The organism is Serratia sp. CY71090, assembly GCF_052166845.1.
In the GTDB taxonomy this organism is placed as follows: Bacteria; Pseudomonadota; Gammaproteobacteria; order Enterobacterales; family Enterobacteriaceae; genus Serratia; species Serratia nematodiphila.
On record NZ_JBJNOA010000010.1, the window covers coordinates 171,789 to 219,611 of the forward strand.

At 61.1% G+C, this 47,823-nt stretch carries 47 protein-coding genes and 1 tRNA gene (1 of these 48 cut by a window edge); 29 read left to right on the forward strand and 19 right to left on the reverse strand.

Translation table 11 applies throughout. The features are described from left to right. From hldE to ACJ8OK_RS18695, 3 genes are all read right to left on the reverse strand, one after another. A protein-coding gene (gene hldE / locus ACJ8OK_RS18685) for a bifunctional D-glycero-beta-D-manno-heptose-7-phosphate kinase/D-glycero-beta-D-manno-heptose 1-phosphate adenylyltransferase HldE (protein ID WP_004937214.1) crosses the window boundary here: on the reverse strand, positions 1–157 show its 5' end (the start). The gene continues 1,274 nt to the left of window position 1, outside the view; 157 of the gene's 1,431 nt are visible here — the first part of the coding sequence; it begins with the start codon at positions 155–157; the stop codon falls past the left edge of the window. 77 nt (positions 158–234) lie between these two features. After that, on the reverse strand, positions 235–3,072 hold the full coding sequence (glnE, locus tag ACJ8OK_RS18690) for a bifunctional [glutamate--ammonia ligase]-adenylyl-L-tyrosine phosphorylase/[glutamate--ammonia-ligase] adenylyltransferase (protein WP_261441011.1): 2,838 nt from the start codon (positions 3,070–3,072) through the stop codon (positions 235–237). 45 nt (positions 3,073–3,117) lie between these two features. Further along, positions 3,118–4,425, reverse strand: coding sequence for a CYTH domain-containing protein (locus tag ACJ8OK_RS18695; RefSeq protein WP_021505075.1), 1,308 nt, complete (start codon positions 4,423–4,425; stop codon positions 3,118–3,120). A 278-nt stretch (positions 4,426–4,703) separates the two neighbouring features. On the opposite strand from ACJ8OK_RS18695, the gene ACJ8OK_RS18700 reads away from it, so the two are divergent. Beyond that, a complete protein-coding gene (locus ACJ8OK_RS18700; protein WP_033632054.1) occupies positions 4,704–5,324 on the forward strand; it encodes a TIGR04211 family SH3 domain-containing protein in 621 nt (206 codons plus the stop codon). Positions 5,325–5,446: 122 nt separating this feature from the next. Then, the gene (locus tag ACJ8OK_RS18705) at positions 5,447–6,691 is read left to right on the forward strand and encodes a multifunctional CCA addition/repair protein (RefSeq protein ID WP_033632053.1); all 1,245 of its coding nucleotides are present in this window, start codon (positions 5,447–5,449) and stop codon (positions 6,689–6,691) included. A 39-nt stretch (positions 6,692–6,730) separates the two neighbouring features. On the opposite strand, the gene bacA is transcribed toward ACJ8OK_RS18705, so the two are convergent. Both bacA and folB read right to left on the reverse strand, forming a co-directional pair. Continuing rightward, the gene (gene bacA, locus ACJ8OK_RS18710; RefSeq protein ID WP_015379094.1) at positions 6,731–7,555 is read right to left on the reverse strand and encodes an undecaprenyl-diphosphate phosphatase; all 825 of its coding nucleotides are present in this window, start codon (positions 7,553–7,555) and stop codon (positions 6,731–6,733) included. 133 nt (positions 7,556–7,688) lie between these two features. Continuing rightward, positions 7,689–8,048 (reverse strand): bifunctional dihydroneopterin aldolase/7,8-dihydroneopterin epimerase, encoded by a 360-nt coding sequence (gene folB / locus ACJ8OK_RS18715; protein WP_004937203.1) that lies wholly within the window; start codon positions 8,046–8,048, stop codon positions 7,689–7,691. A gap of 107 nt (positions 8,049–8,155) precedes the next feature. On the opposite strand from folB, the gene plsY reads away from it, so the two are divergent. After that, positions 8,156–8,794 (forward strand): glycerol-3-phosphate 1-O-acyltransferase PlsY, encoded by a 639-nt coding sequence (gene plsY, locus ACJ8OK_RS18720; RefSeq protein ID WP_004937201.1) that lies wholly within the window; start codon positions 8,156–8,158, stop codon positions 8,792–8,794. Between the two features lie 30 nt (positions 8,795–8,824). On the opposite strand, the gene tsaD is transcribed toward plsY, so the two are convergent. Further along, positions 8,825–9,838: a tRNA (adenosine(37)-N6)-threonylcarbamoyltransferase complex transferase subunit TsaD gene (gene tsaD, locus ACJ8OK_RS18725; protein WP_015379097.1), complete on the reverse strand. Its 1,014-nt coding sequence runs from the start codon at positions 9,836–9,838 to the stop codon at positions 8,825–8,827. Between the two features lie 325 nt (positions 9,839–10,163). Here tsaD and rpsU point away from each other — a divergent pair, with 325 nt between their 5' ends. The 3 genes from rpsU (at position 10,164) to rpoD (ending at position 14,263) form a co-directional block, all read left to right on the forward strand. Further along, entirely contained in the window at positions 10,164–10,379 is a 216-nt protein-coding gene (gene rpsU / locus ACJ8OK_RS18730) for a 30S ribosomal protein S21 (protein ID WP_001144069.1), read from the forward strand. A 136-nt stretch (positions 10,380–10,515) separates the two neighbouring features. Then, a complete protein-coding gene (gene dnaG, locus ACJ8OK_RS18735; protein ID WP_135638658.1) occupies positions 10,516–12,264 on the forward strand; it encodes a DNA primase in 1,749 nt (582 codons plus the stop codon). Positions 12,265–12,421: 157 nt separating this feature from the next. After that, on the forward strand, positions 12,422–14,263 hold the full coding sequence (gene rpoD, locus ACJ8OK_RS18740; protein ID WP_004937194.1) for an RNA polymerase sigma factor RpoD: 1,842 nt from the start codon (positions 12,422–12,424) through the stop codon (positions 14,261–14,263). Between the two features lie 55 nt (positions 14,264–14,318). On the opposite strand, the gene ACJ8OK_RS18745 is transcribed toward rpoD, so the two are convergent. Further along, a complete protein-coding gene (locus ACJ8OK_RS18745) occupies positions 14,319–14,771 on the reverse strand; it encodes a nuclear transport factor 2 family protein (protein WP_015379099.1) in 453 nt (150 codons plus the stop codon). Between the two features lie 17 nt (positions 14,772–14,788). After that, on the reverse strand, positions 14,789–15,277 hold the full coding sequence (mug, locus tag ACJ8OK_RS18750) for a G/U mismatch-specific DNA glycosylase (RefSeq protein ID WP_048325522.1): 489 nt from the start codon (positions 15,275–15,277) through the stop codon (positions 14,789–14,791). A 146-nt stretch (positions 15,278–15,423) separates the two neighbouring features. Here mug and ACJ8OK_RS18755 point away from each other — a divergent pair. Continuing rightward, a tRNA-Ile gene (locus tag ACJ8OK_RS18755) sits at positions 15,424–15,499 on the forward strand. Between the two features lie 197 nt (positions 15,500–15,696). Here the strand turns inward: ACJ8OK_RS18755 and ACJ8OK_RS18760 are convergent. Continuing rightward, on the reverse strand, positions 15,697–16,383 hold the full coding sequence (locus ACJ8OK_RS18760) for a helix-turn-helix transcriptional regulator (protein WP_033632035.1): 687 nt from the start codon (positions 16,381–16,383) through the stop codon (positions 15,697–15,699). Positions 16,384–16,464: 81 nt separating this feature from the next. Between ACJ8OK_RS18760 and ACJ8OK_RS18765 the strand changes: the two genes are divergently transcribed. Continuing rightward, the gene (locus ACJ8OK_RS18765; RefSeq protein ID WP_050501229.1) at positions 16,465–16,815 is read left to right on the forward strand and encodes a hypothetical protein; all 351 of its coding nucleotides are present in this window, start codon (positions 16,465–16,467) and stop codon (positions 16,813–16,815) included. A gap of 128 nt (positions 16,816–16,943) precedes the next feature. Beyond that, positions 16,944–17,384 carry an aminoglycoside 6'-N-acetyltransferase gene (gene aac(6'), locus ACJ8OK_RS18770; protein WP_442530817.1) on the forward strand — a complete coding sequence of 147 codons (441 nt, stop codon included), beginning with the start codon at positions 16,944–16,946 and terminating at the stop codon, positions 17,382–17,384. Here aac(6') and ACJ8OK_RS18775 read toward each other — a convergent pair whose 3' ends face one another. After that, positions 17,385–18,101: an HPP family protein gene (locus ACJ8OK_RS18775; protein ID WP_060560341.1), complete on the reverse strand. Its 717-nt coding sequence runs from the start codon at positions 18,099–18,101 to the stop codon at positions 17,385–17,387. 172 nt (positions 18,102–18,273) lie between these two features. Between ACJ8OK_RS18775 and yfcF the strand changes: the two genes are divergently transcribed. Next, on the forward strand, positions 18,274–18,909 hold the full coding sequence (gene yfcF / locus ACJ8OK_RS18780) for a glutathione transferase (protein ID WP_060560342.1): 636 nt from the start codon (positions 18,274–18,276) through the stop codon (positions 18,907–18,909). 74 nt (positions 18,910–18,983) lie between these two features. Here the strand turns inward: yfcF and ACJ8OK_RS18785 are convergent, their stop codons facing one another. The 3 genes from ACJ8OK_RS18785 to ACJ8OK_RS18795 are packed head-to-tail and all read right to left on the reverse strand — an operon-like array spanning position 18,984 to position 23,016. Next, the gene (locus ACJ8OK_RS18785) at positions 18,984–20,225 is read right to left on the reverse strand and encodes an aromatic amino acid transport family protein (protein ID WP_025160112.1); all 1,242 of its coding nucleotides are present in this window, start codon (positions 20,223–20,225) and stop codon (positions 18,984–18,986) included. Between the two features lie 58 nt (positions 20,226–20,283). Next, positions 20,284–21,738 carry an NAD-dependent succinate-semialdehyde dehydrogenase gene (locus ACJ8OK_RS18790; protein WP_021505087.1) on the reverse strand — a complete coding sequence of 485 codons (1,455 nt, stop codon included), beginning with the start codon at positions 21,736–21,738 and terminating at the stop codon, positions 20,284–20,286. Between the two features lie 12 nt (positions 21,739–21,750). Then, a complete protein-coding gene (locus ACJ8OK_RS18795; protein ID WP_442530820.1) occupies positions 21,751–23,016 on the reverse strand; it encodes a 4-aminobutyrate--2-oxoglutarate transaminase in 1,266 nt (421 codons plus the stop codon). Between the two features lie 121 nt (positions 23,017–23,137). On the opposite strand from ACJ8OK_RS18795, the gene pdxR reads away from it, so the two are divergent. Beyond that, entirely contained in the window at positions 23,138–24,610 is a 1,473-nt protein-coding gene (gene pdxR, locus ACJ8OK_RS18800) for a MocR-like pyridoxine biosynthesis transcription factor PdxR (protein ID WP_060560344.1), read from the forward strand. Between the two features lie 22 nt (positions 24,611–24,632). On the opposite strand, the gene ACJ8OK_RS18805 is transcribed toward pdxR, so the two are convergent. Further along, positions 24,633–26,252: an ABC-F family ATP-binding cassette domain-containing protein gene (locus tag ACJ8OK_RS18805; protein ID WP_442530822.1), complete on the reverse strand. Its 1,620-nt coding sequence runs from the start codon at positions 26,250–26,252 to the stop codon at positions 24,633–24,635. 307 nt (positions 26,253–26,559) lie between these two features. Here ACJ8OK_RS18805 and ACJ8OK_RS18810 point away from each other — a divergent pair, with 307 nt between their 5' ends. After that, on the forward strand, positions 26,560–28,581 hold the full coding sequence (locus ACJ8OK_RS18810; protein WP_442530823.1) for an oxidoreductase: 2,022 nt from the start codon (positions 26,560–26,562) through the stop codon (positions 28,579–28,581). A gap of 194 nt (positions 28,582–28,775) precedes the next feature. Here ACJ8OK_RS18810 and rlmG read toward each other — a convergent pair whose 3' ends face one another. Next, positions 28,776–29,915, reverse strand: a complete 1,140-nt coding sequence (rlmG, locus tag ACJ8OK_RS18815) for a 23S rRNA (guanine(1835)-N(2))-methyltransferase RlmG (RefSeq protein ID WP_048325544.1) — start codon at positions 29,913–29,915, stop codon at positions 28,776–28,778. Positions 29,916–30,064: 149 nt separating this feature from the next. Between rlmG and ACJ8OK_RS18820 the strand changes: the two genes are divergently transcribed. The 5 genes from ACJ8OK_RS18820 (at position 30,065) to sstT (ending at position 35,052) form a co-directional block, all read left to right on the forward strand. Next, the gene (locus tag ACJ8OK_RS18820) at positions 30,065–30,571 is read left to right on the forward strand and encodes a M48 metallopeptidase family protein (protein WP_166730367.1); all 507 of its coding nucleotides are present in this window, start codon (positions 30,065–30,067) and stop codon (positions 30,569–30,571) included. 49 nt (positions 30,572–30,620) lie between these two features. After that, positions 30,621–31,601, forward strand: coding sequence for a Gfo/Idh/MocA family protein (locus tag ACJ8OK_RS18825; RefSeq protein ID WP_004937152.1), 981 nt, complete (start codon positions 30,621–30,623; stop codon positions 31,599–31,601). 1 nt (position 31,602) lies between these two features. After that, positions 31,603–32,334 (forward strand): glutamine amidotransferase, encoded by a 732-nt coding sequence (locus tag ACJ8OK_RS18830; RefSeq protein WP_082997306.1) that lies wholly within the window; start codon positions 31,603–31,605, stop codon positions 32,332–32,334. A 251-nt stretch (positions 32,335–32,585) separates the two neighbouring features. After that, positions 32,586–33,554, forward strand: coding sequence for a TerC family protein (locus ACJ8OK_RS18835; RefSeq protein ID WP_085337177.1), 969 nt, complete (start codon positions 32,586–32,588; stop codon positions 33,552–33,554). Between the two features lie 262 nt (positions 33,555–33,816). After that, the gene (sstT, locus tag ACJ8OK_RS18840) at positions 33,817–35,052 is read left to right on the forward strand and encodes a serine/threonine transporter SstT (RefSeq protein ID WP_004937146.1); all 1,236 of its coding nucleotides are present in this window, start codon (positions 33,817–33,819) and stop codon (positions 35,050–35,052) included. A gap of 53 nt (positions 35,053–35,105) precedes the next feature. Here sstT and ACJ8OK_RS18845 read toward each other — a convergent pair whose 3' ends face one another. Continuing rightward, complete coding sequence (locus ACJ8OK_RS18845; RefSeq protein ID WP_442530825.1) at positions 35,106–36,593, reverse strand: UxaA family hydrolase; 1,488 nt, start codon at positions 36,591–36,593, stop codon at positions 35,106–35,108. Positions 36,594–36,613: 20 nt separating this feature from the next. Continuing rightward, positions 36,614–38,026, reverse strand: coding sequence for a glucuronate isomerase (gene uxaC / locus ACJ8OK_RS18850; RefSeq protein ID WP_021505095.1), 1,413 nt, complete (start codon positions 38,024–38,026; stop codon positions 36,614–36,616). A 294-nt stretch (positions 38,027–38,320) separates the two neighbouring features. On the opposite strand from uxaC, the gene ACJ8OK_RS18855 reads away from it, so the two are divergent. The 11 genes from ACJ8OK_RS18855 (at position 38,321) to ACJ8OK_RS18905 (ending at position 45,856) form a co-directional block, all read left to right on the forward strand. Further along, positions 38,321–39,619, forward strand: coding sequence for an MFS transporter (locus tag ACJ8OK_RS18855; protein WP_015379157.1), 1,299 nt, complete (start codon positions 38,321–38,323; stop codon positions 39,617–39,619). A 119-nt stretch (positions 39,620–39,738) separates the two neighbouring features. Beyond that, complete coding sequence (gene exuR / locus ACJ8OK_RS18860; protein WP_004937137.1) at positions 39,739–40,515, forward strand: transcriptional regulator ExuR; 777 nt, start codon at positions 39,739–39,741, stop codon at positions 40,513–40,515. A gap of 186 nt (positions 40,516–40,701) precedes the next feature. Continuing rightward, a complete protein-coding gene (locus tag ACJ8OK_RS18865) occupies positions 40,702–41,148 on the forward strand; it encodes a hypothetical protein (RefSeq protein ID WP_033632023.1) in 447 nt (148 codons plus the stop codon). Between the two features lie 136 nt (positions 41,149–41,284). Beyond that, entirely contained in the window at positions 41,285–41,965 is a 681-nt protein-coding gene (locus ACJ8OK_RS18870; RefSeq protein ID WP_004937132.1) for a DedA family protein, read from the forward strand. Beyond that, a complete protein-coding gene (mzrA, locus tag ACJ8OK_RS18875) occupies positions 41,962–42,336 on the forward strand; it encodes an EnvZ/OmpR regulon moderator MzrA (protein ID WP_004937130.1) in 375 nt (124 codons plus the stop codon). The genes ACJ8OK_RS18870 and mzrA overlap by 4 nt, the downstream gene beginning before the upstream one ends. Before the next feature lie 243 nt (positions 42,337–42,579). Then, on the forward strand, positions 42,580–42,951 hold the full coding sequence (locus ACJ8OK_RS18880; protein WP_346595691.1) for a DUF1090 domain-containing protein: 372 nt from the start codon (positions 42,580–42,582) through the stop codon (positions 42,949–42,951). Between the two features lie 164 nt (positions 42,952–43,115). After that, positions 43,116–43,421, forward strand: coding sequence for a DUF883 family protein (locus ACJ8OK_RS18885; RefSeq protein ID WP_004937125.1), 306 nt, complete (start codon positions 43,116–43,118; stop codon positions 43,419–43,421). Positions 43,422–43,423: 2 nt separating this feature from the next. Then, positions 43,424–43,825 carry a phage holin family protein gene (locus tag ACJ8OK_RS18890; protein WP_015379160.1) on the forward strand — a complete coding sequence of 134 codons (402 nt, stop codon included), beginning with the start codon at positions 43,424–43,426 and terminating at the stop codon, positions 43,823–43,825. After that, positions 43,822–44,109, forward strand: a complete 288-nt coding sequence (locus tag ACJ8OK_RS18895) for a YqjK-like family protein (RefSeq protein WP_004937121.1) — start codon at positions 43,822–43,824, stop codon at positions 44,107–44,109. The genes ACJ8OK_RS18890 and ACJ8OK_RS18895 overlap by 4 nt, the downstream gene beginning before the upstream one ends. 294 nt (positions 44,110–44,403) lie before the next feature. Continuing rightward, positions 44,404–44,799, forward strand: coding sequence for a DoxX family protein (locus ACJ8OK_RS18900; RefSeq protein ID WP_004937119.1), 396 nt, complete (start codon positions 44,404–44,406; stop codon positions 44,797–44,799). Positions 44,800–44,869: 70 nt separating this feature from the next. Beyond that, a complete protein-coding gene (locus tag ACJ8OK_RS18905; RefSeq protein WP_004937116.1) occupies positions 44,870–45,856 on the forward strand; it encodes a glutathione S-transferase family protein in 987 nt (328 codons plus the stop codon). Between the two features lie 50 nt (positions 45,857–45,906). On the opposite strand, the gene ACJ8OK_RS18910 is transcribed toward ACJ8OK_RS18905, so the two are convergent. Further along, on the reverse strand, positions 45,907–46,803 hold the full coding sequence (locus tag ACJ8OK_RS18910) for a LysR family transcriptional regulator (RefSeq protein ID WP_004937113.1): 897 nt from the start codon (positions 46,801–46,803) through the stop codon (positions 45,907–45,909). Between the two features lie 107 nt (positions 46,804–46,910). Between ACJ8OK_RS18910 and ACJ8OK_RS18915 the strand changes: the two genes are divergently transcribed. Further along, on the forward strand, positions 46,911–47,612 hold the full coding sequence (locus ACJ8OK_RS18915) for a pirin family protein (protein ID WP_004937111.1): 702 nt from the start codon (positions 46,911–46,913) through the stop codon (positions 47,610–47,612). Between the two features lie 77 nt (positions 47,613–47,689). On the opposite strand, the gene ACJ8OK_RS18920 is transcribed toward ACJ8OK_RS18915, so the two are convergent. After that, on the reverse strand, positions 47,690–47,823 hold a 134-nt coding region (locus ACJ8OK_RS18920; RefSeq protein ID WP_442530830.1), incomplete at its 5' end, for a transposase.

The following is a 47,823-nucleotide window of genomic DNA, read 5'->3' on the forward strand; positions in this document are numbered from 1 at the left end:
CGCCGCCGGGACGCTCTTCGATGGTATCGACCTTGACCACCGGCACCGGGGCTTCCGGTGAAATGCGGCTGGTCGGCCCATACCAATAGCGATCCAACATGACGTCACCGACCACCAGCACACCGGCGCGGCGAAAATCAGGCAGCGTAACTTTCATCCGATAACTCCAAAAAAGAACAAAATTTTAGTGGCGCAGATATTACCACAGACCGCCGGAATACCCGCAAAAAGGTATTAATCCAGCCATTTGGCCCAGCTGGCGCGCACCTGCTCGCGCTCGGCGGCAAACAGCTCGCTGCCGACCTTGCCGGAATGCTCCTGCAGCGCCAGGTGGTGGATTTCGTCGCGCATGGTGACATAGGCCTGGGTCAGCGCGCGTGCCTCTTCATCCGGCATGATGTCGTAATTGGCCATCAGCTCGAAGATGCGCACGTTGTCCGACCAACGCGTCAAGCGCGGTTCGCCCGGCGCATAGCGTAAGACCAGATATTGGGCGATAAATTCGATGTCGGTAATGCCGCCCTCATCGGTTTTGATATCAAACAGATCGCGCTGTTTGTTGCCGAGATGGTTGCGCATCTTTTCGCGCATCTCGCGCACTTCACGCTTCAGGGTCTGCGCATCGCGCGTTTTGCACAGGATCTCGCGCCGGATCGCGTCGAACTGCTGATGCAGAGCCGGGTCGCCATGCACGATGCGCGCACGCACCAGGGCCTGATGTTCCCAGGTCCAGGCTTCGTTTTGCTGGTAGTCGGCGAACGCCTCGACGGTGCTGACCAGCATCCCCGCAGCGCCGGAAGGCCGCAGGCGCGCGTCCACCTCATACAGAATGCCGGAAGAAGTGCGGGTGCTGAACAGATGCATCACCCGCTGCGCCAGCCGCAGGTAGAACTGGCGGCCGTCGATGCAGCGATCGCCGTCGGTCATCACCTCCGGTGGGCAATCCAACAGGAACACCAGATCGAGATCGGAACTGTAACCCAGCTCCCAGCCGCCCAGCTTGCCGTAGCCGATCACCGCAAAGCCGCGCCCTTCGCGCTCCTGCAGATGGGTGGGCTGGCCGTAGCGCGCCACCATATCGCTCCAGGCCTGCTGCACCACCGCGTCGATGATCGCCTCCGCCAGATAAGTCAGGTGATCGCTCACTTTCATCACCGGCAGCGCGCCGGCGATATCAGCAGCCGCGATGCGCAGCTGCTGCGCCTGTTTGAACTGGCGTAGCGCCTCCAGCTTTTGCTCTTCGTCGTCTTCCGGCACCCGCAGCAGATACTGCCGCAGCTCGCTGCGGTAGGCGTCCAGCGCCACCGGCTGATACAACGTGGCCGGATCCAGCAGTTCGTCCAGCAACAGCGGGTAACGCGACAGCTGGTTGGCGACCATCGGCGACGCGGCGCACAGGCGGATCAGATGGCTGAGCGCCGCATGGTACTCCACCAGCAGCTCGAGGTAGGTAGTGCGGGTGACGATGCTGAGCAGCAGCTGCGCCAGCCGCACCAGCGCGGTCGGGGCGTCCTGGCGCGGGCATACCTCCGCCAGCAGGCGCGGCATCAGCTGATCGAGCACGTCGCGGCCGCGCGGGCCGATGGTGCGCTTGTCGACGTCGTGGCGGAAATCGGCGATGGTGCGCAGCATCTGTCGGCGCCCCTCTTCGTCGAGGTGCGGCGTCAGCGGCGCCAGCTCGTTCTCCTCCAGCGCGTCCTGCCACAGGCTGTGGTAGTGCTGGTAGTCAGGATCTTCGCCGACATCAGGGCTATCGTCGCCGATCAGGTCGTCGAACACCGCGCGCACCGCCTGCATGTGCACCTCCAGCGCCGCCATCAGCGCCGGCCAATCCGCCACCCCCATGCCGTAGGCCAACCGCGCCTGATCGAGCGCCTCCTGCGGCAGCGTCTGGGTTTGCTGATCGCCGATCGCCTGCAGCAGGTTCTCCAGCCGCCGCAGGAACAGGTAGGCGGCGCTCAGCGCCCGCACCTGCTCACTTTCCAGCAGCCCCAGCTCACCCACCGCCTGCAACGTCGGCAACAGCGAACGCCCCTGCAACGCCGGTTCACGGCCGCCGCGGATCAGCTGGAATACCTGAGTGATGAATTCGATTTCGCGAATGCCGCCGGCGCCCAGCTTGATGTTGTCCTTCAGGCCGCGCCGCCGCACTTCACGGGCGATCATGCCCTTCATGTTGCGCAGAGACTGAATGACGCTGAAATCGATGTAGCGGCGGAACACGAACGGCCGCAGCGTTTTGCGCAGCTCCTGGCTGTAGGCGTCTTCCGCCCCGCCCATCAGGCGCGCCTTTACCATCGCATAGCGCTCCCAATCGCGCCCCTGTTCCTGGTAGTAATCCTCCAGCGCCGCAAAGCTCATCACCAACGGGCCGCTGTCGCCGAACGGCCGCAGCCGCATGTCCACGCGATAGACGAAGCCATCGATGGTCTGTTGATCCAGCGCCTTGATCAGCCGTTGGCCGAGGCGGGTGAAGAACTGGGCGTTATCCAGCTCGCGTCGCCCGCCCTGGGTTTGACCATTTTCCGGGTAAGCGAAGATCAGATCGATGTCCGACGAGAAGTTCAGTTCGCCGCCGCCCAGCTTACCCATGCCGAGGATCAACAGCGGCTGCGGCTCGCCGGCGGCGTTGCACGGCGTGCCCCATTCGCGGCAGCAGGTTTGATACAGCCAGTCGCGCGCGCTGACGATCAGCGTCTCCGCCAGCCCGCTCAGCTGCAGCAACGTTTCTTCGGTCGAACACAGCCCCTGCGCCTGCGCCCAGGCGATGCGCACCAGCGTTTCGCGGCGAAACAGACGCAGCGTGCGCATCAGTTGCGCTTCGTCGCGCACCTCTTCCAGCTCGTCCTGCAACCAGGCGGCATAGTGTTGCCACTCGCCGGGCGCCGGCGGCTGTTCGCGCAGCGTCGCCAGCCAGGCCGGCTGGGCGAGCAGCGCGTCGCTGACGAAGTCGCTCGACGCCAGCACCCACTGCTCTTGCTCGCTAAAGGCGCAGTCCGCGCCATGAACTTCCTGAAAACGCTGCACAACCTGCTGTGCCTGAGCCTGTAACGCGGCTGAAAGTGGCGACATAGTGTATGACCCGTTCTGCGGCCCGCGGCTGGCGGGCCGGCTGGATTAACGAAGCGCGCCGTTTAACCAGAATGGCGCATGCGATAAGGCCTGTTTGCGGCTGGCTTCATACCAGCCCTGGCGGCGCTCGCTCAGCGCCGCCTGCAGCTCACGCCAGGCGTCGATATAAGGCCCGGTCTGCTCGTCGGGGTAAGCGCCCGACAGCAGGACCAGCGCCGAAATCTGACGCGTCAGGCGCGGCAATTGTTCCTGATATTCATCTTCGTTCAGCGTACGGCTGAAGGCCTCCTTCAGCTCCGCGCCGCTGCGCCCCAGCATGATGTCGCTGAAGCGTTTGAAAGAACCGTCCAGCTTGGCCTGCGCTTTGGCGTCGATAAACGGCCGCCAGGCGCCGCGCACCAACCATGATGTGAGCGCCAACTTACATTGCAGGTAGACCGCGCTGTAACACAGGATCTCCGGTTGCGCGGTTTTGTCCGCCAACAGAGGTTCGAGCTCGGTCAGGCGGGCGCGCAGATCGGCACTGGCCTTGCGCGGCACCAGGCCGCCGAAGATCACCAGCGCCTGGCGGATCGTGCCAACCGCCTCAATCACCGAAGCGCGCGCCTGCGCGTCGCCGCGCAGCCACAGCTCTTCATGGTACTGCCAGTGGTTGAGCGCCAGCTCGAAGGCGGCGATCATCCCCTGCTCCACGGTCGCCTTCGCCGCCGGCTTCAGCACCCGCAGCGGGCGCACCTCACGCGGCGGATTGCCCTGCGCCAGGTGGTAACCGCGCGCCGCCTTGCTCAGGCTGCCCTGACGCAGCCCGTCGTGCGCCGCCAGCTCACCGGCCAACGCCAGCAGATCGGCGGTATTGCCTTTCAGCAGCTCCAGTTCTATCTCGCTCAGGGCTTCGCTGAGGCCACCAGCACGCACTTCTCCCTGATCCAGGCCAATCTCTATCTCGCTTTGGCCGTAAGTAACCACCCACTTCTCACGCACGAAATCCGTACGGAACAGCGGTTGCAACGCCTGCTGCAGCGCCGCGATATCGCAATCCTGCGGCCAGATGTCGGCAGGAAACTGCGCCAACGCCAGCTGCGGCTCGGCGATAGCGACATTGTATTCCGGGCGCTGGTGCAGGCCGCCCACCACTTTACCGGCGGTTTTGATGGTCATCTCATAGCGATCGTCGAAACCGCGAATGCGCAGCCCCATGTCGTGACTGCGCAGGAAGTTGTCGGCCGTTTCGAAGTAAATGTTGGTCAGCTTTTGCGGCGCGGAATGCTGATGCGGCCAGGCGGCGAGCCAGTGTGGCAGAGCGGCCACCGCTTGCGGCGCGGCGATGAATTTCAGTTCAATTTCAACGGTCATAATTCTTTAACACCAATAAGTTACGCATTCGCGTCGGTTTCAGCGCGGCGCGCTCGGCCCGCCGTATGCTGCCCACTGACGCACAGTTGCCGTTATCTTACCGCGATTCCCGGCGCCTTAACCCTGCTAACTGTAGAAAAAACCTGTTACGTTATAAAACGCTGCGCAACTCACAGAATCAGCCACAGTAAGATAGTTCTCATTCCGGTTTTGGCGTTGCGTCGTCAGACTGAACCCTCTACTATCGTTCCATAAATTCACCCAGAAACGATGAACTAATGCAGAAATTACGCCTGATTTTCCTTGCCGCGCTGAGCTTCAGCATCACTTGGGCCGCACATGCCGAAGATAAACGCTATATCTCCGATGAGTTAAGCACTTACGTCCATAGCGGCCCAGGTAATCAGTACCGTATTGTCGGCACTCTGAACGCCGGTGAAGAAGTGACCCTGCTGAGCGTCAACGACAGCACCAACTACGGCCAGATCCGCGATCCGAAGGGCCGCACCACCTGGATCCCGCTCGACCAACTCAGCCAGACGCCAAGCCTGCGCACCCGCGTGCCGGAGCTGGAACAGCAGGTGAAAACCCTGACCGACAAGCTCACCAACATCGACAACACCTGGAACCAGCGCACGGCGGAAATGCAGGAAAAAGTCGCAGGCAGCGACAGCACCATCAGCAGCCTGCAGAAGGAAAACCAGGATCTGAAAAACCAGCTGGTGGTCGCGCAGAAGAAGGTCAACGCCGTTAACCTGCAGCTCGACGACAAGCAGCGCACCATTATCCTGCAGTGGTTCATGTACGGCGGCGGCGTCGCCGGCGTCGGTTTGCTGCTGGGCCTGCTGTTGCCGCACCTGATCCCGCGTCGCAAGAACAACAATCGCTGGATGAACTGATCTCAGTATCGTTCAGTTTGAGTTTGGGCGCCTGCGGGCGCCTTTTTCATTGGCGCCGACATCCCGCGGCCAATTCATGTAATCTGATAGACAGAGCCTTACACGATATTCAGGAGTCAACAGTGCAGATTTATCTGGTCGGCGGCGCCGTTCGCGACAGCCTGCTCAACATTCCGGTGGTCGATCATGATTGGGTGGTGGTGGGCGCCACGCCGGCGGAGCTGCTGGCATTGGGCTACCAGCAGGTCGGCAAAGATTTTCCGGTGTTCCTCAATCCCGATACCCACGAGGAGTACGCGCTGGCGCGCACCGAGCGCAAATCCGGCCAGGGGTACACCGGTTTTACCTGCTATGCCGCGCCGGACGTCACGCTGGAAGAAGATCTGCTGCGGCGCGATCTGACCCTCAACGCCATCGCCCGTTCCGCCGAAGGGGAACTGATTGACCCCTACGGCGGCGTGGCCGATCTGCAGGCGCGCGTGCTGCGCCACGTTTCCGACGCGTTCGGCGAGGATCCGCTGCGCGTGCTGCGCGTGGCGCGATTCAATGCTCGCTTCGCCCATCTGGGTTTTCGCATCGCCGACGAAACGCTGGCCCTGATGCGCCGGATGGCGCACAGCGGTGAACTGGCCGCGCTGACCGCCGAACGCGTCTGGAAAGAAACTGAAAAGGCGCTGCAAAGCCAGAGCCCGCAGGTCTATTTTCAGGTGCTGCGCGACTGCGATGCGCTGGCGGTGCTGTTCCCGGAAATCGACGCGCTGTTCGGCGTGCCTGCCCCCGCCAAATGGCATCCGGAGATCGACACCGGCGTGCATACGCTGATGGCGCTGGCGATGGCCGCCCGCCTCACTCCCGAGGTGGACGTACGCTTCGCCACCCTGTGTCATGACCTCGGCAAAGGATTGACGCCAAAAGCGTTCTGGCCGCATCACCACGGCCACGGCCCGGCGGGCGTGCGGCTGGTCGAAGCGCTATGCCAACGGCTGCGGGTGCCCAATCCGGTGCGCGATCTGAGCAAGCTGGTGGCCGAGTACCATGATTTGATCCACACCGTGAACAAGCTGCGGCCGGAGACCCTGCTGAAGCTGTTCGACGCCATCGACGTCTGGCGCAAGCCCCAAAGGCTGGAGCAGATGATCCTGACCAGCGAAGCGGACGCGCGCGGCCGCACCGGCTTTGAGGAGAATCCTTATCCGCAGGGCGACTATCTGCGCCAGGCGTATCAGGTGGCGAACGCGGTATCTATTAAAGAGGTGGTAGCCAGCGGGCTGCAGGGCACCGCGATCCGCGATGAGCTCAAACGCCGTCGCCAGCAGGCGCTGGCCGACTGGAAGCTCAACCAAACCATCCTCAACGATCAGGCATAAAAAAACCCCGCAGAGCGGGGTTTTTTCTTGCCATCGGGCTTACAGGAATACCATGTAAACCACGGCCGCCACGATAAAGCGGTAGATGGCGAACGGCACGAACGAGATGCGTTTGATCAGCGACAGGAAGGTCTTGATCGCAATCAGCGCCACCACGAAGGCAGTAACGAAACCGACGGCGAACATCGGCAGATCGCCCCAGGTCAGGAAGTGCAGGCTCTTGTACAGATCCAGACCGCTGGCGCCAATCATCATCGGCACCGCCAGGATGAAGGAGAACTCGGACGCCGCATAGCGGTTTACGCCCACCAGCATACCGCCGGCGATAGTGGACCCCGAACGGGAGAAACCCGGCCACAGCGCCAGGCACTGGAAGCAGCCGATCATGAACGCCTGGCGGTAGGTGATGTCATCCAGCCCTTCCGCTCTCGGTGTCTTCGGCTTCAGCCATTCCGCCGCCAGCAACAGCAGGCCGCCGACGACCAACGCGTACATCACGTTTTTCGGCGCGAACAGCGATTTAATCACATCGTGGAATACCAGACCCAGCACCACCGCCGGGATCATCGCCAGCAGGATATGCCCCAGCTTCAGTTGGCCGCTGGTTTTGCCCTCGTGCTCCACTGGCTTGCCGCCGAAATGGATGCCGATCAGGCCGAACAACCGGCGCCAGAACATCACCACCACGGCCAGGATAGACCCCAGTTGGATGATGACTTCAAAGGTTTTGGCTTTGTCGCCGGTAAAACCCAGCCACTCGCCAACAATAATCATATGCCCGGTGGAAGACACCGGCAGAAATTCGGTTAACCCTTCGACAACCCCAAGAACAAACGCAATAAACAGTGAATGCATGTCAGCCATGTGCTTCGCTCACCCCATAAAATAACGGCCATCACATAAAAAAGCGGCAGTGTTTAAAAGACAATGCCGCTAAAACAATTCTCAGGATTAAGACCAGATTAACGGTCTTTCGTTGCAAGCAGATGACATAAAATCATGCGGGACGAGTGCCGCGCTCAATGATCACGCCGACCCGATTGGCATGTGCTACAGCGCCCGGTTTGCTGACCTTAATACGGACCCACGGGGAATTGAAGCGCTGAAGCAAAATTTCGGATATTTCCTCCGCCACGCGCTCCACCAGCGCGAAGCGGTTCGATTCAACATGCTGGATCACGGCGTCGCTGACATCGGCATAGCTCAGACAGTCAGTTACATCGTCGCTGGCGGCGGCCGGCCGGTTATCCCAGCCCATTTCGATATCGAACACCAGCTTCTGACGAATGCCCTGTTCCCACTCATAAACGCCAATGGTGGTAATTACGGTAAGCTCTTCAATAAATACGATATCCATCACGTCATTCTCTGTTTTTGGCCTTGCCGGATACCACTTCCAGCGGAATGTGCGTATTATCCATAGATGTTGCGAGTAAAACGACCATTATTAAACGGAACCGCGTTATGAGTGCTACCGCGCTTGGCATGATTATCTTCGCGTATCTGTGCGGCTCGATTTCCAGCGCGATCCTGGTTTGCCGGATCGCCAGGCTGCCGGATCCGCGTGAACATGGCTCAGGAAACCCCGGGGCGACCAACGTCCTGCGCATCGGCGGCCGGCTGGCGGCGGCGGCGGTGCTGGTGTTCGATATTCTGAAAGGGATGCTGCCGGTCTGGCTGGCCTACAAACTCGATGTGCCGCCGCTGTATCTGGGCCTGACGGCGATCGCAGCCTGTCTGGGGCACATCTATCCGGTGTTCTTCCACTTCCGCGGCGGTAAAGGCGTGGCGACGGCGTTTGGCGCCATCGCGCCTATCGGCTGGGATCTGACCGGCCTGATGACCGGCACCTGGCTGTTAACGGTGCTGCTCAGCGGCTACTCTTCACTTGGCGCCATCGTCAGCGCGTTGATCGCCCCGTTCTACGTCTGGTGGTTCAAACCGCAGTTCACCTTCCCGGTAGCGATGCTCTCCTGCCTGATCCTGATGCGGCATCACGACAATATTCAGCGCCTGTGGCGCGGCCAGGAAGGCAAGATCTGGGGCAAGTTCCGCAAGAAGAAAAACGATGCGGATAACGGCGACCAGCCGAGAGAAGAATAACAGAAGGGCCGGATAATCCGGCCCTTTGCTTTATACCGCAGGCAGTTCCGCCAGCGGCCAGCGCGGCCGCACCGAAACGCTCAGCGCCGGGTTGGCGCCGCTCTTCAGGCGCACCATGCCGGCATAGGCGATCATCGCGCCGTTGTCGGTGCAAAATTCCGGGCGGGCATAGAACACCTCCCCGCCGCGTTTCTGCATCATCTCCGCCAGCTTGGCGCGCAGCGTGCGGTTGGCGCTCACGCCGCCGGCCATCACCAGGCGTTTGAAGCCGGTTTGCTCCAGCGCGCGTTTGCATTTGATCGCCAGCGTATCCACCACCGCATCCTCGAAGGCGCGGGCGATGTCGGCGCGCGTCTGATCGTCGTTGCCGTTGGAGCGAATGGTGTTGGCGGCGAAGGTTTTCAACCCGGAGAAGCTGAAGTCCAGCCCCGGACGATCGGTCATCGGCCGCGGGAAGGTGAAGCGCCCCGCCGTGCCCTGCTGCGCCATCTTCGACAGCATCGGCCCGCCGGGATAATCCAGGCCGAGCAGCTTGGCGGTTTTGTCGAACGCTTCGCCGGCGGCATCGTCGATCGACTCGCCCAGCAGTTCATACTCACCGATGCCGGTGACGCTGATCAGCTGGGTGTGGCCGCCGGAGACCAGCAGCGCGACGAACGGGAACGCCGGCGGGTTATCTTCCAGCATCGGCGCCAACAGGTGGCCTTCCATATGGTGCACCGGCACCGCCGGCACGTTCCAGGCGAACGCCAGCGCGCGCCCCACGGTTGCGCCGACCAGCAGCGCCCCCACCAGGCCCGGCCCGGCGGTATAAGCCACGCCGTCGATATCGGCCGGGGTCAGGTTGGCCTCTTTCAGCGCCGCCTGAATCAGCGGCACGGTTTTGCGCACGTGATCGCGGGAGGCCAGTTCCGGCACCACGCCGCCGTAGTCGGCGTGCAGCTTCACCTGGCTGTATAATTGGTTGGCCAATAAACCGGTTTGATCGTCATACACTGCAATTCCGGTTTCATCGCAGGACGTTTCTATACCCAGTACTCGCATTACATTTCCCATCATTCACGTGCGGCCGCCAGTCTACCACATTCCGCCGCATTTACCGCCGGCGCCGCGCATCTTGTCACCGGCTTGCGCCTATGTCGATGATTCATCCAGAAAATGCCTGAGCGATTAAACACGAGCATTTTTTTCTGATTAGTCTATAATCAGCGCCCGGTGCAAAATTGCGCACGTTGCGGCAGAGCGACGCGGGTTTCAATTTGCTGTGATGCTTTACAAAGCAGCATCCATTGGAGTAAAATTCCGCACCATTTTGAAAAGGCTGGCGCTTGGCCAGCAGCAAACCGAATTTTATTGAGGTGAGAGGCACATGCCGGTAATTAAAGTACGTGAAAACGAGCCATTTGACGTTGCTCTGCGTCGTTTCAAACGCTCTTGCGAAAAAGCGGGTGTTTTAGCTGAAGTTCGTCGTCGTGAGTTTTATGAAAAACCAACTACCGAACGTAAACGCGCTAAAGCTTCTGCTGTGAAACGTCACGCGAAGAAACTGGCTCGCGAAAACGCACGCCGCACTCGTCTGTATTAATTCTTCGGGGGCAACCCCACCGCGTGAATTTCTGATTTTCAAAATCGCGCAGACCGAGTAGTTGCATACGAAGGCCGTGCTTTCCGAAAGGAATGCGCGGCTTGTTCTCGTTTATAGGCTAATGAAGTAAGGGCTTATGGCTGGACGAATTCCGCGCGTATTTATCAATGACTTGCTGGCTCGCACCGACATCGTCGATTTGATCGACGCCCGCGTGAAGCTCAAGAAGCAAGGCAAGAACTATCACGCGTGCTGTCCGTTCCACCACGAAAAGACGCCTTCCTTTACCGTTAATGGCGAAAAGCAGTTTTATCACTGTTTTGGGTGTGGTGCGCACGGCAACGCCGTCGACTTTTTGATGAATTACGACCGACTCGAGTTTGTCGAAACCATCGAAGAACTGGCGACCATGCACGGGCTGGAAGTGCCTTACGAAGCGGGCACCGGGCCAACCCAGATCGAACGCCATCAGCGCCAGAGCCTGTACCAACTGATGGAACAGCTCAGCGCGTTCTATCAACAGTCACTGCAGCAGTCCTCCGGGGCGCCGGCGCGCAACTATTTGCAGCAGCGCGGGTTAAGTGACGACGTTATTCGCCATTTCGCCATCGGCTTCGCGCCGGCGGGATGGGACAACGCCCTGAAGCGTTTCGGCCGCGACGCCGACTCGCGCCGCGCATTGAACGATGCCGGCATGCTGGTGACTAACGATCAGGGGCGTTCGTACGACCGTTTCCGCGAACGGGTGATGTTCCCCATCCGCGACAAGCGCGGGCGCGTGATCGCCTTCGGCGGCCGCGTGCTGGGCGACGGTATGCCGAAGTACCTGAACTCGCCGGAAACCGAAGTTTTCCATAAGGGCCGCCAGCTGTACGGCCTGTATGAAGCACAGCAGAACCACCCTAACCTGCAGCGGCTGCTGGTGGTGGAAGGGTATATGGACGTAGTGGCGTTGGCGCAATTCGGCATCGATTATGCCGTCGCCTCGCTCGGCACCTCGACGACGGCGGAACACATTCAGCTGTTGTTCCGCGCCACCGACAACGTCGTCTGCTGTTACGACGGCGACCGCGCCGGCCGCGAAGCGGCCTGGCGGGCGCTGGAAACCGCGCTGCCGTACCTGAATGACGGGCGCCAGCTGCGGTTCATGTTTTTGCCCGACGGCGAAGATCCGGACACGCTGGTGCGCAAGGAAGGCAAAGAAGCCTTCGAACAGCGAATGGAGCAGGCGCAGCCGCTGTCCACGTTCCTGTTCGAAAGCCTGCTGCCGCAGGTGGATCTGAGCAGCCCGGACGGGCGCGCCAAGCTGAGCACGCTGGCGCTGCCGCTGATTACTCAGGTGCCGGGCGAAACGTTGCGCTTGTACCTGCGCCAGGAGCTCGGCAACAAGCTGGGGCTGCTGGACGACAGCCAGCTCGACAAGCTGATGCCCAAGCAGGCTGAAAATGCGAATCCTTATCAGGCGCCCCAGCTAAAACGCACAACCATGCGTATACTGATAGGGTTACTGGTGCAAAATCCGCAGTTGGCTACACTTATCCCTTCGCTGGAAGGGTTGGAGCAGACCAAACAGGCGGGATTGCCGCTGTTCGTCGAACTGGTGCAGACCTGTTTGGCGCAGCCGGGTCTGACGACCGGGCAATTGCTGGAGCTGTATCGCGACAACAAATTCAGCCAGCAGCTTGAAACCTTGGCGACCTGGAACCATATGATCGTTGAGGACATGGTCGAGCAGACCTTTTTGGATACTTTGGCCAGCCTGTACGACTCGGTGCTCGAGCAACGGCTGGAAACGCTGATCGCCCAGGCCAGAACGCGCGGTCTGAGCGCGGAGGAACGTGAAGAAGTCCGTTCTCTCAACCAGGTTTTAGCGAAGAAAAACTGAATACCAAACGGCTTAAGTGCCGATAATTGCGAGGGCAGAGCCCTGCACAGTGCCGCCATAGTGGGCCGCGGCGATAACGAAAACGCCCCAAATGCTATTGTTGGCGGTTTCGCCGACCGACACCAACCTAAATACTCTGAAGTGTGGATACCGTCTTATGGAGCAAAACCCGCAGTCACAGCTGAAGCTACTTGTCACCCGTGGTAAGGAGCAAGGCTATCTGACCTATGCTGAGGTCAATGACCATCTGCCGGAAGATATCGTCGACTCCGATCAGATCGAAGACATCATCCAGATGATTAACGACATGGGCATCCAGGTGATGGAAGAAGCACCGGACGCCGATGACCTGCTGCTCGCCGAAAACTCGAACAGCACGGACGAAGATGCGGAAGAAGCCGCCGCACAGGTTCTGTCCAGCGTGGAATCCGAAATCGGCCGCACCACCGACCCGGTGCGCATGTACATGCGCGAAATGGGTACCGTCGAACTGCTGACGCGCGAAGGCGAAATCGACATCGCCAAGCGCATCGAAGACGGCATCAACCAGGTACAGTGCTCGGTTGCCGAATACCCGGAAGCCATCACCTACCTGCTTGAGCAGTACGATCGCGTCGAAGCGGGTGAAGCGCGCCTGTCCGATCTGATCACCGGCTTCGTCGATCCTAACGCGGAAGAGGACATCGCCCCAACCGCCACTCACATCGGTTCTGAACTGTCGAGCGAAGAGCAAGACGACGACGAAGAAGATGAAGACGACGAAGACGACGACACCGAAGACGATAACAGCATCGATCCTGAGCTGGCGCGTCAGAAGTTCGCCGAGTTGCGCGATCAGTATGAAGCGACCCGCCTGGTGATCAAGAAAAACGGCCGCAGCCACGCCAGCGCCGCGGACGAGATCCTGAAGCTGTCTGAAGTGTTCAAGCAGTTCCGCCTGGTGCCGAAACAGTTCGACTTCCTGGTCAACAGCATGCGCACCATGATGGACCGCGTTCGCACCCAGGAACGCATCATCATGAAGCTGTGCGTTGAACAGTGCAAAATGCCGAAGAAAAACTTCGTCACCCTGTTCGCCGGCAACGAAACCAGCGATTCCTGGTTTGAAGCCGCGCTGGCGATGGCCAAGCCATGGTCGGAAAAGCTGAAAGACGTTGCTGAAGACGTGCAGCGCAGCCTGCAGAAACTGCGTCAGATCGAAGAAGAGACCGGCCTGACCATCGAGCAGGTCAAAGACATCAACCGTCGCATGTCGATCGGTGAAGCGAAAGCCCGCCGCGCGAAGAAAGAGATGGTTGAGGCCAACCTGCGTCTGGTTATTTCCATCGCCAAGAAATACACCAACCGCGGCCTGCAGTTCCTGGATCTGATCCAGGAAGGCAACATCGGCCTGATGAAAGCGGTAGACAAGTTCGAATACCGCCGCGGCTACAAGTTCTCGACGTACGCCACCTGGTGGATCCGTCAGGCTATCACCCGCTCCATCGCCGACCAGGCGCGCACCATCCGTATTCCGGTGCATATGATTGAGACCATCAACAAGCTCAACCGTATTTCGCGCCAGATGCTGCAAGAGATGGGCCGCGAGCCGACGCCGGAAGAGCTGGCCGAGCGCATGCTGATGCCGGAAGACAAGATCCGCAAAGTGCTGAAGATCGCCAAAGAGCCAATCTCGATGGAAACGCCGATCGGCGACGACGAAGATTCGCATCTGGGCGACTTCATCGAGGATACCACCCTCGAGCTGCCGCTGGATTCCGCGACCTCGGAAAGCCTGCGTTCCGCCACCCACGACGTGCTGGCCGGCCTGACCGCGCGCGAAGCGAAAGTGCTGCGCATGCGTTTCGGCATCGACATGAACACCGACCACACGCTGGAAGAGGTTGGCAAGCAGTTTGACGTTACCCGTGAGCGTATTCGTCAGATCGAAGCCAAGGCGCTGCGCAAGCTGCGTCACCCAAGCCGCTCCGAAGTGCTGCGCAGCTTCCTGGACGATTAAGTCCGGCTGCCGCACCAAAAGCAAAAACCCCGGCTTGCCGGGGTTTTTTTATGCATCAGAACATGCTGTTGCCGCTGGCGGTCTTCTCCGGCACCGGCTGCGTCACGTCCCAGTGTTCAACGATCTTTCCGGCGCTGTCCAGACGGAAGATATCGACGATCGCCGCGGTCTTGCCGGCCTCGCGCCCGCTGACCTCCACATGCAAAATCACGAAGTCGCCGTCGACGAACGCCTGTTTCACCTCACTGTGCGAGTTGGGGTAACGCGTTTTCAGCAGCTCGACAAATTGACGAAAACCCGCCACGCCGTCTTTGGCGTTGGGGTTATGCTGTTTGTACTGTTCGCCCAAAAACGGCCGCGCCGCCGCAAAATCCTTGTTGTTCAGCCCCTGCCGATAAAACTCCAGCACGTTCTGCTTGTTGCGCGCTTCCTGCGGCGAATGCCCCGCCTGTGCAGCGCCGGTCACCAACAGCAGCGCCATCAAACAGCCTTTCATCATCGATGTCATCGCACACTCCCCTTATCTCATTGCAGCGCCAGGAACAGCTCGCGATAGCTGGCGGTCAGCTGCTCCAGCGTGGCGCGATTCAATCCGCTGGGATTGGGCAATACCCACACCTCGGTTTCTCCCAGCATCATCGTCTGCTTGCCCCAGGGCGCGTTTTTCACCCCGAAGGCGGTGGTGAACGCCTGCTTGCCCAAGATCGCCAGCGCGCGCGGCTGATAGCGCAGGATCTTCTCTTGCAGCGCCTCACCGCCGCTGCGCAACTCGTCGCGCGACAGCTCGCTGGCCGCCACCGTCGGGCGCGCCACCAGCGCGGTAATGCCGCAGCCGTTGTCCTTCAGCTGCTGCCACTGCTCCGGCGCCAGCTGGCTCGCGGTAAAGCCGGCCTGATGGATCACCTTCCAGAAGCGGTTGCTGCCGTTGGCAAAAGGATAGCCCTGATGGGCGGAAGAAAGGCCGGGGTTGATGCCGCAAAACACCACCCGCAGGTTGGGCGCCAGAAGTTCCATGAGTGTCGTGAGTCCATTGCAGGGATTTACTGCGGTTATCGCAAAATCCGCCAGCAATTACAACAGGCTAGAACTGCGCAGAAAAGCAACATACGGGCGGGTAACAGTAGACCGCCGCTTAAGGATTCCCTATAATCTCGCGGCTTGGCCCCTTAGCTCAGTGGTTAGAGCAGGCGACTCATAATCGCTTGGTCGTTGGTTCAAACCCAACAGGGGCCACCAAATTTTAGCTTTAAAATCATATAAAAAAGCCACTTTTCTCGAAGTGGCTTTTTTATTTTTTGCTAACAGTGGCGGTACAAGGCTACCCAATACCCTCAAATGGCAGGTATTTAAACAGTCCGTCGTTACTGTGCCGCCCACACAATGGCTCGTCGTGTCACTATCACCAAGCAAAGCTAAAGCGGTCTCCATGACGCCTATGCTGTCGGTAAAGATTTAATATAATCTTCAAAACGTTTACCTCTTTCCTGTCGAAACCGTTCGCCAGTGTCCGTCAGCGATAGAATGCCATCAACGCGCAGGTTGCGGAAATCGGCTTTGGTCTCGCACCATATGGTCAGCAGCCATACGGCGTCAAACATCGTCAATCCTAATGGCCTGACATTTCTTCGGCTTTCATTACCTTTGAGGTCGCGATAGCAGACGACCAACCGCTTTCTACCTCGTATGGCCACGCGCAATGGCTCCAGATGCCTGTCGGCCAGTTCATACTCCAGAGTCCTGCGCGAGACGGCACGCAATGGCATATGCTGATAACGTTCCCTCGCATTGTCATCCAACATGGCACCTATTTTGGCTGAAACGCGACGGGCCGCCTCACCCAACTGCGCATCACCACGAGCCACAATCAGACGAGTGCCCAGCATTATGGCCTCCAGCTCGTTAACGTCAAAATGCAGCGGCGGCAAGAAATACCCCTTTTCCAACTGATATCCTAATCCAGACGCACCGCGGATCGGCGCTCCCATCGTCTGCAACGTGCTCATATCTCGATAGATGGTTCGCACCGAAACATCCAACGTCTGAGCCAGAAATTCTGCCGATACCGGGCGTTGTCTGCCGCGCAGTTGGTCGAGTATTGAAAATAGCCTAACGGTTCTCACTGAATGCCTCCAATACCCCTGACAAAAACTGGCAGGGTCGTGGCCTATGATAGTCACTCACTCATTACTGGAAAAATTACCATGACATCCCCTAATCACATAACAGCATATTCCCCTGTCAGTGCCGGCCATGGCGTCGAGCTGGGCCGCTTCAAACTAAGAAAAGGCGTTACCGAAGAGAAGATGTACGCTGCCTATTGCCAGATGGTGCAACATCATCTGTCTGCGCAACCGGGCTGGCTACATCAATATTTACTTAAACTGGACGGAGACGTTTTCGTCGATGTGGCCATTGCAGAGAGCTATGCACAATCGCAAGCCATCTGCACCAGTTGGCATGGCCAATCACATTGCGAAGGCTTCCTTAGCCTTATCGAGCCGGAGAGCATGCACTTTGGTACATTAATGTGTACTCCACTCGTTATTCGATAGACGCACCGGCCTCCGGCGCCCCATTGTCAGAAGTGAGAGAAGTGGCGAGATAGCGATGGAGAGATTGAGCTTGCACACTGGGAGCTGTTACGCTCGCGGGTGACAAATATCACCACCAGGGATCCCGCATGATCGTCATCTGCGACCACGACAACCTCGACGCCTGGCTGGCGCTGCGCGCGGCGCTGTGGCCCACTTGTCCGTTGGAAGAGCACCGCGCGGAGATGCGTGAAATATTGGCTTCGCCGCACCACACCGCGTTTATGGCGCGGGGGCTGGACGGTGCTTTCGTTGGCTTTGCCGAGGTCGCGCTGCGCTACGATTACGTCAACGGCTGCGAATCGTCGCCGGTGGCGTTTCTGGAAGGGATTTACACCGTCGAATGCGCCCGCCGCCAGGGCTGGGCGGCGCGTTTGATCGCGCAGGTGCAGGAGTGGGCGAAGCAACAGGGGTGCAGCGAGCTGGCGTCGGATACCGACATCGCCAACCTGGACTCCCAACGCCTGCATGCGGCGCTGGGCTTTGCCGAAACGGAACGGGTGGTGTTTTACCGCAAAATGCTGGGCTGATCAGGAGGCCTTGCTTTGCCGCTGATGCGCCAGCTGCTCGGCGCGCAGCAGGATCTCCTGCAGGTCGTCCTCATCGATATCGAACAGATCCCCCTCCATCAGCGCCTCGTGCAGATCGGCACGGGTAATGGAAACGGCATCGATCGGCAGATTGGCCGGCTTGGCCTCCGCCGGCGCCAGCGCGTGCGGGTAGCGCCGCCCGGCCAGGTTATTGAACAGAATGGCCAGCGCCGCCAGCAGCACCGAGTTCAGCAGCACCGGGTACAACACGAAGTGGTAGCCCATCTGATGAATGCCGGGGCCGCCGAGGATGGCGGTCAGCGCCACCGCGCCGCCGGGTGGATGCAGGCAGCGCAGCTTGAACATCAGGCCGATGGCCGCCGCCGCCGCCACGCCGCAGGCCAGGCCCGGATCGGGGATCAGCAGACCGGCGCTAACGCCCACCGTCGCCGCCAGCGCATTGCCGCCGACGATCGACCAGGGCTGCGCCAGCGGGCTGTTGGGCACGCCGAACAGCAGCACCGCCGAAGCGCCCATCGGCGCGATAAACCACAGGTTCACCTCGCCCAAAATAAAGTGGCTGATCCAACCGGCGAGCATCAGCCCCAAACCGGCGCCAACGCTGGAAATCAGCATCTCTCGTTTGCCCACCGCCAGCGGGTGCGGCCACAGGCGCGCGCATCCCACTTTCACTCGTTCTATCCACTGCGTCTTCATGTTACCCAATACGGCTCAATTCACGTGTTGGCAACAAATATATCACATCATCCTGAAGGAGCTCACGGCGCCGTAAACCGCGCCACCCAAGAACTTTTAGGCTAACAGATTGATTTTTAGCCTCCCTTCGACAATGATGAATGTTCCCCCCTTAACCCCCGAGGAACCGCCGATGTCTCAACCGATCACCGAGCTTTATACCGACAGTGAATTTTTCAGCCCGTACGCCATGTCCGCCTTTGTCGTGCTGACGGAAAAAGGCATTCCGTTCACCCTGAAGCCGGTGGATCTGGCGAAAGAAGAGAACAAAGAGGCGGCCTACGCGGCGCTGTCGCTCACCCGCCGGGTGCCGACGCTGGCGATCGGCGAGTTCCAGCTCTCGGAGTCTTCGGCGATCGCCGAATACCTGGAAGACATCCACCCGGCCCACGCCGTGTACCCGCGCGACGTGAAGCTGCGCGCCAAGGCGCGCGAGATCCAGGCCTGGTTGCGCAGCGATCTGCTGCCGATCCGCGCCGAGCGCTCGACCGAAGTGGTGTTCAACAACGGCAAGTTCCCGCCGCTGTCCGAAGCCGCGCAAGAGGCCGCGCGCAAGCTGATCGCCGCCGTGGAAAAGCTGTTGAGCCACGGGCAGGACAATCTGTTCAGGGAGTGGTGCATCGCCGACACCGATCTGGCGCTGATGCTCAACCGGCTGGTAATGCACGGCGATCCGGTGCCGGAGCGCGTGCGCCACTATGCGCACAAGCAGTGGCAGCGCCCGTCGGTGCAGGCCTGGCTGGCGCTGTCGGAAAAGCGGCGCGCCTGAGGAAAAAAATCGGCGGCCACGACGCCGCCGTTCTCAATGCCGAGAAACAACATCACTGCTTGAGGGAAGGCAAATCACCATCCAGAGGGCAGATAACCTAACAATGAAGCGATGGCGTATACCGCGCTGGCCAGGTACAGCAACACAATGCTGATCTGCAGCAGCGGGTGCGTGATCCAGTTGCACTGCCAGCGCGGGGTCTGGTCGCCGTGTTTGCGCGCGCCGCGCAGGATCAGCATCGGCATGATCGACAGGATCACCCCGCTGAACACCCCGGCGAAGTAGAGCGCGTTGACGAACGACACCAGCCCGCTGTAGGCCAGCGCGAACGGCGGCACCACCACCAGCAGCAGCACGCCGAAGCGGCGCAGCGGCAACTCGTCGTTGCCCAGCCGGAACTTGTCGAAGATATTGGTCAGGAAGCTGCCGCCCAATCCCCAGTACGAGGTCAGCATCGCGCACAGCGCGAAGATGTTGGCGGAGAAGAACGCCCACTGCCCCAGCGCCTGGCCCCAGGAAATGGTGGCCACGTCGGAGATGTCATCCAGCCCGCTGAGCGCAATCACCGACATCGGCACCGCCGCCAGCAGAATGAAGGTCACCGCCATGCCGACGATGATCGCCTTCGGCAGTTGCTCGGGCTTGTCGGCGAAGCCGCGCGCCATCTCCGGCACGATGTACTGCGCCGAGAAGCAGAACACCACCACGTTGAACACCGGCACCATATAGCGCCAGTCGCCGTCCAGCAGGTTGCGCATCTGGGTGGTGTCTTTCAGCAGCGTCGCCGCCACCAGCGCGGTCAACATTACCACCATGCCGATGCTGATGAACTTCTCGCCGCGGCCGATCGCTTTCAAACCGAGATACAGCACGCCGGCGGCGGGTACGAAGAACAGCAGGCTGCCCAGCGCCGGCGAGATGCCGAACAGCGATTGCAGCAGCTTGCCGCTGCCGGTCATATAGGCGGTGAGCGCCCCGACGCTGTTGACGCACACCGAAGCGAACATCAACCAGGCGCCCAGCCCGCCGACGTAGCGCTTCGCCAGCCCGCTCAGCTGCAGATGCGCGCGGGTGCGCAGCGTGGATTCAGCGACGTACAGCATGGTGATGGTAGTCAGGCTCCCCACCAGCACCAGCCAGAACAGCAGCGGCAGGAAACCGGCCTTGCTGGAGGCATAGGCGATGGAGAGCACGCCGGCGCCGATGTTGGTGCCGACGATCATCGCCACCCCTTCGAGGAAACTTAACGATTTGGCGGGTGCAGGTGCTCGCACCCCGGCGGCAAGCGCCGGAGAAACAGAGATATTATCAGACATGCATCATCCTTTATCGCCCGGCGACGCTGGCCGCCGGGATGGGTTAACGTCCTGACGCTCAACGGCTCACATCGATACACAGGTATTTCAGCTCCAGATATTCTTCTATCCCGTAGCGCGATCCTTCACGCCCGAGCCCTGACTGTTTCACGCCGCCGAACGGCGCCACTTCGTTGGAAATCAGCCCGGTGTTGATGCCGACCATGCCGTACTCCAGCGCTTCCGGCACCCGCCACTGGCGCGCGGCGTTCTGCGTGAACAGGTAGGCGGCCAGGCCGAATTCGGTGTCGTTGGCCATGGCGATGGCTTCCGCCTCGTCATGGAAGCGGAACAGCGGCGCCACCGGCCCGAAGGTCTCTTCTTTGGCGAAGCGCATCTTCTGCGTCACGCCGGTCACCACCGTCGGCTGGAAGAAGGTGCCGCCCAGCGCGTGCGGCTGGCCGCCGGTGGCGATCTGCGCCCCTTTGATCAGCGCGTCATCGATATGGCTCTGCACCTTCGCCACCGCATCGCTGTCGATCAGCGGCCCCTGAGTGGTGCCTTCCTGGCTGCCGTCGCCGACTTTCAACTGCTCGACCGCCGCCACCAGCTTCTCCGCCAGCCGCTCGTAGATGCCGTCCTGCACATAGATGCGGTTGGCGCACACGCAGGTCTGGCCGCTGTTGCGGAACTTGGAGGCCATGATGCCCGCCACCGCCGCGTCCAGATTGGCGTCATCGAACACGATAACCGGCGCGTTGCCGCCCAACTCCAGCGACAGTTTCTTGATGCTTGGCGCGCACTGCGCCATCAGAATGCGGCCGACCTCGGTCGAACCGGTAAAGCTCAGCTTGCGCACCACCGGGCTGTCGCACAGCACCTTGCCCACCTGCGCCGCTTCGCCGGTCACCACCTGCAACACGCCGGCGGGAATGCCGGCGTCCTGCGCCAGCTTGGCCAACGCCAACGCGGTCAACGGCGTTTGCTCAGCCGGTTTGACGATGATGGCGCAGCCCGCCGCCAGCGCCGGCGCCACCTTGCGGGTGATCATCGCCGCCGGGAAGTTCCACGGGGTGATGGCCGCGCACACGCCGATCGGCTGCTTCACCACCACCAGGCGCTGCGAAGCCTGAGGCGCCTGCAATACCGCGCCGTCCACCCGCTTGGCCTCTTCGGCGAACCAGGTGATGAACGACGCGGCGTAGGTCACTTCGCCGCGCGCTTCCGCCAGCGATTTGCCCTGCTCGGCGGTCATCAGCTGCGCCAGATCTTCCTGCGCGGCCAGCACCTTATCAGCCCAGGCCAACAGCAGCGCGGAACGCTGCTTGGCGGTCAGCTGTTTCCAGTCGTTTTGCGCCCGCTGCGCCGCCGCGATCGCCTGCTGGGTTTCCTCTTCGCTGACCAGCGGAATGCTGGCCAGCTCGGCGCCGGTGGCCGGGTTGATCACCGCTTCGCGCTTGCCGCTCAGGGCGTCGCACCATTCGCCGTTGATCAGACACTGGCTGCGCAACAGCTCGGGATTGTTCAATTTCATGCCGTTCGCTCCTTAGTGGGCCAGCGCGCGGGACAGGATGCCCATCGCCTTGGTGAACTGATCGTCCGGGATAGTCAGCGGGTAGAGGAAGCGGATCACGTTGCCGTTCACGCCGCAGCTCAGCAGCAGCAGCCCTTCCTCCATCGCCTTCTGCTGCACCTGACGGGTGATATCGGCTGAAGGTTTACCGGTAGCCGGATCGTTGAACTCCACCGCCACCATCGATCCCTGCGCGCGCACATCGGCGATCGCCGGGCTGGTTTTGCGCGCCTGCTGGAGCACTTCCACCAGGTGCTGACCCAAGCGCTGAGCGCGCTGGCACAGTTGCTCCTCTTCAATCACGTCCAGCACCGCGTGCGCGGCGGCCACCGCCAGCGGGTTACCGGCGTAGGTGCCGCCCAGCCCACCCGGCGCCGGCGCGTCCATCACCTCGGCGCGGCCCGCCACCGCCGACAGCGGCATGCCGCCCGCCAGGCTTTTCGCCATGGTGATCAAATCGGGCTTAGCGCTGTAGTGTTCCATGGCGAACAGCTTGCCAGTGCGGGCGAAGCCGGTCTGCACTTCGTCGGCGATCAGCAGAATGCCGTGCTGGTCGCACAGCGCGCGCAGCGCCTGCATGAAATCGGCCGGCGCCACGTTGAAGCCGCCCTCGCCCTGCACCGGCTCCAGCACGATCGCCGCCACCTGCTTGGGATCGATATCCGCTTTAAACAGGCGGTCCAGGCTGTTCATTGCGTCTTCGGTGGTCACGCCGTACAGCGCGTTCGGGTACTGGCCGTGAAACACCGAGCCGGGGAATGGGCCAAAGCCCAGTTTGTAAGGCGCCACTTTGCCGGTCAGCGCCATGGTCATATAGGTGCGGCCGTGGAAACCGCCGCCGAAGGTGATCAACCCCGGGCGGCCGGTGTAAGCGCGGGCGATTTTCACCGCGTTTTCCACCGCTTCCGCGCCGGTGGTGAAGAAGGCGGTTTTACACGGACCGGCGATCGGCGCGCGCTGGTTGATGCGCTCCGCCAGCGAGACATAGCTTTCGTAAGGAACGATCTGATAGGCGGTGTGGGTGAAGGCCTGCAGCTGCTTTTCAATCGCGGCGATCACCTTCGGGTGACGGTGGCCGGTGTTCAGCACGGCAATCCCCGAGGCGAAGTCGATCACTTCTTTGCCTTCCACATCCCACAGCGTGGCGTTCTCTGCGCGCTCGGCGTAAAAACCACACATCACGCCCACTCCGCGCGGGGTGGCGTCCTGACGGCGTTGGTTCAATTCTGCGTTTTTCATGCTGTTCTCTCCGGTCGGTGCCAGTTACACGTTTCGTTCACATTCGTGAAACAATGCCGTTTATTTACACAGGATGTGGCCCTATAATCGAGTGCCAGTTACGAATAATTGAGGGATCCAATTGCGCTCATTGAGTGGTGATCTGTTGCTGCAGCGCCTCGGCGAACAGCCTGATGACAAGCTGCACAAGCGGCTTTACAACGCGATCCGCACCAGCATTCTCGACGGCAGCCTGCCGCCCTCCAGCCGCCTGCCCGCCTCGCGCGATCTGGCGCAGGAGCTCAGCCTGTCCCGCAACACCGTGTTAACCGTTTATGAACAACTGTTGGCGGAAGGTTACGTGTCGGCGCGCGCCGGCAGCGGCACCTTCGTCGCCGACACGGTGCCGGACAGCTGCCTGTCCACCGGCGGCGCCCCGGCGGACGGCAGCGGGCAACCGCGGCGCGTCGAACTGTCGGAGCGCGGCGCCACGCTGCTGCACCACGCCAGCGCCAGCCCCAAACAGTGGGGGGCGTTCATTCCCGGCGTGCCCGACGTCAACGCCTTTCCTCATCAGCTGTTCAGCAAGATCCAGGCGCGCCTCAGCCGCCGCCCGGCGCCGCAGCGGCTGACCTACAGCAATCAGGGCGGCAGCCCGGAGCTGCAGCATGCGTTGGTGGAGTATTTGCGGGTGGCGCGCTCGGTACGCTGCTCGCCGGAACAGATCCTGATCACTGAAGGCATCCATCAGGCGATCGATCTGGTGACGCGCATGTTGTGCAATCCGGGGGATGACGCCTGGATCGAAGAGCCGGGCTATTGGGGGATCCGCAATATCCTGCGCATCAATGCGCTGAACATCTGCCCGCTGGCGGTGGATGAAGCCGGGCTGGTGCCGCCGGAGCAGCCGGTCAACCCACCGCGGCTGATCTTTGTCACCCCGTCGCACCAGTATCCGCTCGGCTCGGTGATGAGCCTGGCGCGCCGCCAACGGCTGCTGGCGCTGGCGCGCAACGCCGGCGGTTGGATCGTCGAGGACGACTACGACAGCGAATTCCGCTTTTCCGGCCAGCCGATCCCGGCGTTGCAAGGGCTGGAAGCCGATGCGCCGGTGATCTATATCGGCACCTTCAGCAAAACGCTCTACCCGGCGCTGCGCCTCGGCTATGTGGTGTTGCCGCCACCGCTGGTGCAGGCGCTGAAAACCGCCCATGCCGAGCTGTACCGCGGCGGGCACCTGCTGATCCAGAGCGCGCTGGCGGAGTTTATTCAGGCGGGGCACTACACGGCGCATATCCGCCGCATGCGGTTGCTGTATGCCCGGCGGCGCGCCTTCCTGACCGGATTGATCGAACAGCACCTCGGCAAGCAGGCGCTCAGCGAGTTCAACAGCAACGCCGGCTTGCACCTGATCCTCAACCTGCCGGACGAGGCCGACGACGTGGCGATCGCCGCCGCCGCCGGCGCGCGCGGGGTGCTGGTGCGGCCGCTGTCGCGCTACTACATGCTGCCCAACCGCCGGCGCGGCCTGCTGATGGGCTTTGCCTGCGTGCCGGAAGAGCAAATGGCCGCCGCCTTCACCCAGCTGCTGGCGTGCATCAACGCCCCGCACTAGGTCAGAGCGCCACCCGCCTGCCTCACCAGGCCTGAAGCCGCCAGCCGTCCGCTTGCCTGTTCAGGCGGTGCGTCGGCCTCAGCGCCTGCAGGAAGTCTTCGTCGTGCGACACCACCAGCATCGCGCCGGGGAAATCCGCCAGCGCGGTTTCTATCGCCAGCGACGACGCCAGATCCAGGTGGTTGGTTGGTTCGTCCAGCAACAGCAACTGCGCCGGTTGTCGCCGCCACAGCGCGCAGGCCAGCGCCGCCTTCAAGCGTTCACCGCCGCTCAGCGAGCCCAGCGGCAACGCGATGCGATCCGCGCCAAGCTGCAGCTGCGCCAGCCGGGTGCGCAACGCCCCTTCCGCCAGCGGCGAATCCTGTAGCCCCAGATGCTCCATCACCGACAGGCCCGGATCGAGCTGCGACAGGGTTTGATCGAGGTAGGCCGTCGACAGCGGGCAATGACAATGGCCGGAAAGCGCCGTCAGCTGCCCGAGAAGGGTCTTCAGCAAGGTGGATTTTCCGCAGCCGTTGGGGCCGGTCAACGCCACGCGCATCGGGCCGTCGATCCGCAAATCCAGCGGCGGCGCGCTGACGAACGGCAGCTGCAGCCGCTCGAGCACCAGCACCTGCTTGTTCGCGTTCACTTCACTGCCCGGCAGCGCCAGCAACACCGGCGGTTCCTCCTCCACCCGCTGATAGGCTTCACGCACCGCCGCATCGAGGCTGTCGCGCCGATCCTGATGCTGTTTGCGCAGCGTGCCGAGGCTCTCCTTCGCCGCCGACTTGTAGGCCACCCGTTCGAAAGAGGCGATATTCAGCGTATCGACGACGCGCAGCGTTTGCGCCGAGCGCCGCTGGCTCATGTCGTGCTCTTTCTGTTGGCGAGCGCGGGTGCGGCGGCGCTCCTCGCGCGCATGCTCCAGATCGGCGCGCGCCGCCTGCTGCTCCGTATCGCGCTGGCGCCGGTAGTCCTCATAGTTGCCGCCGTAGCTGCGCAGCGCGCCGGGCGTCAGTTCGACGATGCGCTCCATGCGCCCCAGCAGCTGCCGGTCATGGCTGGCGATCAGCAGCCCGCCCCGCCACTGATCCAGCTGCTGATACAGCCAGGCGCGGCCGGCGCTGTCGAGGTGGTTGGTCGGTTCGTCCAGCAGCAGAAAATCCGCCTCGCCGAGCAAGGCGCCGCACAGCGACGCGCGCATCCGCTCGCCGCCGCTCAACGAACTGGCGGCTCGCAACGGATCGAAAGCCGGCAACCCGGCGGCGGCAAAGGCGTTTTGCAGACGATCGTTGAGATCCCAGCGCCCTTCCAGACGATCGATGTCGTCCGCCAACGGCCGCCCCTGCTCGAGACGCGCCAGCGCGGCGAACGCCTCGCCATAGCCCAACAGCTGGGCCAGCGTGGTGTCCGCGGCGATCTCCGGCTGCTGCGCAACGTAAGCCAATGCGGCATGAGATTCGACGTGCCCGTTGCCCGGTTGATCCAGCCCGGCGATCAGACGCAGCAGCTGGGTTTTGCCAACGCCGTTGCGCCCCACCAGGCCGCAGCGCTGCCGGTCGAAAGCGAGATCCAGCGGGCCGAACAGCGTTTCGCCGTCAGCAAATTGGCAGGTCAGTTGATGTAAAACGAAATAAGGGGACTGCGCTGAATGAGCCATAAGCACTCCTGAATGAGATCAAAACATCCCCACAGGGCGCGAGAGCGCACGGCGTGGGACCAGATATCAACAGGCGTGGTTGTTCATTTTCGGTTATGGCTCCGCAGAGAGAAGGAATTTGCAACGCGTAAAGGCTAACCGATCTTTTGTTCGTTATGCAAACAGAGTCTGAGATTCATGACATCTATCACATTCGGCGCAACGCAGATTCCCAAGCGGCGCGACAACGGCTAGATTTATCTCATCCGACCACTTTTGTTCACATAATTATAACAACGGGCCCCGATTTCACCCGATGGAGAGTGCAATGAGCAATTACCCTCACCTGCTGGCGCCGCTGGATCTCGGCTTCACCACCCTGAAAAACCGGGTGCTGATGGGATCGATGCATACCGGCCTGGAAGAGCTGCCCGACGGCCCGCAGCGCCTGGCCGCGTTCTATGCCGAGCGCGCCGCCGCCGGCGTGGCGCTGATCGTCACCGGCGGCATTGCCCCGAACGAACAGGGCGTGGTGTTTCGCGGCGGTTCGCTCCTCAACAGCGAGGCGCAATTGCCTCACCACCGCCCGGTGACCGAGGCCGTCCATCAGGCGGGCGGCAAAATTGCGCTGCAGATCCTGCACACCGGCCGCTACAGCTATCAACCCAAACTGGTGGCCCCTTCCGCGCTGCAGGCGCCGATCAACCCGTTTACGCCGAGCGCGCTCAGCGAAGCGGAGATTGAGCAAACCATCGCCGATTTCGCCCGCTGTGCGGCGCTGGCGCAGCAGGCCGGTTACGACGGCGTTGAGGTGATGGGCTCCGAAGGCTATCTGATCAACCAATTCTTGACGACGCGCACCAACCAGCGCGACGACCAATGGGGCGGCAGCTTCACCAATCGCATGCGGTTCGCCGTCGAAACCGTCAGGGCGGTGCGCCAGGCGGTGGGCCCGGAATTTATTCTGATCTACCGGCTGTCGATGCTCGATCTGGTGGAAGACGGCTCCAGTTGGGAGGAGATCGAGCAGCTGGCGCTGGCGATCGAACAGGCGGGCGCCACCATTATCAATACCGGCATCGGCTGGCACGAAGCGCGCATCCCGACCATCGCCACCATGGTGCCGCGCGCCGGATTCAGCTGGGTGACCCGCAAGCTGATGGGCAAGGTCAGCATCCCGCTGATCACCACCAACCGCATCAACGATCCGGCGGTGGCCGAGCAGGTGCTGGCGGACGGCTGCGCCGATATGGTGTCGATGGCGCGCCCGTTCCTCGCCGACGCCGCCTTTGTGCAGAAAGCCGCCGAAGGGCGCGCCGACGAGATCAATACCTGCATCGGTTGCAACCAGGCCTGTCTCGACCAGATTTTTGAAGGCAAGCTGACTTCCTGTCTGGTCAACCCGCGCGCCTGCCGCGAAACCGAAATGCCGCTGACGATGGCGGAAAAACCGAAAAAACTGGCGGTGGTCGGCGCCGGCCCCGCCGGGCTGGCCTTCGCCACCACCGCCGCCAGCCGCGGCCATCGGGTGACGCTGTTCGACGCCGCCGAGCAGATCGGCGGCCAGTTCAACATCGCCAAGCAGATCCCCGGCAAGGAAGAATTCCATGAAACGCTGCGTTACTTCCGCCGCCAGCTGGCGCTGCGTGAAGTGACGGTCAGGCTGGGCGTCAAGGTCGAAGCGGCGGATTTAAGCGAATTCGATGAGGTGATCCTCGCCTGCGGCATCGTGCCGCGCACCCCGGACATCCCCGGCATCGGGCACGCCAAGGTGCTGAGCTATCTGGACGTGCTGCGCGATAAAAAACCGGTCGGCCAGCGGGTGGCGATCGTCGGCGCCGGCGGCATCGGCTTCGATACCGCCGAGTACCTCAGCCAGCACGGCGTGTCCAGCAGCCTGGATCAGGCGGAATTCAACCGCGAATGGGGCATCGACGGGCGCCTTGAGCAGCGCGGCGGGCTGGCGGAGCAAGGGCCGCAGGCGCCGCGCGCCGCCCGGCAGATCTACCTGTTGCAACGCAAAACCAGCAAAGTGGGCGAAGGCCTGGGGAAAACCACCGGTTGGATCCACCGCGCCAGCCTGGCGATGCGCGGCGTGAAGATGCTCAACAGCGTCAGCTATCGGCTGATCGACGACGAAGGGCTGCACATCACCCGCGCCGAGCAAGACAGCTGCCTGCTGGTGGACACGGTGGTCATTTGCGCCGGGCAGGAACCGCGCCGCGAACTGCAGCAGCCGCTGCTGGCGATGGGGAAAACCGTGCACCTGATCGGCGGCGCCGACGTGGCCGCCGAGCTGGACGCCCGCCGCGCGATCGATCAGGGTACGCGATTGGCGATGACGCTGTAAAAAAGGGGCGCCCGGCGCCCCTGATATTGATGGCAAACCTCATCCCCATGCCGGCTTGGCAGAGAGCAGCGAATAGAGAACAAGGGAAATCAATTTATTGATTTTCGGCTGATATCCACAAAGGGGGAAAAACCACGCTTTTTCCCCCTTTGTCTACAGCCTGTGGGGCGCCCGGCGCCCCTTGTTATTCACGCTCAGCGACGCGCGCCGGATTTCACCGCTCGAAGGATCACGAACTTCTTGTTCGAGGCCACCAGCGTACAGTTGCCGAACAGGCGCTTGAGCTTCTGGTGATAGTCGAGGTGACGGTTGCCGACAATGCGCAGTTCACCGCCCACCTGCAGGCAGCGCTTAGCGTCGCAGAACATCTGCCAGGCGGTGTGATCGGTGATGGCGTGTTGCTGGTGGAACGGCGGGTTGCACAGCACCGCCTGCACGCTTTCACGCTCGATGCCCGCCAGCGCGTTGTTCACCTCAAACTGGCAGCGGTCCAGCTCTTGCGGCAGGTTGTGCTCCACATTCAGCTCGCTGGAGGCCACCGCCATGTAAGATTCATCGACGAAGGTCACCTGCGCTTCCGGGTTTTGCGCCAGCGCCGTCAGGCCAATCACGCCGTTGCCACAGCCCAGATCGACGATATGGCCGTTCAGGCCGCGCGGCAGATGTTGCATAAACAGGCGCGCGCCGATATCCAGGCTGCCGCGCGAGAAGACGTTGGCGTGGTTATGGATAAGCCAATCGGTGCCGTCCAGCGTCCAGTTGGTGGTTTCCGCCGCCGCCGGCGGGACGATGTCCGCCGCCTGGCAGAAGATCAGGCGCGCCTTCTTCCACGCCAGGCTGGTGCGCGTCGGGCCCAGCACCTTTTCAAACAGCTGCATCGTCGAGGTGTGCACGTCGCGCGCTTTGGCGCCGGCAACGATCAGCGTGTCTTCGGTCACAACGTGGCGCAGCGCGCGCAGTTGCTGTTCCAGCAGCGCCAGCGCTTTCGGCACGCGAATCAGCACCACCGCCGGCGCCGCCGGCAGCTCGGCCAGGCTGTCCAGCAGCGTGACCTGCTCGGGATCCAGACCGTTGAGTTTGAGGTTGTGGCGCGTCGCCAGCTGGCTCATGTACGAATCGCTGACGCTGTAAGGGCGATGCGCGTGCAACGCACAGGCCAGGGTGCCGAAGTTATCGTTGAAAATCAGCACCGGGCGGCCGCCGATATCTACGTTTTCAAGCTGTTGCAGCAGATATTCGTCCGCCGCTTCCCACGCCTGCAGTTGGGTGGATTCTTCCTGTTGGGGATAACGCTCCAGCTCAAGTTGCTGTGTTCCCAGATCGAGTTGGCTCATTGCCCCTCCTGACTGATAAAATTTGGGCTGTTTATCCCCTAAAAACGCCCGTCAGTAAAATGTTTTTTCGGATAAATTGCGTATGTCAGGATTTGAGCGAAAAAACAGCATAGAATGACCGGCTGAATGGCCGTTGATACGGAACAAGAATGTCTGAATTGACCTACCTGCAAGGCTACCCGGTGCATCTGCAAAGCCAGGTGCAACAACTGATCCATCAAAACCGGCTGGGTGACGTGCTGCTGCAGCGCTATCCGCAGGTGCACGACTGCACCACCGACAAGTCGCTGTATCAGTTTACCGTCGATCTGAAAAATCAGTATCTGCGCAACGCCCAGCCGCTGAGCAAGGTGGCTTACGACAGCAAGATCCACGTCATGAAGCACGCGCTGGGCCTGCACACCGCCATCTCGCGCGTGCAGGGCGGCAAGCTGAAGGCCAAGGCGGAAATCCGCGTGGCGACGGTGTTCAAGGTCGCGCCCGAGCCGTTCCTGCGCATGATCGTGGTGCATGAGCTGGCGCATCTGAAAGAGAAAGATCACAACAAGGCGTTCTACAGCCTGTGCTGCCACATGGAGCCCGATTATCACCAGCTGGAGTTCGATACCCGGCTGTATCTGACGCACCTTTCGCTGTTCGGCGAGCTGTATGCATAGCGAGTGAGGGCGTGATAATCTGCGGTTTTAGGCTGGACCGGAGCTCGCTATGATTCGCTTTGCCGTTGTCGGCACCAACTGGATTACGGAACGTTTTATCGATGCCGCCCATGAAAGCGGCAAACTCAAGCTGAGCGCCGTGTATTCACGCTCGCTGGAGCAGGCGCAGGCGTTTGGCGCCAACTATCAGGTCACGCAGTTTTTCGACTCGCTCGAGGCAATGGCCCAGTCCGATGCCATAGACGCGGTGTATATCGCCAGCCCCAATTCCCTGCACTGCCCGCAATCGCTGCTGTTCCTGCGCCATAAAAAGCACGTGATCTGCGAAAAACCGCTGGCCTCCAACCAGCGCGAAGCGGAACAGCTGGTAGCCTGCGCGCGGGAAAACCAGGTGGTGCTGTTCGAGGCATTCAAAAGCGCCTATCTGCCGAATTTTCTGGCGCTGCAACAGGCATTGCCGAACGTCGGCCGGCTGCGCAAAGCCTTCATCAACTATTGCCAATACTCCTCGCGCTACCCGCGCTACCTGGCCGGCGAGAACCCCAACACCTTTAACCCGCAGTTCTCCAACGGCTCGATCATGGATATCGGCTACTACTGCCTGGCCAGCGCGGTAGCGCTGTTCGGCGCGCCGCAGTCGGTGCTCGCCAGCGCCACACTGCTCGATACCGGCGTTGACGCCCACGGCACCGTCTGCCTGAACTACGGTGATTTCGACGTCACGCTTTCCCATTCCAAGGTCAGCGACTCGGCGATCCCCAGCGAGATCCAGGGGGAGGAAGGCACGCTGATTATCGACAAGATTTCCGAGTGCCAGGGCGTGGCGCTGACGCCGCGCGGCGGCAACCGTCAAGATCTGAGCCAGCCGCAACACATCAACACCATGCTGTATGAGGCGCTGGCCTTTGCCGAGCTGGTGGAAAATCACCGGGTGGAGCATCCGGGGCTGGAGAATTCGCTGATCGTCGCCCGCCTGCTGACCGATATCCGCCGCCAGACCGGCGTTGTCTTCCCCGCCGACGGAGAATGAGATGAAACCGCTGCTCGTGATGCAAACCGGCGACGCGCCGCAGGCCATTCGTCAGAAATTGGCCAACTTTGAAGGCATGTTCCTGCAACAGGGCAATATCGACGCCGAACGCGCGCACATCGTGCACCTGCCCGCCGGCGAACGGCCGTTGCCGCCTGCCGCCTATTGCGGCGTAGTCATCACCGGCTCGCCGGCGATGGTGACCGAACGGCTGCCGTGGAGCGAGGAAGCCGCCGAATGGCTGCGCCAGGCGATGGCGATCAAACTGCCGCTGTTCGGCGTCTGCTACGGCCATCAGCTGTTGGCCTACGCGCTCGGCGGCGAAGTGGGTTACCACCCGCAGGGCATGGAGGTGGGTACGCTGGAGATCGAACTGCTGCCCGCCGCGGCCGACGATCGGCGGCTCACCCTGCTGCCGCCGCGCTTCAAGGCCAACCTGATCCACTCGCAGAGCGTGCTGACGCCGCCCGCCGGCGCGCAGACGCTGGCGCGTTCGCAGCAGGACGCGCACCAAATCCTGCGCTATGGCGATCACGCCCTGACCACCCAGTTCCACCCGGAATTCAACGGCGCGGTGATGAGCCAGTATCTGCAGTGGCTCGGCGAGCTGCATCCCGAGCAGCAGGCCCGCTACCAACAGCAACAACAACAGGTTAGCGACACGCCATTCAGCCGCCTGCTGCTGCAGGGATTCGTCGTCAGCCTCGGCGCGCAAAAAGCGATGGCCGGTTAACGCGATTCACGTTGACCGCCGACACATTTTGCATTACTTTCTGCTCTGCAAAGGGGAGTAACTTCATTGCCGGTCAATCGTCATTACGATGCGCAAGCATCCGGTTACCGGGCAACCTGATGTCAAAGGTGTAACCACCTTCATCAACGTTGTAAGTGAGACCTTGCCGGAAGGCGAGGTTTGCTTGCAGCGTTCACAGAGCGGCTGGCGTCTTCCGACGTTGGCCGTTTTTGTTTTGAAGGATACCTCTGATGATGACTTCCGTTGGCACACCGTGGTTATGGGGCAGCTTTGCCGCCGTCATAGTCGTGATGCTCGCAATCGATCTCCTGTTGCAGGGCCGTAAAGGCGCGCACACCATGACTATGAAGCAGGCCGCCAGCTGGTCGCTGGTGTGGGTCAGCCTCTCCCTGCTGTTCAACTTCGGTTTCTGGTACTACCTGAATGAAACCGCCGGGCGCGCCGTCGCCGATACCCAGGCGCTGGCCTTCCTGACCGGCTACCTGATCGAAAAAGCGCTGGCGGTGGATAATGTGTTCGTCTGGCTGATGCTGTTCAGCTACTTCGCCGTGCCGGCCAACCTGCAACGGCGGGTGCTGATCTACGGCGTGCTGGGCGCGATCGTGCTGCGTACCATCATGATCTTCGCCGGCAGCTGGCTGGTCAGCCAGTTCCAGTGGCTGCTGTATCTGTTCGGCGCTTTCCTGCTGTTCACCGGTATTAAAATGGCGCTGGCGAAGGAAGATGACTCGGCGATCGGCGACAAACCGCTGGTGAAATGGCTGCGCAGCCGCTTGCGCATGACCGACAGTCTGGAAGGCGAGCGTTTCTTCGTGCGCCGCAACGGCATTCTGTTCGCCACCCCGCTGGTGCTGGTGCTGATCCTGGTGGAACTGAGCGACGTGATTTTCGCGGTGGACAGCATTCCGGCGATCTTCGCCGTGACCACCGATCCGTTCATCGTCCTGACCTCCAACCTGTTCGCCATCATGGGCCTGCGTGCCATGTACTTCCTGCTGGCCAACGTGGCGGAACGGTTCTCGATGCTGAAATACGGCCTGTCGGTGATCCTGGTATTTATCGGCATCAAGATGCTGATTATCGACTTCTTCCACATCCCGATCGGCGTGTCGCTCGGCGTGGTGGCGGGCATCCTGACGTTCACATTGCTGATCAACGCCTGGGTCAATCACCGCAACGATCGCCTGGCGAAGAAATAACCATAATCTGTTATCCGGGGCGCTAGTCGCCCCGTGATTGTTTGGCAATTCCCCCAAAACGCCAAACGTTATTGCGATCACACAAATGTAACCAGTATGTTATCAAGTGTTGATCCGCGCTCAGAATTTCACCCTCGCCTCTTTCCAACATCATTCGATTGCTGAATACTGATTCGGCAAACACACTTAGTTACAGAATCATATAAAGCTGCCCGGCGTCGTTCCCGCCGCGGCGGCCAGATAACATCAGGAAGAAAGCACTATGCAAAAACTACTACAAAAGATCACGCAGGGCAGCCTGGTCAAACAAATCATGGTCGGCCTGGTGGCCGGCATTCTGGTGGCGCTGGTTTCACCGGCGGCGGCGGCGGCGGTCGGCCTGCTCGGCACCCTGTTCGTCGGCGCGCTGAAAGCGGTGGCGCCGGTGCTGGTGCTGATTCTGGTCATGGCCTCGATCGCCAACCATAAACAGGGGCAGAAGACCAACATTCGCCCGATCCTGTTCCTCTACCTGCTGGGCACCTTTGCCGCCGCGCTGGTGGCGGTGGTCGTCAGCTTTATCTTCCCTTCCACGCTGGCGCTGACCACCGGCGCGACGGACATTACCCCGCCGGGCGGCATTGTGGAGGTGATGAAGGGCCTGTTGATGAGCGTGGTGGCCAACCCGTTCCATGCGCTGATTAACGCCAACTACATCGGCATTCTGGCCTGGGCCGTCGGTCTGGGGCTGGCGTTGCGCCACGCTTCCGAGACCACCAAGGGGCTGATCAACGACATGTCCCATGCGGTCACGCTGGTGGTGCGCGCGGTGATCCGCTGTGCGCCGCTCGGCATCTTCGGCCTGGTGGCCTCCACGCTGGCGGAAACCGGCTTCGGCGCGCTGTGGGGCTACGCCCAGCTGCTGATGGTGCTGCTTGGCTGCATGCTGCTGGTGGCGCTGGTGCTCAACCCGTTGATCGTTTACTGGAAGATCCGCCGCAACCCGTATCCGCTGGTGTTCGCCTGCCTGCGCGAGAGCGGCGTGACCGCCTTCTTCACCCGCAGCTCCGCCGCCAACATCCCGGTGAACATGGAACTGTGCAAGAAGCTGAACCTGAATGAGGACACCTACTCGGTTTCCATCCCGCTGGGCGCCACCATCAACATGGCCGGCGCGGCGATCACCATCACCGTGCTGACGCTGGCGGCGGTAAACACGCTGGGCATCGCGGTGGACGTCCCGACCGCCCTGCTGTTGAGCGTGGTGGCGGCCCTCTGCGCCTGCGGCGCCTCCGGCGTGGCCGGCGGTTCGCTGCTGCTGATCCCGCTGGCGTGCAACATGTTCGGCATTCCGAACGACGTGGCGATGCAGGTGGTGGCGGTCGGCTTTATCATCGGCGTCCTGCAGGATTCGGCGGAAACCGCCCTCAACTCCTCCACCGACGTGCTGTTCACCGCCGCGGCCTGCCAGGCGGAAGACCAGCGGCTGGCGAACGAAGATCCGCTGAAGGTGCGTTAATCGCGCGTTGCTTCATCAAAAAGGCGCTCCTTCGAGCGCCTTTTTTGTCAGCCTTACAGCGTCACCCCGCTTTTAAAGATCGCCAGCTCGCGGAAGTCGTTGGTTTCATTACGCGCCGGACGCCCGTTGGCGATCTCGACAATCAGATCGATGAAGCGGCTGAGCAACGTCTCCATCGCCACGCCGTGGATCAGACTGCCGGCGTCAAAATCGATCCAGTGCGGTTTCTTCGCCGCCAGCTCGCTGTTGGTCGCCAGCTTCACCGTCGGCACAAAGCCGCCGTACGGCGTGCCGCGCCCGGTGCTGAACAGCACCATATGGCAGCCGGCGCCGGCCAGCGCGCTGGTCGCCACGGCGTCGTTGCCCGGCGCGCTGAGCAGATTCAACCCCGGCACGCGCAGCCGCTCGCCGTATTTCAGCACGTCAACCACCTGGCTTAGCCCCGCCTTTTGGGTGCAGCCGAGCGATTTCTCCTCCAGCGTGGTGATGCCGCCGGCCTTGTTGCCCGGCGACGGGTTCTCATAAATCGGCTGTTGATGGGCGATGAAATAGCGTTTGAAATCGTTGATCATGTCGACGGTTTTGTCGAAGGTCTCCCCATCGCGGCAGCGGCTCATCAGAATGCGCTCGGCGCCGAACATCTCCGGCACTTCGGTCAGCACCGTGGTGCCGCCGTTGGCGATCACATAATCGGAGAACCGCCCCAGCAGCGGGTTGGCGGTGATACCCGACAGCCCGTCCGAACCGCCGCACTCCAGGCCGAACTTCAACTCGCTCAGGCGGCCCGGCTCACGGCGATCGTGGCGCATCTCCCGGTACAGCTCGTGCAACAGCGCCAGCCCGGCTTCCACTTCGTCGTCCTGTTGTTGGCACACCATACAGCGCAGCCGCCGCTCGTCCTCTATCCCCAACGTGGCGCGAAAGGCATCCACCTGATTGTTCTCGCAACCCAGCCCGATCACCAGCACCGCGCCGGCGTTGGGATGGCGCGCCAGGTTCTGCAGCATGATGCGGGTGTTGGCATGATCCTGCCCCAGCTGCGAGCAGCCGAACGGGTGACTGAACAGATGCACGCCGTCGATCTCCTCTGCCTGCGTTTGCTGCAAAAAGCGTTGCTGGATCTGGCGAGCGATACCGTTGACACAGCCGACGGTCGGCACGATCCACAGCTCATTGCGGATCCCCACTTCGCCGCCGGCCCGTCGGTACAACTGCACCTCGCGATCCGCGGCCTGCGGCGGCAACGTCGGGAATTGCGGCTGGTAACGGTAGCTGTCCAGATCGCTCAGGTTGGTTTTGGCGTTTTGCGAATGAACATGCTCCCCCGGCCCGATGGCCGCGAGCGCATGGCCGATCGGCTGGCCATATTTGATGATGTCTTCGCCCTCGGCGATCGGGTCGAGCGCAAATTTGTGCCCGCGCGCCACCGGCTGCGCCAGTTGGATGACCGCGCCTTCCAGCTCAACGCACTCTCCGGCAGCCAGATCGCGCAGCGCCACCGCCACGTTATCCTGCTCGTGAATCTTTATCGTACTTTGCATAAACCGGTCCCGGATAACGGCTACGCCAGTTCAATGGCGAAATAGTCTTTGGCGTTGTCGAAGCAGATGTTTTTCACCATTTCGCCCAGCAGCGCGATATCCGCCGGCGCTTCGCCGTCCGCCACCCAACGACCGATCATCTGGCAAAGAATGCGGCGGAAGTATTCATGGCGCGTGTACGACAGGAAGCTACGACTGTCGGTCAGCATGCCGACGAAGCGGCTCAGCAGCCCGAGCTGCGCCAGCTGCGTCATTTGGCGCTGCATGCCGTCCTTCTGATCGTTGAACCACCAGCCGGAACCGAACTGCATCTTGCCCGGCGTGCCTTCCCCCTGGAAATTGCCGATCATGGTGCCGATCACTTCGTTATCGCGCGGGTTGAGGCAGTAGAGAATGGTTTTCGGCAGGCCGCCCTGCCGCGCCTGGGCATCCAGCAGCCGCGACAGCGGCTCCGCCAGCGGCCGATCGTTGATCGAATCGAAACCGATATCCGGCCCGACGGCGGCCAGCATGCGGCTGTTGTTATTACGCAACGCGCCGATGTGATACTGCTGCACCCAGCCGCGGCGCCGGTATTCGCCGGCCAGGAACAGCAGCACCGCGCTTTTGAACTGGGCGCTCTGTTCCGGCGTCGGCAGCTCGCCGTTCAGGCGGCGCAGCAGGATCGCATCCAGCGCCGCTTCATCGGCCTCGCCGAACACCACCACGTCCAGCGCATGGTCGGCCACCTTGCAGCCGTGGGCGGCGAAGTGATCCATGCGCTTGTACAGGGCGTCGCACAGCGCGCTGAAGCGGCCGATGACGGTATCCGCCGCCGCCTCCAGCTGCCGCAGATAGTCATTGAAGCCCGGTGCATCGACAGTGAAAGCCTTGTCCGGCCGCCAGCTCGGCAATACCTTGATATCGAAGCCACGATCGTCGGCGATCGCCCGATGATGGCGCAGATCGTCGATCGGATCGTCGGTGGTGCCGACCATTTTCACATTCATCTGCCGCATGATGCCGCGCGCGCGAAACTCATCCTGCGCCAGCAGCGCATTGCCGCGCTGCCAGATCTCATCCGCCGTGGCCGGCGACAGCAGCGTATCCGTGATGCCGAACGGCCGACGCAGCTCCAGATGCGTCCAGTGATAAAGCGGGTTGCCGATGGTATGCGGCACCGTGGCGGCCCAGGCGTCGAATTTCTCACGATCGCCCGCATCGCCGGTACACAGCCGCTCCGCCACGCCATTGGTGCGCATCGCCCGCCATTTATAGTGATCGCCCCGCAGCCAGATATCGTACAGGTTGCTGAAGCGGGTATTCTCCGCGATCTGCTGTGGCGGCAAATGGCAGTGATAATCGAAAATCGGCTGTGGCGCCGCATAGTCGTGATACAAGCGCCGGGCAAATTCGTTGTCCAGCAGGAAATCTTCGCTCAAAAACGTCGCCATCTCGGGCTCCTTACTTGCCGTGCGGCACGGGTTCGAATCACAAAAGTTATCACACCAATTCTCACAAGCGTCCAGCAAATTTTTCCCATGAGCTGCTGATTTAAGGTCCTTCAATCCCTTTTTCGCTCAATTTTACGGCAAATGTGCGGCGTAAACGCACTATTTCACCGGCGACAGTATCGCTCAGGCGAATAATTCCTTTTGTGATATCACTCAACTTTTAAACCTGTATGACAGGTTATTGTCTCGCCAGCCGCATCGACGGCCACACCTTCAAACGGGGAGACATTTCGGATGCGTAAAATTAAAGGGTTACGCTGGTACATGATCGGACTGGTGACCATCGGCACCGTGCTGGGCTACCTGACCCGCAACGCCATCGCCGTCGCGGCGCCGACGCTGGAAGATACGCTGCACATCACCACCCAACAGTATTCCTATATCGTCGCCGCCTATTCCGCCTGCTACACCGTGATGCAACCGGTGGCGGGCTATGTGCTGGACGTGCTGGGCACCAAGGTCGGTTACGCCATGTTCGCCATTCTGTGGGCGCTGTTCTGTATGGGCACCGCGCTGGCCAACAGCTGGGGCGGCCTGGCGCTGGCGCGCGGCGCGGTCGGCATGGCGGAAGCGGCGATGATCCCCGCCGGGCTGAAGGCCAGCAGCGAGTGGTTTCCGGCCAAAGAGCGTTCGATCGCCGTCGGTTATTTCAACGTGGGTTCATCGATCGGTGGCATGATCGCCCCACCGTTGGTGGTATGGGCCATCGTGGCGCACAGCTGGGAAATGGCGTTCATCATCACCGGCGTGCTGAGCCTGATCTGGGCCATTTGTTGGCTGCTGTTCTACAAACACCCGAAAGATCAGAAGAAACTGAGCCAGGAAGAGCGCCGTTACATCCTCGAAGGCCAGGAAGCCCAGCACCAGACCTCTAACGCCAAAAAGATGTCCGCCTGGCAGATCGTGCGCAACCGCCAGTTCTGGGGCATCGCGCTGCCGCGCTTTCTGGCGGAGCCGGCGTGGGGCACCTTCAACGCCTGGATCCCGCTGTTCATGTTCAAGGCCTACGGTTTTAACCTGAAAGAGATCGCCATGTTCGCCTGGATGCCGATGCTGTTCGCCGATCTCGGCTGCATCGTCGGCGGTTATCTGCCGCCGCTGTTCCAGAAGTATTTCAAGGTCAACCTGATCGTCTCACGCAAGCTGGTGGTAACGATGGGGGCGGTGTTGATGATCGGCCCCGGCATGATCGGCCTGTTCACCAGCCCTTACGCGGCTATCGCGCTGCTGTGCGTCGGCGGCTTCGCCCATCAGGCGCTGTCCGGCGCGCTGATCACCCTCTCTTCCGACGTGTTCGGCCGCAATGAGGTGGCGACTGCCAACGGCCTCACCGGCATGGCGGCCTGGACAGCCAGCACGCTGTTCGCCCTGGTGGTCGGCGCCCTGGCGGACACCCTCGGCTTCAGCCCGCTGTTCGCCGCGCTGTCGGTCTTCGACATTCTCGGCGCCATCGTCATCTGGACGGTGTTGCAAAACCGTCCGGCCGCCGAAACCCAGCCGGCCACGCTGCAACCGGCCCCGGCGCGCAGCTGATCCCGCCGCCCGGCCGCCGCGCCGGGCCTCTTGCTCCTCTGGCAGCGGTGCCGAATAAGTGGTATAACAAATCCGACGGCCACGCGCCCCTTCCCACCGCACCGTATAGAGCATTCACTATGGAATTCACCGAAACCAGACGCCTGTATCAGCAACTGGCCGCCGAGCTTAAGCAACGCATCGAAAGCGGCCGCTACCCGGTAGGCGACAAGCTGCCGGCCGAACGATACATCGCCGAAGAGATGAATGTCAGCCGTACCGTGGTGCGCGAGGCGATCATCATGCTGGAAGTGGAAGGCTATGTAGACGTGCGCAAGGGATCCGGGATCCACGTGGTGTCCAACCAGCAAAAGCACCTGGTGGTGCCGGGCGACAGCATCGAGTTCGCCACCGCCGGCCCGTTTGAGCTGCTGCAGGCTCGCCAGCTGATTGAAAGCAACATCGCCGAGTTCGCCGCCACCCAGGTGACCAAACAAGATATCGTGCAGTTGATGGAGATCCAGGAGCACGCCCGTAAAGAGGATCGCTTCCGCGACTCGCAGTGGGATCTGAAGTTCCACGTGCAGGTGGCGCTGGCCACCCAGAACACCGCCATGGCCACCATCGTGGAAAAAATGTGGGTGCAGCGGGTCAACAACCCTTACTGGAAAAAGCTGCACGAGCATATCGACGAACGCTCGATCGCCAGCTGGTGTGACGATCACGATCAGATCCTCAAGGCGCTGATGCGCAAAGACCCTTACGCCGCCAAACTGGCGATGTGGCAGCACCTGGAAAACACCAAACAGATGCTGTTCAACGCCACCAGCGATGACTTCGAATACAACGCCGATCGCTACCTGTTCGCCGAGAATCCAGTGGTGCATCTGGATGGCGTGAACCACGAGCCGAAATAGCCACGGCGGTCAAAAACCGTCGGCTTATGTCAGGTAATGTAAAATCCGCTGAATCGATGCCGGAACCGCCGTTTGCCGTGTACTATTTCACCGTCGGCAACGTAGATTTCCCTGTTGCCAATCGTGCTATTTTGGTAGAGTTAGCCCACTTTTTTACCCATTGCTGCGGGGGCGGGACGCGAATAAATGCGCTGGTTGTTTGCCATGCTGATTGCTGTTTTCTGCTGGACCGGTTCGGTCTCCGGCCAACAGTTATGCGTGGCGTCACCCAAGCCAACCCCCAGCGCGCTGAGCAGCCTGCAGCTGCTGGCGGAGCCGGCGCTTTCCCCCTATGATCATGTGTATCGGGCGCCGGCTGAAGCGCGCCGCAAAGCCCCCGGCAAGTTGCCGCTGCTGCTGCCCAGAGCGCACTCTTTCTCCGGTTCGCTGCTCGCATCCTCCCTGGCGGCGCCGGTCTATACCCTGGCCGCAGAGCCGAGTTACCGAATTCGCTTCCCCCGCCAGGACACCCCGGCCCCCAACCGGCTTGCCCAGGTCGACTGGATGCTGGACGCCTCCAGGCAACAGAGTCGCCAGGCCGGTTGGAAAGAAAGTAACATGCTGTACCGTGGCACGCTGACTTACCACCTATGACCGGTGTCGCACCGCTTAGAAACCTTAAAGCAACGCCGTTTCATCGTTATCAGCACTCAGGATCGCCGCGCGCTTTCAGCTCACGCCCGCTCCGCCGCTGAGATAAAAATAAACAATGACGTTTTAGGAACACCGGATGGACATCATTAAAGAACTGATACATGCCTTATGGCAGCAGGATTTTGAGACGCTGGCGAACCCTTCGTTGGTGTGGACCCTCTACATCCTGCTGTTCATGATCCTGTTTTTGGAGAACGGCCTGCTGCCGGCCGCTTTCCTGCCGGGTGACAGCCTGCTGATCCTGGTCGGCGTGCTGATCGCCAAAGGCACCATGGGCTTCCCATTGACCATCGTTATCCTGACCGTCGCCGCCAGCCTGGGGTGCTGGGTCAGTTATATACAAGGCCGGTGGCTCGGCAATACGCGAACGGTGCAAGGCTGGCTTTCGCATCTGCCGGCCCACTACCATCAGCGTGCACATAACCTGTTCCACCGTCACGGCCTTTCCGCCCTGCTGGTCGGCCGCTTCCTGGCCTTCGTGCGCACCCTGCTGCCGACCATCGCCGGCCTGTCCGGTCTGAGCAACGCACGCTTCCAGTTCTTCAACTGGATGAGCGGCCTGCTGTGGGTCTTGATCCTGACGACGCTGGGCTTCGCCCTGGGGAAAACTCCGGTGTTCCGCAAGTATGAAGATCAGCTGATGTTCTGCCTGATGATGTTGCCGCTGGTACTGCTGGTGGTCGGGCTGGTCGGTTCACTGATCGTGTTGTGGCGCAAGAAACGCGCCAACAGCCAGAACCCGGGGAAAGGGGCGTGACAGCAAAGCGCCCGCGCTGGCAATACGTCCTGATGATCGCGCTCGCCCTGTTGGCGTTGGCGACGTTGTTGGTGCCCTGCATGGTGCGCACCGAGAGCGAGCTGCGCATCCGCGCCAGCCAGCAAGGGCTGTCGCTGCCCGACGGCTTTTATGTCTACCAGCGCCTGGATGAACGCGGCATCCGCATCAAAAGCATTACGCCGGAAGGCGATGGCCTGGTCATCCGTCTGGATTCGCCGGAGCAGCAGTTGCTGGCGCGCGAAGCGTTGCAAACCATTCTGCCGCCCGGTTACCACATCGCATTGAGCGAGTCCCCCGTGCCGTCGCATTGGGTGCGCGAATTTGCGCGTTCCCCGCTCAATCTGGGATAATCCCCCTTCATATGAAGGGGTTTCCTTTCATTGCCATAATCTTCATTTTCATTCGCATCGATTAGCTCAAGAATTAATCAGTCAGCACTGGGTCACGGCTGATTCTTTGGGGGCACGCCGGTTTCATGACTATGCTGAAGGGTAACTTCAGCCGGCGATGAACGCCCTCCTCTCGCGCTGCCGCCTTCGGCAGTCAGGAAAGCGGGTGCCTGTTCAGGCATCCCATGAAAAAGGAACTGAAAGATGAAATTACGCCACTCCCTGTTACTGCTGTTGCCACTCTGCACGCTGCCGGCCCTCGCTTCGGCCGCAGAGGGCGGCTGCGCCGCCAAAGCGCAAGACATCCAGCAGCAAATTGACTACGCCACCCAACACGGCAACACCCACCGCGTGGAAGGACTGAAAAAAGCGCTGAGCGAAGTGCAGACTCACTGCACCGAAGCCGGCCTGCAGGCCGAACGCCAGAAAAACATCGCAGAGAAACAGCGCAAGGTCGAAGAGCGCCGGCAGGAGCTGAAAGAAGCGCAGCAAACCGGCAAGCTGGACAAGGTCGCCAAGAAGCAGCAAAAGCTGGCCGAAGCGCAGGCTGAATTGAAACGCGCCCAGGCGGAATAATTTTTTTACACCAGCGGATTTATCGATGAGAGCCCCATCACACGGGATTTCTTAAGCATATGGAATTGATGTCTGGTGTTATCTGCTGGTCATCACCCCTTTGCTCCGGCGAAAAAATCCGCTATGTTAAAAGTCTGTCGAAATAAACGTTAAGGAATAATCACATGGCACATGATTCAAATGCAGAAAACTTACGCGCTGAACTGAAGTCCTTAGCCGATACGCTGGAGGAAGTGCTGAACTCCTCCACCGACAAACCGAAAGCCGAGCTGGAGAAGCTGCGCTCGAAGGCGGAAGGCGCGCTGAAAGAGACCCGCGCTCGCCTGAGCGACGCCGGTGACAAGCTGGCTTCGCAAACCAAACAGATCGCCGGCCAGGCCGACGACTATGTGCGCGACAACCCGTGGACCGGCATCGGTATCGGCGCGGCGGTCGGCGTGGTGTTGGGCGTGCTGCTCGCGCGTCGCTAATCATGGCTGAACAACCGCAAGTGCGCGCGCAGGGCCCCGCCAAAGGGGTCCTGGATATCGGTCAGCGCATCATCACGATCCTGGTCGGCATGGTGGAAACCCGTGTCCGGCTGGCGGTCGTCGAGCTGGAAGAGGAGAAAGCCAACCTCATTCAGCTGCTGATCATGGCCGGTATGACACTGCTGTTCACCGCCTTCGGTTTGATGAGCCTGCTGATCCTGATCTTCTGGGCCATCGATCCGGTCTACCGGCTGGTGGCGCTGGGCGCCACCACTGGCGTGCTGCTGTTTCTGGCCGTGGTCGGCACCATATGGACGCTGGTCAAGGCCCGTCGCACCACGCTGCTGGGCGCCACGCGCAAGCAGTTGGAACTCGACCGCGCCGAACTGGAGCGCGAGCCATGAGCCGCCGCCGCTACCTGGAATGGAAGAAAGAGAGGCTGATTCGCCAGATCCAGCAACAGCGTCTGGATCTGGCCGAACACAAGTCTTTGTGGCTGGAAAAAACCGAACGCATTGACCGCGGCTGGCAGACCGTTTTTGGCCTGCGCCGCTATCTGGTACTCGGTTCCAGCGTCATGGCGCTGTACGGCATCCGCCACCCCAGCAAGATGATCCGCTGGTCGCGTCGCGCTTTCGGTGCCTGGAGCGCTATCCGACTGTTTAAAAAGACCTTCTCCGCCAAGTAAGCCCCGCGTTTTTCCTTCAAACATCCTGTTGCTCTGCCCTCGTTTTTCCCTTAAAACAGCGCCGTTTATCCCGAGGGCTGGGCAACCTGCTGACAAGCGTCAGTTTATTAGCACGCTAAAGATTCAGATTTTTTGAAAAATTACGACAGTTTTACTTGCTAACAACCTGAGCACTTCCCGATTAACATTCACTCCATCAATACGATATGGGCCGGACAGGGTGAGAGACCCGATATACCGCCCGTTGATATGACTACCGCCGAACAGGCACACAAAAACACTTTGGAGTAGATGATGAAAAAATTAGAAGATACAGGTTTGCTGGTTGCTCGTATCCTGATGCCAATCCTGTTTATCGTGGCAGGCTACGGCAAAATGGGTGACGCTTATGCCGGAACCCAACAGTACATGCAATCGATGGGCGTGCCTGGCTTCTTGCTGCCGCTGACCATTCTGCTGGAGTTTGGCGGCGGTCTGGCGATCCTGTTCGGCTTCCTGACCCGCACCGTGGCGCTGTTCACTGCCGGTTTCACCATCCTGACCGCGCTGCTGTTCCACACTGACTTTGCGGAAGGCGTAAACCAGCTGATGTTCATGAAAAACCTGACCATCGCCGGCGGCTTCATCGTGTTGGCGGTCGCAGGCCCGGGCGGCTTCAGCATCGACCGTCTTCTGAACAAGAAATGGTAATCTAAACTGTCATTCAGGGCCCGGCATGCCGGGCCCTGTCGTTTTTCACTCGGACACCAAGGAGATTCCCATGGGACAACTCGTCGATGGCGTTTGGCAAGACATCTGGTATGACACGAAATCTACCGGCGGCCGTTTCAAACGTTCAACCGCTCAGTTTCGCAATTGGGTGACCGCCGACGGTCAGCCCGGCGAACACGGCGCGGGCGGCTTCCAGGCCGAAGCGGGCCGTTATCACCTGTACGTTTCTCTCGCCTGCCCCTGGGCGCACCGCACGCTGCTGATGCGCAAATTGAAAGGGCTGGAGCAGATTATTCCGGTCTCGGTGGTGCACCCGCTGATGCTGGAAAACGGCTGGACCTTCGGCCAGGATTTTCCTGAAACCACCGGCGATCCGCTGTATCACGCCGACTTCCTGTACCAGATCTACCTGCGGGCCGATCCGCACTACAGCGGGCGCGTGACCGTGCCGGTGCTGTGGGATAAACAGCGGCAAACCATCGTCAGCAACGAATCCGCCGACATCATCCGCATGTTCAACAGCGCGTTTGACGGCGTCGGCGCTCGGGCTGGGGACTACTACCCGACCGATCTGCGCGGTAAGATCGATGAGCTGAACGGCTGGATTTACGATCAAGTGAATAACGGCGTGTACAAGGCCGGTTTCGCCACCAGCCAGGAAGCCTATGACGAAGCGGTCAACGGGGTATTCAACGCGCTGGAGCGCCTTGAGCAGATCCTGGGGCAACATCGCTACCTGACCGGCGATCGGCTGACCGAAGCCGACCTGCGTCTGTGGACCACGCTGGTGCGTTTCGATCCGGTGTACGTCACCCACTTCAAGTGCGATAAACACCGCATCAGCGACTATCTGAACCTGTACGGTTTCCTGCGCGACATCTACCAGATGCCGGGCATCGCCGAAACGGTCAGCCTGCCGCACATTCGCAACCACTACTACCGCAGCCACGCCACCATCAACCCCCACGGCATCATTTCCATCGGGCCGGCGCAGGATCTGGACGAGCCGCACGGCCGCGACCAGCGCTTCGGCTAAGGCAAAAAAATCCCCTTGCCTCCCGGCAAGGGGATGTCATCCAACCGACGTTAGCGCTGCGCGAACAGGCGCGGAATTTCGCGCAGGAACCAGGCTTTCGCCTCCCCCATGCTGTCGCGCCGCCAGGCCATGATGATATCGGCTTCGCGGCTGTATTCCGGCCCCACCACGCGCAGCCGCCCGGCCTCGATATCTTTCTCCACCATCGGATACGGCATGGTCGCCACCCCCAACCCGGCCAGCAGCGCCAGGCGTTTGTCTTCAATGGTGCTCACCGTCAGGCGCTGTTGCTTGTCCAGCAGCTGTACGGTCAACACCGGGCGCTCGCGGGCGGTGTCGGCCACCGCAATGCCGCGGTACTTCACGCGGGTCACCTCGGACAGCGGCTCCGGCTCCTGGTGGATAGGATGATCCGGCGCGGCGACATAAACGCTCATGACCTTGTACAGTTTGCGGGTGTTGATCTCCGACGACGCGCGAAAATGCATGTCCGGCGCGATCACGATGTCGGCGCGCCCCTGTTCCAGCCGCTCCCAGGCGCCCGCCAGCACTTCGGTGAAAATCGACACCTGGGTGTTGGCCTTCAGCGCCAGTTTGTCCACCAGCGGGAACAGCAGGCTCGGCGGCGACAGCGCTTCGCTGACGATGGTCAGGTGGGTTTCCCAACCGCGCGCCAGCGCCTCGGCGTCGGTGGTCAGCTTATCGGCCGCCTCCAGCAGCACCCGCCCGCGCTCCAGCAACATCCGCCCGACGTTGGTGAACTTGGTGCGGTGGCCCGAACGGTCGAACAGCACCACATCCAATTCTTCTTCCAATTTTTGCATGGTGTAGCTGAGCGCCGACGGCACCCGGCCCAATTCGTCGGCGGCCGCGGCGAAACTGCCACGCCGGTCGATCGCGTCCATCACTCTCAGCGCCTCAAGCGTGAGCGCCCGATCTCTGGCCATCACATCCCTCTGTCAGGAAATTTGAATATGCCGACCAGATTAACTGGCTAACAATCCGACGTCCAGATGCTTACCATTTGGATAATGAATTTAGAGAGCCGATTGCCATGATTACATGCAGAACAGCACAACAATGCGGGCAAGCTGACTTTGGTTGGCTGCAGGCTCGCTACACCTTTTCCTTTGGTCACTACTTCGATCCCAAACTGATGGGCTACGCGTCGCTGCGGGTGCTGAATCAGGAGGTGCTGGCACCGGGCGCGTCGTTCCAGCCGCGCACCTATCCCAGCGTGGATATCCTGAACCTGATCCTGCAGGGCGAGGCGGAATACCGCGACAGCGACGGCAACACCGCGCGCGCCAAAGCCGGCGAAGCGCTGCTGTTGGCCACCCAGCCGGGCCTGAGTTACAGCGAACAGAACGTCAGCAGCGATACGCCGCTGACTCGCCTGCAGCTGTGGCTGGACGCCTGCCCGGAACGCAACAACGAGCGGGTGCAGCGCCTGGCGCTACCGGCGGCAGGCAACTTACTGCTGGCCTCGCCGGACGGCGCGCAGGGCAGCCTGCAGCTGCGCCAGCAGGTTTGGATCCACCATCTCGATCTGCAGCCGGGCGAAGAACAAACGCTGACGATTAACGGGCCGCGCGCCTATTTGCAATCGATTCACGGCACCATCGCCGCTACCGGCGAGCGCCACGAAGCGCAACGCCTGACCTGCGGCGACGGCGCCTTCGTGCGTGAGGAAAACCGCCTGACGATCCGCGCCGAGACGCCGCTGCGCGCGCTGCTGATTGACCTGCCGGTGTAAGCCGGCCGAAAAGTAAAAGACCACCTCCTGAGGAGGTGGCTTTACACGACGCCCCCTAAAAGGGGGCCATTTTCGAGTTAATCCTGCAACAGCTCCATCTGCTGTTCGATCTCTTGGTCCTCCTTATCCTGATGCTTCACGTATCGCCTGATAATTTCTTCGTTTACTCCTACCGTATCGACAAAGTATCCCCTTGCCCAAAAATGATTGC

Excerpts from the sequence above, each read along its gene's own strand:
- glnE (WP_261441011.1), bottom strand. The coding sequence starts at position 3,072 with ATGTCGCCACTTTCAGCCGCGTTACAGGCTCAGGCACAGCAGGTTGTG.
- ACJ8OK_RS18695 (WP_021505075.1), bottom strand. The coding sequence starts at position 4,425 with ATGACCGTTGAAATTGAACTGAAATTCATCGCCGCGCCGCAAGCGGTG.
- ACJ8OK_RS18700 (WP_033632054.1), top strand. The coding sequence starts at position 4,704 with ATGCAGAAATTACGCCTGATTTTCCTTGCCGCGCTGAGCTTCAGCATC.
- bacA (WP_015379094.1), bottom strand. The coding sequence starts at position 7,555 with ATGGCTGACATGCATTCACTGTTTATTGCGTTTGTTCTTGGGGTTGTC.
- folB (WP_004937203.1), bottom strand. The coding sequence starts at position 8,048 with ATGGATATCGTATTTATTGAAGAGCTTACCGTAATTACCACCATTGGC.
- plsY (WP_004937201.1), top strand. The coding sequence starts at position 8,156 with ATGAGTGCTACCGCGCTTGGCATGATTATCTTCGCGTATCTGTGCGGC.
- tsaD (WP_015379097.1), bottom strand. The coding sequence starts at position 9,838 with ATGCGAGTACTGGGTATAGAAACGTCCTGCGATGAAACCGGAATTGCA.
- rpsU (WP_001144069.1), top strand. The coding sequence starts at position 10,164 with ATGCCGGTAATTAAAGTACGTGAAAACGAGCCATTTGACGTTGCTCTG.
- dnaG (WP_135638658.1), top strand. The coding sequence starts at position 10,516 with ATGGCTGGACGAATTCCGCGCGTATTTATCAATGACTTGCTGGCTCGC.
- rpoD (WP_004937194.1), top strand. The coding sequence starts at position 12,422 with ATGGAGCAAAACCCGCAGTCACAGCTGAAGCTACTTGTCACCCGTGGT.
- ACJ8OK_RS18745 (WP_015379099.1), bottom strand. The coding sequence starts at position 14,771 with ATGACATCGATGATGAAAGGCTGTTTGATGGCGCTGCTGTTGGTGACC.
- mug (WP_048325522.1), bottom strand. The coding sequence starts at position 15,277 with ATGGAACTTCTGGCGCCCAACCTGCGGGTGGTGTTTTGCGGCATCAAC.
- ACJ8OK_RS18765 (WP_050501229.1), top strand. The coding sequence starts at position 16,465 with ATGACATCCCCTAATCACATAACAGCATATTCCCCTGTCAGTGCCGGC.
- ACJ8OK_RS18775 (WP_060560341.1), bottom strand. The coding sequence starts at position 18,101 with ATGAAGACGCAGTGGATAGAACGAGTGAAAGTGGGATGCGCGCGCCTG.
- yfcF (WP_060560342.1), top strand. The coding sequence starts at position 18,274 with ATGTCTCAACCGATCACCGAGCTTTATACCGACAGTGAATTTTTCAGC.
- ACJ8OK_RS18785 (WP_025160112.1), bottom strand. The coding sequence starts at position 20,225 with ATGTCTGATAATATCTCTGTTTCTCCGGCGCTTGCCGCCGGGGTGCGA.
- ACJ8OK_RS18790 (WP_021505087.1), bottom strand. The coding sequence starts at position 21,738 with ATGAAATTGAACAATCCCGAGCTGTTGCGCAGCCAGTGTCTGATCAAC.
- ACJ8OK_RS18795 (WP_442530820.1), bottom strand. The coding sequence starts at position 23,016 with ATGAAAAACGCAGAATTGAACCAACGCCGTCAGGACGCCACCCCGCGC.
- ACJ8OK_RS18805 (WP_442530822.1), bottom strand. The coding sequence starts at position 26,252 with ATGGCTCATTCAGCGCAGTCCCCTTATTTCGTTTTACATCAACTGACC.
- ACJ8OK_RS18810 (WP_442530823.1), top strand. The coding sequence starts at position 26,560 with ATGAGCAATTACCCTCACCTGCTGGCGCCGCTGGATCTCGGCTTCACC.
- rlmG (WP_048325544.1), bottom strand. The coding sequence starts at position 29,915 with ATGAGCCAACTCGATCTGGGAACACAGCAACTTGAGCTGGAGCGTTAT.
- ACJ8OK_RS18820 (WP_166730367.1), top strand. The coding sequence starts at position 30,065 with ATGTCTGAATTGACCTACCTGCAAGGCTACCCGGTGCATCTGCAAAGC.
- ACJ8OK_RS18825 (WP_004937152.1), top strand. The coding sequence starts at position 30,621 with ATGATTCGCTTTGCCGTTGTCGGCACCAACTGGATTACGGAACGTTTT.
- ACJ8OK_RS18830 (WP_082997306.1), top strand. The coding sequence starts at position 31,603 with ATGAAACCGCTGCTCGTGATGCAAACCGGCGACGCGCCGCAGGCCATT.
- ACJ8OK_RS18835 (WP_085337177.1), top strand. The coding sequence starts at position 32,586 with ATGATGACTTCCGTTGGCACACCGTGGTTATGGGGCAGCTTTGCCGCC.
- sstT (WP_004937146.1), top strand. The coding sequence starts at position 33,817 with ATGCAAAAACTACTACAAAAGATCACGCAGGGCAGCCTGGTCAAACAA.
- ACJ8OK_RS18845 (WP_442530825.1), bottom strand. The coding sequence starts at position 36,593 with ATGCAAAGTACGATAAAGATTCACGAGCAGGATAACGTGGCGGTGGCG.
- uxaC (WP_021505095.1), bottom strand. The coding sequence starts at position 38,026 with ATGGCGACGTTTTTGAGCGAAGATTTCCTGCTGGACAACGAATTTGCC.
- ACJ8OK_RS18855 (WP_015379157.1), top strand. The coding sequence starts at position 38,321 with ATGCGTAAAATTAAAGGGTTACGCTGGTACATGATCGGACTGGTGACC.
- exuR (WP_004937137.1), top strand. The coding sequence starts at position 39,739 with ATGGAATTCACCGAAACCAGACGCCTGTATCAGCAACTGGCCGCCGAG.
- ACJ8OK_RS18865 (WP_033632023.1), top strand. The coding sequence starts at position 40,702 with ATGCGCTGGTTGTTTGCCATGCTGATTGCTGTTTTCTGCTGGACCGGT.
- ACJ8OK_RS18870 (WP_004937132.1), top strand. The coding sequence starts at position 41,285 with ATGGACATCATTAAAGAACTGATACATGCCTTATGGCAGCAGGATTTT.
- ACJ8OK_RS18880 (WP_346595691.1), top strand. The coding sequence starts at position 42,580 with ATGAAATTACGCCACTCCCTGTTACTGCTGTTGCCACTCTGCACGCTG.
- ACJ8OK_RS18885 (WP_004937125.1), top strand. The coding sequence starts at position 43,116 with ATGGCACATGATTCAAATGCAGAAAACTTACGCGCTGAACTGAAGTCC.
- ACJ8OK_RS18890 (WP_015379160.1), top strand. The coding sequence starts at position 43,424 with ATGGCTGAACAACCGCAAGTGCGCGCGCAGGGCCCCGCCAAAGGGGTC.
- ACJ8OK_RS18895 (WP_004937121.1), top strand. The coding sequence starts at position 43,822 with ATGAGCCGCCGCCGCTACCTGGAATGGAAGAAAGAGAGGCTGATTCGC.
- ACJ8OK_RS18900 (WP_004937119.1), top strand. The coding sequence starts at position 44,404 with ATGAAAAAATTAGAAGATACAGGTTTGCTGGTTGCTCGTATCCTGATG.
- ACJ8OK_RS18905 (WP_004937116.1), top strand. The coding sequence starts at position 44,870 with ATGGGACAACTCGTCGATGGCGTTTGGCAAGACATCTGGTATGACACG.
- ACJ8OK_RS18910 (WP_004937113.1), bottom strand. The coding sequence starts at position 46,803 with ATGGCCAGAGATCGGGCGCTCACGCTTGAGGCGCTGAGAGTGATGGAC.
- ACJ8OK_RS18915 (WP_004937111.1), top strand. The coding sequence starts at position 46,911 with ATGATTACATGCAGAACAGCACAACAATGCGGGCAAGCTGACTTTGGT.